Source organism: Rhizobium changzhiense (assembly GCF_013087625.1).
In the GTDB taxonomy this organism is placed as follows: domain Bacteria; phylum Pseudomonadota; class Alphaproteobacteria; order Rhizobiales; family Rhizobiaceae; genus Rhizobium; species Rhizobium sophorae.
Genome location: NZ_JABFCQ010000001.1, coordinates 1171011 through 1227739 on the forward strand (window position 1 = coordinate 1171011; position 56729 = coordinate 1227739).

The 56729-nt window shown below is 60.6% G+C and carries 55 protein-coding genes and 1 pseudogene (1 of these 56 only partly in view); 31 read left to right on the top strand and 25 right to left on the bottom strand.

The features are described 5' to 3' along the window. Nucleotides 1–57: 57 nt before the first annotated feature. Nucleotides 58–1479: an ArnT family glycosyltransferase gene (locus tag G9X68_RS05845; RefSeq protein WP_171601616.1), complete on the top strand. Its 1422-nt coding sequence runs from the start codon at nt 58–60 to the stop codon at nt 1477–1479. A 24-nt stretch (nt 1480–1503) separates the two neighbouring features. On the opposite strand, the gene G9X68_RS05850 is transcribed toward G9X68_RS05845, so the two are convergent. After that, a complete protein-coding gene (locus tag G9X68_RS05850; RefSeq protein WP_168314469.1) occupies nt 1504–1803 on the bottom strand; it encodes a helix-turn-helix transcriptional regulator in 300 nt (99 codons plus the stop codon). Between the two features lie 34 nt (nt 1804–1837). Here G9X68_RS05850 and ybaL point away from each other — a divergent pair, with 34 nt between their 5' ends. The 4 genes from ybaL (at nt 1838) to G9X68_RS05870 (ending at nt 7598) form a co-directional block, all read left to right on the top strand. Continuing rightward, nucleotides 1838–3658 (top strand): YbaL family putative K(+) efflux transporter, encoded by a 1821-nt coding sequence (ybaL, locus tag G9X68_RS05855; RefSeq protein WP_171601617.1) that lies wholly within the window; start codon nt 1838–1840, stop codon nt 3656–3658. A 54-nt stretch (nt 3659–3712) separates the two neighbouring features. Further along, nucleotides 3713–4090: a hypothetical protein gene (locus G9X68_RS05860; RefSeq protein WP_171601618.1), complete on the top strand. Its 378-nt coding sequence runs from the start codon at nt 3713–3715 to the stop codon at nt 4088–4090. Between the two features lie 83 nt (nt 4091–4173). After that, the gene (gene secD / locus G9X68_RS05865; protein WP_171601619.1) at nt 4174–6723 is read left to right on the top strand and encodes a protein translocase subunit SecD; all 2550 of its coding nucleotides are present in this window, start codon (nt 4174–4176) and stop codon (nt 6721–6723) included. Nucleotides 6724–6881: 158 nt separating this feature from the next. Beyond that, nucleotides 6882–7598: a sensor histidine kinase gene (locus G9X68_RS05870; protein WP_171601620.1), complete on the top strand. Its 717-nt coding sequence runs from the start codon at nt 6882–6884 to the stop codon at nt 7596–7598. Nucleotides 7599–7601: 3 nt separating this feature from the next. Here G9X68_RS05870 and G9X68_RS05875 read toward each other — a convergent pair whose 3' ends face one another. The 3 genes from G9X68_RS05875 to G9X68_RS05885 all read right to left on the bottom strand — a co-directional run bounded on the left by G9X68_RS05875 (nt 7602) and on the right by G9X68_RS05885 (nt 9636). Further along, nucleotides 7602–8039: a response regulator gene (locus G9X68_RS05875; protein ID WP_171601621.1), complete on the bottom strand. Its 438-nt coding sequence runs from the start codon at nt 8037–8039 to the stop codon at nt 7602–7604. Between the two features lie 30 nt (nt 8040–8069). Further along, a complete protein-coding gene (locus G9X68_RS05880) occupies nt 8070–8774 on the bottom strand; it encodes a helix-turn-helix transcriptional regulator (protein ID WP_171601622.1) in 705 nt (234 codons plus the stop codon). A gap of 484 nt (nt 8775–9258) precedes the next feature. Beyond that, nucleotides 9259–9636, bottom strand: a complete 378-nt coding sequence (locus G9X68_RS05885) for a response regulator (RefSeq protein WP_171601623.1) — start codon at nt 9634–9636, stop codon at nt 9259–9261. 192 nt (nt 9637–9828) lie between these two features. Between G9X68_RS05885 and G9X68_RS05890 the strand changes: the two genes are divergently transcribed. The 4 genes from G9X68_RS05890 to G9X68_RS05905 are packed head-to-tail and all read left to right on the top strand — an operon-like array spanning nt 9829 to nt 15686. Next, on the top strand, nt 9829–11970 hold the full coding sequence (locus tag G9X68_RS05890) for a PAS domain S-box protein (RefSeq protein WP_171602165.1): 2142 nt from the start codon (nt 9829–9831) through the stop codon (nt 11968–11970). Next, nucleotides 11957–12382 (top strand): response regulator, encoded by a 426-nt coding sequence (locus tag G9X68_RS05895; protein ID WP_003545468.1) that lies wholly within the window; start codon nt 11957–11959, stop codon nt 12380–12382. The genes G9X68_RS05890 and G9X68_RS05895 overlap by 14 nt, the downstream gene beginning before the upstream one ends. A gap of 4 nt (nt 12383–12386) precedes the next feature. Next, nucleotides 12387–13982: a response regulator gene (locus G9X68_RS05900; RefSeq protein WP_171601624.1), complete on the top strand. Its 1596-nt coding sequence runs from the start codon at nt 12387–12389 to the stop codon at nt 13980–13982. 21 nt (nt 13983–14003) lie between these two features. Further along, nucleotides 14004–15686, top strand: a complete 1683-nt coding sequence (locus tag G9X68_RS05905; protein ID WP_206679627.1) for a VOC family protein — start codon at nt 14004–14006, stop codon at nt 15684–15686. Here the strand turns inward: G9X68_RS05905 and G9X68_RS05910 are convergent. The 3 genes from G9X68_RS05910 to G9X68_RS05920 all read right to left on the bottom strand — a co-directional run bounded on the left by G9X68_RS05910 (nt 15652) and on the right by G9X68_RS05920 (nt 18614). Continuing rightward, nucleotides 15652–16557, bottom strand: a complete 906-nt coding sequence (locus tag G9X68_RS05910) for a DMT family transporter (RefSeq protein ID WP_171602167.1) — start codon at nt 16555–16557, stop codon at nt 15652–15654. The genes G9X68_RS05905 and G9X68_RS05910 overlap by 35 nt on opposite strands. An 89-nt stretch (nt 16558–16646) precedes the next feature. Continuing rightward, the gene (locus tag G9X68_RS05915) at nt 16647–18098 is read right to left on the bottom strand and encodes an FAD/NAD(P)-binding protein (RefSeq protein ID WP_171601625.1); all 1452 of its coding nucleotides are present in this window, start codon (nt 18096–18098) and stop codon (nt 16647–16649) included. An 87-nt stretch (nt 18099–18185) separates the two neighbouring features. Beyond that, complete coding sequence (locus tag G9X68_RS05920; RefSeq protein ID WP_171601626.1) at nt 18186–18614, bottom strand: OsmC family protein; 429 nt, start codon at nt 18612–18614, stop codon at nt 18186–18188. A 143-nt stretch (nt 18615–18757) separates the two neighbouring features. Between G9X68_RS05920 and G9X68_RS05925 the strand changes: the two genes are divergently transcribed. From G9X68_RS05925 to ku (G9X68_RS05935), 3 genes are read left to right on the top strand one after another with little or no spacing between them, the layout of a single operon-like run. Next, entirely contained in the window at nt 18758–19018 is a 261-nt protein-coding gene (locus G9X68_RS05925; RefSeq protein WP_171601627.1) for a hypothetical protein, read from the top strand. A gap of 46 nt (nt 19019–19064) precedes the next feature. Further along, a complete protein-coding gene (locus tag G9X68_RS05930) occupies nt 19065–19298 on the top strand; it encodes a DUF2188 domain-containing protein (protein WP_064647874.1) in 234 nt (77 codons plus the stop codon). An 18-nt stretch (nt 19299–19316) separates the two neighbouring features. Continuing rightward, complete coding sequence (gene ku / locus G9X68_RS05935) at nt 19317–20156, top strand: non-homologous end joining protein Ku (RefSeq protein ID WP_171601628.1); 840 nt, start codon at nt 19317–19319, stop codon at nt 20154–20156. A gap of 156 nt (nt 20157–20312) precedes the next feature. On the opposite strand, the gene ku (G9X68_RS05940) is transcribed toward ku (G9X68_RS05935), so the two are convergent. The 3 genes and pseudogenes from ku (G9X68_RS05940) to G9X68_RS05950 form a co-directional block, all read right to left on the bottom strand. Beyond that, nucleotides 20313–21116, bottom strand: coding sequence for a non-homologous end joining protein Ku (gene ku, locus G9X68_RS05940; protein ID WP_171601629.1), 804 nt, complete (start codon nt 21114–21116; stop codon nt 20313–20315). A gap of 95 nt (nt 21117–21211) precedes the next feature. Continuing rightward, nucleotides 21212–22357, bottom strand: coding sequence for a right-handed parallel beta-helix repeat-containing protein (locus tag G9X68_RS05945; protein ID WP_171601630.1), 1146 nt, complete (start codon nt 22355–22357; stop codon nt 21212–21214). Between the two features lie 74 nt (nt 22358–22431). Next, nucleotides 22432–23081: pseudogene (locus G9X68_RS05950) on the bottom strand (esterase/lipase family protein). A 713-nt stretch (nt 23082–23794) separates the two neighbouring features. On the opposite strand from G9X68_RS05950, the gene G9X68_RS05955 reads away from it, so the two are divergent. The 10 genes from G9X68_RS05955 (at nt 23795) to G9X68_RS06000 (ending at nt 32759) form a co-directional block, all read left to right on the top strand. Further along, on the top strand, nt 23795–24277 hold the full coding sequence (locus G9X68_RS05955) for an MSMEG_0572/Sll0783 family nitrogen starvation response protein (protein ID WP_003545449.1): 483 nt from the start codon (nt 23795–23797) through the stop codon (nt 24275–24277). Between the two features lie 74 nt (nt 24278–24351). Next, entirely contained in the window at nt 24352–25398 is a 1047-nt protein-coding gene (locus G9X68_RS05960) for a Nit6803 family nitrilase (protein WP_171601631.1), read from the top strand. Further along, a complete protein-coding gene (locus tag G9X68_RS05965) occupies nt 25325–26443 on the top strand; it encodes an MSMEG_0568 family radical SAM protein (RefSeq protein WP_171601632.1) in 1119 nt (372 codons plus the stop codon). Before G9X68_RS05960 ends, G9X68_RS05965 begins: the two co-directional genes overlap by 74 nt. Further along, nucleotides 26440–26982 (top strand): MSMEG_0567/Sll0786 family nitrogen starvation N-acetyltransferase, encoded by a 543-nt coding sequence (locus G9X68_RS05970; protein WP_168310544.1) that lies wholly within the window; start codon nt 26440–26442, stop codon nt 26980–26982. Before G9X68_RS05965 ends, G9X68_RS05970 begins: the two co-directional genes overlap by 4 nt. Nucleotides 26983–26984: 2 nt before the next feature. Continuing rightward, a complete protein-coding gene (locus tag G9X68_RS05975) occupies nt 26985–27959 on the top strand; it encodes a sll0787 family AIR synthase-like protein (RefSeq protein WP_168310545.1) in 975 nt (324 codons plus the stop codon). Beyond that, the gene (locus G9X68_RS05980) at nt 27956–29125 is read left to right on the top strand and encodes an MSMEG_0565 family glycosyltransferase (protein WP_168310546.1); all 1170 of its coding nucleotides are present in this window, start codon (nt 27956–27958) and stop codon (nt 29123–29125) included. Before G9X68_RS05975 ends, G9X68_RS05980 begins: the two co-directional genes overlap by 4 nt. Continuing rightward, entirely contained in the window at nt 29118–29405 is a 288-nt protein-coding gene (locus G9X68_RS05985) for an MSMEG_0570 family nitrogen starvation response protein (RefSeq protein ID WP_168314484.1), read from the top strand. Before G9X68_RS05980 ends, G9X68_RS05985 begins: the two co-directional genes overlap by 8 nt. Before the next feature lie 11 nt (nt 29406–29416). Beyond that, complete coding sequence (locus tag G9X68_RS05990; protein ID WP_171601633.1) at nt 29417–30691, top strand: MSMEG_0569 family flavin-dependent oxidoreductase; 1275 nt, start codon at nt 29417–29419, stop codon at nt 30689–30691. A gap of 2 nt (nt 30692–30693) precedes the next feature. Further along, nucleotides 30694–31554 carry a Pnap_2097 family protein gene (locus G9X68_RS05995; RefSeq protein ID WP_171602168.1) on the top strand — a complete coding sequence of 287 codons (861 nt, stop codon included), beginning with the start codon at nt 30694–30696 and terminating at the stop codon, nt 31552–31554. 185 nt (nt 31555–31739) lie between these two features. Beyond that, nucleotides 31740–32759 carry a substrate-binding domain-containing protein gene (locus tag G9X68_RS06000; RefSeq protein WP_171601634.1) on the top strand — a complete coding sequence of 340 codons (1020 nt, stop codon included), beginning with the start codon at nt 31740–31742 and terminating at the stop codon, nt 32757–32759. A 41-nt stretch (nt 32760–32800) separates the two neighbouring features. Here G9X68_RS06000 and G9X68_RS06005 read toward each other — a convergent pair whose 3' ends face one another. From G9X68_RS06005 to G9X68_RS06060, 12 genes are all read right to left on the bottom strand, one after another. Next, complete coding sequence (locus G9X68_RS06005) at nt 32801–33811, bottom strand: zinc-dependent alcohol dehydrogenase family protein (protein WP_171601635.1); 1011 nt, start codon at nt 33809–33811, stop codon at nt 32801–32803. 55 nt (nt 33812–33866) lie between these two features. Further along, nucleotides 33867–34655 carry an L-iditol 2-dehydrogenase gene (locus G9X68_RS06010; protein ID WP_171601636.1) on the bottom strand — a complete coding sequence of 263 codons (789 nt, stop codon included), beginning with the start codon at nt 34653–34655 and terminating at the stop codon, nt 33867–33869. A 108-nt stretch (nt 34656–34763) separates the two neighbouring features. Next, nucleotides 34764–35822, bottom strand: a complete 1059-nt coding sequence (locus G9X68_RS06015) for a carbohydrate kinase family protein (RefSeq protein WP_171601637.1) — start codon at nt 35820–35822, stop codon at nt 34764–34766. After that, nucleotides 35822–36493 (bottom strand): D-lyxose/D-mannose family sugar isomerase, encoded by a 672-nt coding sequence (locus G9X68_RS06020; RefSeq protein ID WP_171601638.1) that lies wholly within the window; start codon nt 36491–36493, stop codon nt 35822–35824. The genes G9X68_RS06015 and G9X68_RS06020 overlap by 1 nt, the downstream gene beginning before the upstream one ends. Further along, nucleotides 36493–37647: a Gfo/Idh/MocA family protein gene (locus tag G9X68_RS06025; protein WP_171601639.1), complete on the bottom strand. Its 1155-nt coding sequence runs from the start codon at nt 37645–37647 to the stop codon at nt 36493–36495. The genes G9X68_RS06020 and G9X68_RS06025 overlap by 1 nt, the downstream gene beginning before the upstream one ends. Before the next feature lie 22 nt (nt 37648–37669). Beyond that, entirely contained in the window at nt 37670–38494 is an 825-nt protein-coding gene (locus G9X68_RS06030) for a class I fructose-bisphosphate aldolase (protein ID WP_171601640.1), read from the bottom strand. 158 nt (nt 38495–38652) lie between these two features. Next, entirely contained in the window at nt 38653–39426 is a 774-nt protein-coding gene (locus G9X68_RS06035) for an SDR family NAD(P)-dependent oxidoreductase (protein ID WP_171601641.1), read from the bottom strand. Between the two features lie 11 nt (nt 39427–39437). After that, nucleotides 39438–40163, bottom strand: coding sequence for an SDR family oxidoreductase (locus G9X68_RS06040; RefSeq protein WP_171601642.1), 726 nt, complete (start codon nt 40161–40163; stop codon nt 39438–39440). A 29-nt stretch (nt 40164–40192) separates the two neighbouring features. Further along, nucleotides 40193–41470, bottom strand: a complete 1278-nt coding sequence (locus G9X68_RS06045; RefSeq protein ID WP_171602169.1) for a D-tagatose-bisphosphate aldolase, class II, non-catalytic subunit — start codon at nt 41468–41470, stop codon at nt 40193–40195. Then, nucleotides 41470–42447, bottom strand: coding sequence for a tagatose kinase (locus G9X68_RS06050; protein ID WP_171601643.1), 978 nt, complete (start codon nt 42445–42447; stop codon nt 41470–41472). The genes G9X68_RS06045 and G9X68_RS06050 overlap by 1 nt, the downstream gene beginning before the upstream one ends. Nucleotides 42448–42473: 26 nt before the next feature. Then, nucleotides 42474–43688: an ROK family transcriptional regulator gene (locus tag G9X68_RS06055; RefSeq protein ID WP_171601644.1), complete on the bottom strand. Its 1215-nt coding sequence runs from the start codon at nt 43686–43688 to the stop codon at nt 42474–42476. 62 nt (nt 43689–43750) lie between these two features. Next, a complete protein-coding gene (locus G9X68_RS06060; RefSeq protein WP_171601645.1) occupies nt 43751–44635 on the bottom strand; it encodes a sugar phosphate isomerase/epimerase family protein in 885 nt (294 codons plus the stop codon). Between the two features lie 297 nt (nt 44636–44932). On the opposite strand from G9X68_RS06060, the gene G9X68_RS06065 reads away from it, so the two are divergent. From G9X68_RS06065 to G9X68_RS06090, 6 genes are all read left to right on the top strand, one after another. Next, nucleotides 44933–46366: an extracellular solute-binding protein gene (locus tag G9X68_RS06065; RefSeq protein ID WP_171601646.1), complete on the top strand. Its 1434-nt coding sequence runs from the start codon at nt 44933–44935 to the stop codon at nt 46364–46366. A gap of 96 nt (nt 46367–46462) precedes the next feature. Further along, the gene (locus tag G9X68_RS06070) at nt 46463–47338 is read left to right on the top strand and encodes a carbohydrate ABC transporter permease (protein WP_003545408.1); all 876 of its coding nucleotides are present in this window, start codon (nt 46463–46465) and stop codon (nt 47336–47338) included. A gap of 4 nt (nt 47339–47342) precedes the next feature. Then, the gene (locus G9X68_RS06075; protein WP_168310563.1) at nt 47343–48179 is read left to right on the top strand and encodes a carbohydrate ABC transporter permease; all 837 of its coding nucleotides are present in this window, start codon (nt 47343–47345) and stop codon (nt 48177–48179) included. Between the two features lie 4 nt (nt 48180–48183). Then, nucleotides 48184–48390: a DUF2160 family membrane protein gene (locus G9X68_RS06080; RefSeq protein ID WP_171601647.1), complete on the top strand. Its 207-nt coding sequence runs from the start codon at nt 48184–48186 to the stop codon at nt 48388–48390. A gap of 61 nt (nt 48391–48451) precedes the next feature. Then, entirely contained in the window at nt 48452–49513 is a 1062-nt protein-coding gene (locus G9X68_RS06085; RefSeq protein ID WP_171601648.1) for an ABC transporter ATP-binding protein, read from the top strand. Nucleotides 49514–49524: 11 nt separating this feature from the next. Continuing rightward, on the top strand, nt 49525–50250 hold the full coding sequence (locus tag G9X68_RS06090) for an SDR family oxidoreductase (protein WP_171601649.1): 726 nt from the start codon (nt 49525–49527) through the stop codon (nt 50248–50250). 3 nt (nt 50251–50253) lie between these two features. On the opposite strand, the gene G9X68_RS06095 is transcribed toward G9X68_RS06090, so the two are convergent. The 3 genes from G9X68_RS06095 to G9X68_RS06105 form a co-directional block, all read right to left on the bottom strand. After that, nucleotides 50254–50511 carry a hypothetical protein gene (locus tag G9X68_RS06095; RefSeq protein WP_064647809.1) on the bottom strand — a complete coding sequence of 86 codons (258 nt, stop codon included), beginning with the start codon at nt 50509–50511 and terminating at the stop codon, nt 50254–50256. A gap of 116 nt (nt 50512–50627) precedes the next feature. Then, complete coding sequence (locus G9X68_RS06100) at nt 50628–51392, bottom strand: LuxR family transcriptional regulator (protein WP_171601650.1); 765 nt, start codon at nt 51390–51392, stop codon at nt 50628–50630. An 813-nt stretch (nt 51393–52205) separates the two neighbouring features. Beyond that, nucleotides 52206–53291, bottom strand: coding sequence for a hypothetical protein (locus G9X68_RS06105; protein WP_171601651.1), 1086 nt, complete (start codon nt 53289–53291; stop codon nt 52206–52208). A 746-nt stretch (nt 53292–54037) separates the two neighbouring features. Between G9X68_RS06105 and G9X68_RS06110 the strand changes: the two genes are divergently transcribed. The 3 genes from G9X68_RS06110 to G9X68_RS06120 form a co-directional block, all read left to right on the top strand. After that, nucleotides 54038–54613: a PE-PGRS family protein gene (locus G9X68_RS06110; RefSeq protein ID WP_138334522.1), complete on the top strand. Its 576-nt coding sequence runs from the start codon at nt 54038–54040 to the stop codon at nt 54611–54613. Between the two features lie 90 nt (nt 54614–54703). Further along, on the top strand, nt 54704–56419 hold the full coding sequence (locus G9X68_RS06115; protein WP_171601652.1) for a type I secretion system permease/ATPase: 1716 nt from the start codon (nt 54704–54706) through the stop codon (nt 56417–56419). 14 nt (nt 56420–56433) lie between these two features. Then, nucleotides 56434–56729, top strand: the beginning of a protein-coding gene (locus G9X68_RS06120) for an HlyD family type I secretion periplasmic adaptor subunit (RefSeq protein WP_171601653.1). It continues 1129 nt past the right edge of the window; the window shows 296 of its 1425 coding nt (coding positions 1–296); its start codon is at nt 56434–56436; its stop codon lies beyond the right edge, outside the window.

Here is a 56729-nt window from a genome sequence, read left to right on the forward strand (position 1 = left end):
TCCGGCACCTTTGGTGTATCGCACTCGCGCCTTTCATGTCAGCGGAACTATCGGTTCATGTCCCCCAGATCTGGTCTCCTCATCGTTCTTGGCTTCACGCTCTGGCGCGTCGTCATGCTCAATTTCGATGCGACGGACCTTTTCGTCGACGAGGCGCAGTACTGGTTCTGGTCGCAAAACCTCGACCTCGGCTATTATTCCAAGCCGCCGATGATTGCGTGGGTGATCCGGGCGATGACCGAGCTTTCCGGCTCCAACGCCATCTATTGGATCCGGCTGCTCGGACCGCTGATCCACATGGCGGCGGCACTGGTGCTGATGAAGACGGCAAAACGTTTCGTCGGGCCGGAGATCGAAGGCTGGACGGGCGCCACCTACATCACACTCCCCGGTGTGGCGCTTTCTTCGGTGTTCTTCTCGACCGATGTGATCCTGCTATTCTTCATCGCGATCGCGCTGCTTGCTTATGTCGGCCTGACGCAGCGGCGCTCGGTCGGGCTGGCGCTGGTTATGGGCCTTGGCGTCGGCCTCGCCTTCCTGACGAAATATGCCGTGCTGTTCGTCGTTCCGGGCGGCGCGATTGCCCTCCTCCTCATTCCGGCTGCGCGCATCGCCATTCGCGATTTCATCATCGCGGTCGCGGTCGCGGCGGTCGTCGCCCTGCCGAACCTCTGGTGGAACCTGCAGCACGACAACACGACGGTGCGGCATACCCAGGATATCGCCCATTGGAGCGAACTCGGCATCAATCTCCGTCGCGGGCTTGAATTCTTCGCCGCCCAGTTCGGCGTCGTCGGGCCGATCATCTTCTTTGCGATGCTCTGGGCGGTCTACCGCATGATCAGGGGCAGGAGCGACGATCGGGAAAAGATGCTGGTCTGGCTGTCGATGCCGGTCGTAGTGCTGATCACGCTGCAGGCAACGGTCGCCAAGGCCTATGCCAACTGGGCGGTGACTGCCTATGTCGCCGGCACCATCCTTGCCGTCTGGCTGCTCTACCGGATGTGGCCGAAGGGGCTCAGGCTGTCGCTAACCATCAACGGCATCGCCAGCCTGCTCTTTCCGCTGGCGACGATTTTTTCGCATCAGTTGCTGCTGCCGAACGGCGACGAGCTGATGAAGCGCTATCTCGGCCGCGCCGAGGTCAGCCGCCAAGCCGCAGAACTTGCCGGCCAGGCCGGCACCGACATCATCGTCTCCAATGATCGCGACATGGTCGCCGATCTTTTCTATACGCTGCGCGACACATCCTACAGGATCTATGCGCGCGCGCCGGCGGGCCTTCCCGAGAGCTATTACGAGCAGGAATTCGCCCTGCCGGCCGATATCACCGGCAAGGTGCTTTTCCTGACGGACGGTCCCTTCAGCTGCGCCACCGAGACGCCCGAGCTGCTGAAGAACTGGCAGCCGACGGAGGGCTATTACAAGGGCAAGACGCTGTCCATCTACAGGGTCTCTGCCGCCTGCCTGGCACCCTGAGCCAATCGATTCCGATTTAAGGAATTATGCAGAGGCCAGGCAGAGGCCGGTGCCCGCCCCTTCGATCTCGACGAATTTGACGCCGCCTTCCTCGAAGGCGAGGCGCAACTGCGCCTCCGTCGCGCGATGGATGTCGTGGTGCCGGCCCTCGTAGTCGCGGATGGTGCTGCGCGAGACGGCGGCCTTTTCGGCAAGGTCGGTCTGGGTCCAGTCCAGCAGGCCGCGCGCCGCGCGGCAGAGAGCGGGGGTGAGAATTGTTTCCCGTGCGCCTTGACCCATGATTTCAAGTTGCCCATATTGGTCGATATAGACCATATATGTCATATTACGAACGGGATTTCCAGATCGGGAGACAACGATGCCACACGATACGCCCTTGATTTCGACAATCGTCGGCGGCCTCGTGCTGGCTTTCATCTTCGGCGCCTTCGCCCATCGGCTGCGGATGCCGCCGCTCGTTGGTTATCTGATCGCCGGCGTGCTCGTGGGGCCGCATACGCCGGGTTATGTGGCAGATCAGAACCTTGCGCCGGAGCTCGCCGAAATCGGCGTCATCCTGCTGATGTTCGGCGTCGGGCTGCATTTCTCCCTGAAAGACCTGCTGTCGGTGCGCGGCATCGCCGTGCCCGGCGCCATCGTGCAGATCACCTTTGCGACATTGCTCGGCTGGGGGCTCGGCGCCTTCATGGGCTGGCCGACCGGCGGCAGCCTGGTCTTCGGCCTGGCGCTTTCGGTCGCCTCCACCGTGGTGCTCTTGAAAGCGCTGCAGGAGCGGCGCCTCGTCGAGACCGAGCGCGGCAGGATCGCCGTCGGCTGGCTGATCGTCGAGGATCTCGCCATGGTGCTGGCGCTGGTGCTGATCCCGGCCGCAGCCAGCATCGGCGGTGAGGGTCACGCTCCCGTCGAGCCGCTCTCGGCCGGGCTCAACCGCCTGTTCGGCCTCGATCTCGGCATCGGCGGCATGATCGCCATGACGCTGGTGAAGGTGGCGCTGTTCGTGGCGCTGATGCTGGTTTTCGGCCGTAAGCTCATTCCGTGGACGATGCACCGCATCGCCCATACCGGTTCGCGCGAGCTCTTCCGGCTCGGCGTGCTGGCGATCGCGCTCGGCGTTGCCTTCGGAGCGGCGAAGCTCTTCGGTGTGTCGCTGGCGCTCGGCGCCTTTTTTGCCGGCATGGTGCTGGCCGAAAGCGAACTCAGCCATCGCGCCGCGCAGGAAAGCCTGCCGCTACGCGACGCCTTCGCCGTGCTGTTCTTCGTCTCGGTCGGCATGCTGTTCGATCCGAACATCCTGATCGACAAGCCGCTGCCGATCCTCGCCACCATCTTCATCATCGTCATCGGCAAGTCCGTCGCCGCCTTCCTGATCGTGCTCGCCTTCAAGAAGCCGCTCGGCACGGCGCTGACGATTTCGGCAAGCCTCGGCCAGATCGGCGAATTCTCCTTCATCCTCGCCGCCCTCGGCGTCGAACTCGGGCTGCTGCCGGAGGAGGGCCGCGATCTGATCCTTGCCGGCGCCATCATCTCGATCATCCTCAATCCGCTGCTGTTCTTCCTTTGCGACCGCATGCGGCCGCTGCTGGATGGTGCAAAGCGGGAAGACGTCGTGGCAGACCCTGCTCCCGCTGCAGATGCGACAGCAGCGCAGGAGGAGATGCCGCCCGAAGACGACGAGGTGCACCCGACCCCTCTCAGCGGCCACGCCATTCTCGTCGGCTACGGGCGGGTTGGCAGCATCGTCGGACAGAACCTCAAGTCGTCAGCCACACCTTTTCTCGTCATCGAGGACTCCGACAAGCGCATCGGCGAGCTGAAGGCGCAGGGTATCGAAACTCTGTCGGGCAATGCGGTGATGCGGGAAACGCTCGACCTTGCCAATCTCTCTGGCGCCCGCAGCATTGCCATCGCCATCCCGAACGCCTTCGAGGCCTGCCGCATCGCCGAGCAGGCGCGCAGCGTCAATCCATCGATCCTCATCGTCGCCCGCGCCCATTCCGACGCCGAGGTCGATGAGCTGAAGCAATATGGCGCCGACACCGTCATCATGGGCGAGCGTGAAATCGCGCTGGGCATGGTTGACCGGCTCGCTCAAGTGCATCATGAGAGTGTGCCCTATGAAGACGGACATGGGCCTGATACAATTATGCCGACGGATGACCCTCCGCCGGAAAGAGAATGAGAGATTGGCGCGCTGTTGAGCCGATACGGGAGTGACATCGCCGGGACGGAGAAGATGGAGCTGGACCAGCGCCGTCTGACGAGCCGTATCGCCGCTTCCCTCCTCATCGCCGTCCTTGCTTATCTCGGCCTGCTTTTCGGCGGCAATCTGGTGATCTCGCCGGCCGCCGTCAATACGCTTTCCTCTTCCGATCGGGATTCGCAGCCAGCGCAGCTGACTGCGCGCGATGCCGTGCGCGGGTTGCTTGCCAGTGAACGCAAGCTTGCACCGAAGCAGACGGCGCATGACGCCGGACCGCTTACCCTTGCCGCCGCCCCGGCTGTCGATTTTTCCGGCTGGACTATGGCCGCGCCTTTTCCGGCATTTGAAGCTTCGCTTCATGCCGCAGTCTCCAGGACCCATCAACCGCGCGCACCGCCGGCTGCTGCCTGACGCTCGCGCCGATCGGCGCTTCCGACCATTGACGACATGCCGCCAGCGCCCGAGCGCCGGCCCTCGATATCAAGGAATACAACATGCGTACTTCACGATGGCTGGTGGTCACCTATACGGTGATCATCCTACTCGGCCTATTGATCGCCTTGCCGAACGTCCTGCCGCAATCCGTCCTCCAGCGCGTGCCGGCTTGGCTGCCGCATGAGCAGGTGTCGCTCGGCCTCGACCTTCGCGGCGGCTCGCACCTCGTTCTGGAAGTCGACGAAGCCGACCTGACCAAGGAGCGGCTGCAATCGCTGCTTCAGGACGCGCGCCGCGTGCTGCGCGAAAAGGGCATCCAGCCGAAAGCCGTGGTCCGCAGCCAGAACCAGATCGTCGTGACGCTCGCCGATGCGTCACAGAGCGATGCTGCCGTCACCGAACTCAAGACGCTTGCCAACCCGATCAGCACCGGCCTCAGCGCCGGCCAGGCGGATCTTGATGTCACGGCGAACGGCGCCACCATCACCGTCGGCTTCTCGCGGGCCGGCATCGCCGCCAATGTCGACAATGCCGTCCAGCAGAGCCTTGAAGTCATCCGCCAGCGCGTCGACCAGGTCGGCGTCTCCGAGCCGACCATCCAGCGCATCGGCGCCAACCGCGTGCTCGTCCAGCTTCCGGGCGCGCAGGATCCGTCGCGCCTGCGCGAACTTCTCGGCTCCACCGCCAAGATGTCGTTCCATATGCTGGCGCCGAACAACGCGCCCGGACCCGGCGTGACCATGCTGAAGGACGATGAAGGCAATTCCTATCCGGTCCTCGACCGCGTCGAGATCTCCGGCGACCGCCTTTCGGACGCCCGTGTCAGCTTCGATCCGAACACGCGTGAGCCGATCGTCAGCTTCCGCTTCGACAGCGCCGGCGCTACCCGCTTTGCCGAAATCACCCGCCAGAACGTCGGCAATCCCTTCGCCATCGTCCTCGACAACAAGGTGCTGAGCGCGCCGGTCATCCGTGAGCCGATCACCGGCGGCTCCGGCCAGATCTCCGGCAGCTTCTCAGCCGACAGCGCAACGACGCTTGCCGCCATGCTGCGCGCCGGCGCCCTGCCCGCCAAGCTGACGGTCATCGAGGAACGCACCGTCGGCGCCGACCTCGGCGCCGACGCCATCAAGATGGGTATTTATTCCGGCCTCGTCGGCTTTGCTCTCGTCGCACTCTTCATCTTCGTTCTCTATGGCACCTGGGGCATCCTGGCGAATGTGGCGCTGTTGATCCACACCATCCTGACCTTCTCGGCGCTAACGCTGGTCGGTGCGACGCTGACGCTACCGGGCATCGCCGGTGTCGTGCTCGGCATCGGCCTTGCGGTCGACGCCAACGTTCTCATCAACGAGCGTATTCGTGAAGAGACCCGCAAGGGTAAGGGCGCCTTTGCCGCCATCGATACGGGCTTCAATCGTGCCTATTCGACCATCATCGACGGCAATATGACGGCCCTGATCGCTGCGGCCATCCTGTTCTTTTTCGGTTCCGGGCCGGTGCGCGGCTTTGCCGTGACAATGGCGCTCGGCCTGATCATCTCGATGTTCACCTCGGTCGCCTTCGTGCGCGTCGCGATGATCGAGATCACCCGCCGCCGCAAGTTCAAGGTGCTGAACATTCGGCCATTGATCCCGTTCAGCCCCTATGACAAGCACATCGAGTTCATGAAGGCGCGCTTCTTCGGCGTCACCGTTTCGGCGCTGCTGTCGATTGCCTCCGTCGTGCTCTTCATCCATCCGGGCCTCAACTACGGCGTCGATTTCCGCGGCGGCATCCAGATGGCCGTCAAGACGCAAGGGGCTGCTGATCTTGCGAAGTTCCGCGAAGGTTTGGACAGCCTCGGCCTCGGCGAAATCACGCTGCAGTCCTTCGGCGACAAGAACAGCATCCTCGTTCGCGCGCAGCGGCAGGAGGGCGGCGAAGAGGCGCAGACGGCAGCGGTTACCAAGCTGAAGGCCGAAGTCGCCAAGATCGATCCGACCGCCACTGTCGAAGGCACCGACGTCATCGGTCCGAAGGTCAGCGGCGAGCTTGCCTGGGCCGGCATCCTGTCGGTGGTGATCGCAAGCTTTGCGATGCTCATCTATATCTGGGTCCGGTTCGAATGGCCGTTTGCCGTCGGCGCCATCGTCACGCTGGTGCTCGACGTCACCAAGGCGATCGGCTTCTTCGCGATCACCGGCCTCGACTTCAACCTGACGGCGATCGCCGCCATCCTGACGCTTGTCGGTTATTCGGTGAACGACAAGGTCGTCGTCTATGACCGCATGCGCGAAAACATGCGGCTCTACAAGTCGATGCCGCTGCGCGAGATCATCGACAAGTCGATCAACGAGACCTTGGCGCGAAGCCTTTACACCAATGCGACGGCCTTCCTCGCACTGGTGCCGATGGCGATCTGGGGCGGCAGCGCGGTCTCGAGCTTTGCGATCCCGATGGTCTTCGGCATTCTCGTCGCCGGCGCCTCGTCGATCTTCATCGCGGCACCCATCCTGCTCTTCCTCGGCGACTGGCGCCGCCGCCATGCCAAGGCGGCACCGGCAACCGATGAGGCCGTCGAGATCATTCCGCCGGAACAGGGTCGCCCGCGCAAGTCCGCGAGCTAAAATCCCGTTAACGCATCCTTGACGAGGGCGCCGGTTGCAGAGCCGGCGCCCTCTTTCTATTGTCGGCTACAGCATTATGTGCCAATTCAAGGTGTTGCAGCGTCCTTTGCGCGTCTGAAAAGACGCGTGGCGCCGTGAGAGATCGGGGAAACCGCCAGATGTCATCCGACCCAACGAGACCGCCAGAAACCACCATTGCCGGAGACGGCGAGGAGCGCATCAAACGTTTTCTCGCAACTGCCTCGCACGACCTGCAATCGCCGCTCCGCCATATCGCCATGTATGCCGAGTTGCTGCTCGACGATCTCGAGGCGACGCTCGACGGTGAACAGCTGCAGAGCCTCAGGATGATCATGGAAAAGGCGCAGACAGCGCAGCGCCTCACCAAGGCATTGATGAGCCTTGCCGGCGGCACACCGCAGGTGACGCCTGAAGAGGTCGATCTGCAGGCGCTCGCCGAAAATATCTGGGGCGAACTGACCGACGAGACGGCGGCCGGCGAGGCAACGCTCGAAAGCGACGGCCTGCCCTCCATCCGTACCGACCCTGCCCTCTTCGGTCTGGTGCTGCGGCACCTGCTGACCAACGCCCTCATTTATCGCGGGGAAGCGCCGCCGCATGTGGCCATCGCCGCGCAGCGCGAGGGGACGGACTGGTTCATCCGGATTTCCGACAACGGGACGGGCATCGATCCCGTTTATCGGGAGCGGATATTCGAGCCTTTCTGGAAATTGCCGAAGCCGGGAACGGTCCAGGGCGCCGGTCTTGGACTGACGACGGCGCGGGAGTTTCTGACGGCGCTTGGCGGCGATATCAGCCTCGAACATTCGGATGAAAGCGGCAGTCGATTCATCATCCGCCTTCCCATCGCTTGATGGTTAGATGCTGTAATCGTCCTTCCAGAAATCCGGGACGTCATAGGTCACATATTCGCGGATGATATGCTGCAGCGTCTGGGCATCGATTTCGTCCTTGCCGATGCGGAAATCGACGCCGTAATCCGGGAATTCCTGGAAATAGCCGCCCGATATATCGGTCGAGACGACGCCGATCGGACCGGTGTAACCGATGCCGCGCAGCTCCGGCACCGTGTCGCGGAAATCGGCATTGGGCAAAAGGCGATTGTCGAGCAGGATGAGATCGAAACGCTCCAGGCGGATCTTTTCCAGCGCGTCACCGATCGATTGCGAATATTCAACCTCGACGGCCGGCTCGGAGAGCTCGGCGATCTTCTTCTTGAGCGCACGGAATTCGATGAATTCGTCGTCGACAAAGAGAACCTTTACGGCGTTCCTTCGGCTCGTTTCGGTGATCATCGTCTCATTTCCCCAATCCCGAAACCAGCTTCACGAAACCAAACCATTCCTCAAGGCGATCGCCACCATATGAACGCGGTTCACTGCGTCAAGTTTGCGAGCGGCCGCGGTGATGTGCGAATTGACCGTATGTTCGGAAAGACCGAGAATGATGGCGATTTCCGCCGACGTCTTGCCTTCGCTTGTCCATTTGACGATTTCCGATTCGCGCTGGGTCAGCCGTCCGGACATTTCCGGCGTCAGGATTTCCTCGTAGAGCTTGTCGAAAATACGCATGGCGTCGAGGAGCATGTCGGCGATCTCACTCTGATCCGGCTCCTGGCGCTCGCCGCTGAGGACGAGGCAATATCGCCGCCCTTCCGGCGTGAACAGCGGGATGAAGAGAAAAACGCCGCTCAGGAACTCGTTGAAAACAAGATCGGACGGATAATCTTCCGGCTGTGCGCTCCTACCATGGACGGGCGTTGCCAGGAACTGGGCGGACTTTGCCCGGACGGTGCCCAGCGCTTCCTTCAATGTCGTGATGAAAAGGCCGACACGCCGCTCGGCAACATTGGTGATGACGATATCGCGTTCGCCGAAAGGGGCCGAAGCCTCGGATATGCGGGCAAGCGCAAAATTGTCGAAGTTGTAATGCTGCGCCGCCGACTTCAGCAGACGGAAAAAATCGGTGCGGTTGATCGCCCGGCTCAGTTCCGGTCCGGCGTGAAAAGGAATTGCCGGGGCATTGTTCATTCCCACTCTTCCTCTCTCCTCCCGCCGATGCTTCCGATCCCGAAATCTTGGGATATACGTCTTAGACGCGAAGAGCTACAAAAATTGCGAGACAAGTTGATGAGAGATATCGAAAACGGGGACTTTCGATATGTAAGGCGGAAATCATCAATTATCTCAATGACAGGTGATGCACGGGCAGATTTTACTGAGGGGCAGTAGTTCTTACCTGGGTATCGTAAATCTTCTCGTGTTCAACATCCATGAATGCGAGAAGGCAGTGCCAGACGTAAGCGCGAGAGAACCGATAGACCCATTCAGCTAAGGGGTTGGCTGATGTTCGTGGCGGCGAACGCGGGTTGATCGGTTCTCTCAGCGCTTATTTTGCGTTCCATTTCCTTCGCTTCGGTTGCATCTTGTGATGCGCTCCCGACCTTGTCAATTGCGGTTTGTCGCATGCTCCGGGCGAGCGGCAGAGAACAGGCGGCCGGGCTTACGTCGTTTCCTACACTTCCAGATTGAGAATGATTGCGGCAAGGTCAAGCGGTTTTTCGAGATAGAAATCGGCGCCGGCCTCGAGCGCACGCGCGCGATCCTCATCGGCATCCGATCCGCTGCAGATTGCAAGCCGCATCGCCTTGAACCGAACATCCCTGCGCAGGCTCATCACCAGGCCAGTGCCGCTGTCGAGCGGCATGTAGAGATCGGTGATCAGCAGATCGGGCACGGCCTTGCCCTCCGCCGCGCGCGCCTCCAACGCCTCCAGCGCCCTATCGGCGGTCGAAAAGCAGAATAGATCGACCTCGATCTGCTGCTTGCGGCTGATATAGTCGAGATAGAAGAGGTCATCCCTGCTGTCATCGACGTAAAATAGGGTCGGCATCCACCACCGTGATTGGATATTGTTCGAACGAACGTCGCTGTCCTTAGAAATCACGATACCGCGGTATCACGAAAATTCGATATACCTTACTGCAAGGCATTTCGCAAAAAGCACGGCATCACCTTCCCTTTGCCTATTGAGTATTCGTTGATTTCGGAAAAAATGACCGCGCAAACCAAGGAGAATACGCGGGTGCAGGATAGCAGCGACGTGGACCTGCAGGACCAGCGAAGGCGGCACTACCGTGCCTTTGCGATTGCCGTCGGCTGCCTGATGTTCCTTCTCGGCGTGACGGCGCTTGCCGGCTGGCTGCTGCAGGTCGAGATTGTCATTTCGCTGGTTCCCGGCTTTCCGTCGATGGCCTTCAATACCGCGCTCTGCTTCGTGCTTTCCGGCGTGGGGCTTGCCGCTTCGACACTCGCCGCCCGCCGTTTTCGAATAACGGCGACAATCACGGCGGGGCTTGCGGCGGCGATCGCCGCGGCTCGGCTCGTGGAAATCGTCATGATCGGGCGGACTTTTCACAATGTCGACTTGTTGATCTCGCGCTTCCTGGTTTCGCCGGATTTCATCGCTGAGATCGGCGGCGGCATGGGGCCGAACACGGCGCTGGTCTTCCTGATCGCCAATCTTTCGCTGCTGCTCTCGCTCCAGGTGGAGAAGTCGAGAAGCCAGGTGGTGCAGGAATTGACGAGCTATGTCGTCATCACCCTCGGCATGATCGCGCTGGCCAGCTATGTCACCGATGCCGAACAGGGCTACCGCTGGGGGCCATATGCGGCGATGGCGCTGCATACGGCGGTCGGCATGGTGATCTTCGGCTCGGGACTTCTCGCCCGCTCCTGGTGGATGCAGCCGGCAAACCGGGCGCAGATCCCGCTCTGGATCCCGGCCGCGGTCTGCTTCACCGGTCTTCTCGTCGATCTCTATACGCCGCTGGGTGTCGCCAACGGCATTCTCTACGTGCCGCTGGTGCTGACGGCGCTCTGGTTCGGCAACCGGAACGCGCCGCTTTTCTTCGCCTTTGCCTGCACCGTGCTCCTGATGCTCGGCTTCTTCGCCGTCAGGCACAACGAGGCGGCGTTCTGGCAGGAAATCGCCAACCGCACGATTACGGCTGCCACGCTTTGGCTGATCGCGATCCTCGTCTTCTATTTCATGCGCAACAACTATAATCTCGAAACCGAGCGCGTCCGCTTCGGCGCGCTGGTGCGCGGCACGCCTGATGCCGTCATCGTCATCGACGAGCGTGGAACGATCAGGAATTTCAATCCGGCGGCTGAAAGCATGTTCGGTTACTCCCCGCAGGAGACGATCGGCAAAAACATCAAGATGCTGATGCCCGAACCCTACCATTCCGAGCACGACGGCTATCTCGCCCATTACCGGCAGACCGGCGAGGAGCGCATCATCGGTACGACGCGCATGGTCTCCGGACGACGCAAGAACGGCATCGTCTTTCCGATCGATGTTTCCATCAGCGCCGTCGTCACCGGCCATACGAAGACCTTCGTCGGTATCGTGCGCGACATCAGCGAGCGCGTCCGGCAGGAAGAACGGATGAAAACGACGCTTTCCCAGCTCGAGGCCTATACGGCCGAGCTCGAGCGCAGCAACCACGACCTCGATGAATTCGCCTATATCGCCTCGCATGATCTCAAGGAACCGCTGCGCGGCCTGCACAACCACTCTCGCTTCCTGTTGGAGGATTATGAAGACAAGCTCGACGTGGACGGCGTGCGCCGGCTGAACCGGCTCGTGCGTCTCAGCCAGCGCATGGAGAAGCTCGTCAACGAGCTTCTCTATTTCTCCCGGCTCGGACGCCAGCAGCTGGCGGTCAAACGCACCGATATCGGCCTGATCGTCAAGGATGTCGTCGCGACGATGGAGTTGCTGCTCGAGGAACGGCACGCCAAGGTGATCATCGACGGCCGGCTGCCGGAGGTGGTCTGCGACGCGCCGCGGCTGACTGAAGTGTTCCGCAATCTCATTACCAATGCGATCAAATACAACGACAAGCCGGCTCCGCTCGTCTCGATCGGCTATCTTGACCGATTCGTCGGCAAGGACGGCACGGTTGCCCGCAACGTATTTTTCGTTAAGGATAACGGTAAGGGCATTCCGCAGGAATTCCACGAGGATATTTTCCGCATTTTCAAACGGCTGGAAAAGTCGCAGGATTCCGACGACGGGACCGGAGCAGGCCTCACCTTCGTTCGCAAGATCATCGCGCGGCACAATGGCGATATCTGGCTGGAATCCGAGGTCGGCACCGGCACGACATTCTACTTCACTCTGGGAAAAAAGCGCGAGGGGCAGAATGCAGCAGCGTGATACGCAACCGATCCTGATCGTCGAGGACAGCGAAGACGATTTCGAAGCGACGATGCGCGCCTTCAAACGCACCAACCTGCGCAATTCGATCCGCTGGGCGGCCTCCGGTCAGGAAGCGCTCGACATGCTCGCCGAGATGGTGCCGAAACCCGGGCTGATCCTGCTTGACCTCAACATGCCGGGCCTTGATGGTCGGAAGACGCTGGAGGCGATCAAGTCGAACGCCGGCTGGCGCAAGATCCCGGTGGTCATCCTCACCACCTCCGACGACGAACGCGATATCGAAGGCTGCTATGCGCTCGGCGCCAATACCTATGTGCAGAAGCCGGTGGATCTCGACGGGCTCTTCGCCGCGATCCAGCGGCTGAAGGAATACTGGTTCGAAATCGCCATCCTGCCGCTCGAGGACTGACAGATTGGCGGAACACTGCTCTATTCTCATCATCGACGACAACATCGACGATCTCGAGGTCTATCGGCGCATATTGAGCCGCGTTTCCAGCACTGCCTATACCGTCGTGGAGGCGGAGACCGGCGAAGAGGGTCGTGCGCTGAACAGCCGGAAACGGCCTGACTGCATCCTGCTCGACTACTCTCTGCCGGGGCGCGACGGGCTCGGCGTTCTTGCCGATATCCTGGAGGATGATCCCGCCGCCAACGTCATCATGCTGACCGGTCAGGGCAACGAAACCGTCGCCGTCGAGGTGATGAAGAGCGGGGCACGCGACTATCTGACAAAGGATTCGCTGTCGCCGGAAACACTGCATCGCTGCATTCAGAACGCCATCATGCACGGCATGCTGGAAGCAAAGCTGGAGCAGAAGCGGCAATCGCTTGAGATCTTTACCCGCGCTATGGCCCATGATTTGAAGGAGCCGCTCCGGACGATCAAATCCTTCAGCCGCATCCTGCACGGTTCTGCAGCGCTTCCGGCCGAAGACCGGGAATTGCTCGATTACGTGCTCAGCGCCGCCGACCATATGGAAGACCTGATCGTCAAGGTCTCGGGCTTCACTAAGCTCGAGGCCTCCGGCGGACTGGAGCTCAAGCCGGTCTCGCTCTCCGATGTGCTCGACCAGGTGGAGGACAATCTGCGCCAGCAGACCGAAAGCCGCGGAGCCGTCATCATCCGCGGGGCGCTGCCGGAGGTCATGGGCGACGCGACGCTGCTGACCCAACTCCTGCAGAACCTGGTGTCGAATGCCGTCCGCTATTGCGAGCAGAAGGTTCCGGAGATCAGCATCACAGGCGAGGCGCAGGGCGATACCTGCCGCCTCACGGTACGTGACAACGGGCCCGGCATCGACCCCGCGCACCGCGAGCTGATCTTCCAGCCGTTCAAGCGTCTCGTCGGCCGCGGCATCGAAGGCACCGGGCTCGGCCTTGCCATCTGCCGCCGCATCGCGCAGATGCATGGCGGCTCGATCTGGTGCGAGGCAGAAAATGGGCCGGGCGCCACCTTCATTCTCGAAGTGCCGCTCGCCGAGGCGAGGCCCACGCCATCAGCCGCATCGGCCGTCCCCCACAGCGCCAGGCCGGCGGAACAGCCAGGCGAAGGTTCGGGCAGGCTTGCCGAAGTGCTGCTCGTCGAAGACAGCCCGGCCGACATCCAGCTTCTGAAGATCAAGCTGATGCGGCGGGACAAGGTGAATTTCAACCTGCATGTCGCCACCAACGGACTCGAGGCGATGCGGCTGCTCGAAGAACGCGCCGGCATTGCCGATGTGCCGCAGATCGACCTGATGCTGCTCGACATCAACATGCCGATCATGGACGGCTTCGAGGTGCTGCATGCACTTTCAGCCGACATCCGCCTCAAGCAAATTCCCGTCTGCATTCTCAGCACGTCCAGCGACGAGAGCGACATGCGGCGGGCCAGAAATCTCGGCGCGCGAGCCTATATGGTCAAGCCGCCGACCCTGCAGCAACTGGAAGAGGCGCTTGAAGATGTCGAACATTTGGAGTTGTTGCAGCGCGGCGATTCGCTTGCGCTTTGTGCGGAACAAAATTAAGCGATCGTCATTGGCAACGGTATGACCTTCGCAGCTCTCATACTCGCGCTCCTGACGACACCGCTTCAATCAGGACTGCTCTCGATGGTATCAGGCATACATCACGTCACGGCCGTCACCCGCAAGGTGCAGGCGAATGTGGACTTCTACGCGGGATTTCTCGGCATGCGGCTCGTCAAGCAGACAGCCGGTTACGAGGACGCGACGCAGCTTCATCTACTCTATGGCGATGCGGCTGGGACGCCGGGTTCGCTGCTGACCTTCCTCGTCTGGGAAGATGGTGCGCCCGGCCGAGCCGGTTACGGCCAGATCAGCGAAATATCGCTTTCGATCAATCCCACCAGCATCGGCTACTGGCTGACGCGCGCCATGAGCTTCGGTCTGAGATCCGAGGGACCGGCCGACGAATTCGGCGAGCCCGTCCTGCGGCTGAAAGACCCTGACAACATCATCCTCAAGCTCGCAGGCGCAAAGAACCTGACATCGCCGTCCGCCTGGGACGGCGCTTCGATCCCGGCCGAGCACACGATCCAGCGCGTGCGCGGCGCGACCATGCTGACGGAAAAGCCCGCCGAAAGCCGCAGCTTCCTCGAGAGCCATTTCGGCTACCGCTTCCAGACCAACCGCGGCACGATCGACAGGCTGGTGTCGCAATCCGGCGACGTCATCGACGTGCGCGATGCGCGCGGCTTCTGGTCCGGCGCGCCGGGCACCGGCACGGTCGATCACGTCGCCTTCCGCGCCGCCGACGAGGAGACGCTGCTTTCGGTGCGCAAGGCACTGGAAGCGACGGATGGGTCGCCGACCAATATGCACGACCGCAAATATTTCCGCTCGCTTTATGCCCGCGAGCCCGGCGGCACGCTGGTGGAACTTGCCACCGACAAGCCCGGCATGACTGTTGACGAAGAGCATGCATCCCTCGGCACCAAGCTCTTCGCGCCGCCGGAAACGATCACCAATCTCGATGACCTGAAGGTGATTCTGCCCCAGTTTTCGATGCCCGGCCAGCCCCGCATCAACTACCGAGAACTGCCGTTCGTTCACCGCTTCTATACGCCGCCGAATCCCGACGGCAGTGTCTTCGTGCTCCTTCACGGCTCGGGCGGCAATGAGACGACGTTAATGCCGCTCCTGAACAAGGCGGCGCCTCGAGCAACCCTGATGGGCGTGCGAGGGCGCGCGACGGAAGAGGGTTTTCCGCGCTGGTACAAGCGCATTACACCCTTCTCCTTCGATCAGAACGACATCAAGACTGAGGCCGAAGCCTTTGCGGCCTTCATCGAAGGCGCCGTCAAGTCCTACGGCCTCGATCCCAAGAAGGTGGTCTATGTCGGCTATTCCAATGGCGCCAACCTCCTGAACTCGCTGCTCTACCTGCACCCGAACCTTGTCCACAAGGCGGTGCTGCTGCGCTCCATGCCGGTGCTCAGCGACTATCCGCACGCCGATCTCAAGGGCACCGACCTGCTCGTCATCAGCGGCAAGACGGATGCCTACGGCAAATATGCGAGCGACTTGGAAGAGAGGCTGAAAAGTTCGGGCGCCACCGTCGATTCCGACGTCATCCCCGGTGGTCATGACCTCGGCGATGCCGATGTACCGATCATCCAGAAGTGGCTGTTGCAGAGGATGGGTGATGATCCGCAGCCGCTGGAGCAGCAAGCGGTTAAGCCGGCGCGCGAGACGTCCGGGCAACCATGATGCCGGCGAGCACCACCGCGGCGCCGAGCGCCTGCATCATCCCAATCGCCTCATTGAGCAGCGCCCAGGCGAGGATAGCGGCGACGACCGGCTGAAGCAGCAGCGTCAGCGATGAAAAGGCCGGCGGCAGATAGGCGAGCGCATAGGTGATCGCCACCTGCCCGCCGGCATGGCTGACAAAGGCGAGGCCGAAGAGGATCGACCAGCCAAAGGCGGTTGCGGGCAGCATCTGGCCTTCGAAGAAGAAGGCTATCGGAAAGATGCAGACGGCTGCCGATGCCGTGCTCCACAGCATGATGCGGATCGTATCGAACCGGCTGCGCAACCTGCCGATCGCCAGGATATAGCAGGCATAGAAGAAGGCGGCGATCATCGCGGCGCCGTCGCCGCTCAAATCGCCGTTACCGAGCCCTGCCGGTCCGCCTTTCAGAATAACCACTCCGGCGAGTGCCAGCACCAGTCCCATTAGGAAGACGACACTGGTTCTCGCCCTGAAAAACAGGACGGCGATCAGCGTGACGAAAACAGGCGCGAGATTTGCAAGCAGCGTCGCATTGGCGACCGAGGTCATGGTGAGCGAAAGGTGCCAGGCGGCGAGATCGAGCGCCAACATGACGCCCGGGAGAACCAGCATGCCATAGTCGGAAAGGCTTTGCGGCTTTAGGCCCCTCTCCTTCTTCACGAGCGAGACGACGAGGATCGGGATCAGCGCCAGCGCCACACGCCAGAAGGCCGTCGCCATCGGTCCGACCTCGGACAGTCTGACGAAAATCGGCGAGCCGCCGATCGCCGCCCCGCCGAGAAGGAGGGCTGCAAGGGCAAAACGATTGGAAGGCGAGGCTTCGGAAAGGGTGGAGGCAGGCTGCGACATGATCTCGATATTCTTGGTCACCCGGATGCCGGGTGCGTATCAGAAGTCGACCACCAGCGACAGTCGAAGAGCGACATATTGATGGAAAATCAGGCAGGACGCCTATTCGTCGCGCTGGTCCGCAGCTTTTCAGCGATCTCACCGGCGATGAAGAAGGCATGCTCGGTCACCTGCGGCAGTCCCATCAGCTCGCCGAACGTGCCGCGCGCCAGCGGGCCGGAGATCAGCAGCGAAGGATCTGCCTTTCCTGACCGGCCGATCGCCTCCGAGCGCTCGGTGCAGGCAAGGCCGAGCCCGGTCGGATCGAGCGACAGGTGGCCGTCTGCCGCAAGTGCCGCAAGCCAGGGCTGGGTTTCGAGAATGCCGCCATGCGCCGGGCCGGTGGTGACGACGACGGCGTCATAACGTCTCTCCAGCGGCTGACGCTGATGACGTGGCTGCAGGGTGCAAAGGATCAGCTCGCCTTCGATGCGCGCATCGGCGACCGAGCCGGCCAGGATATCGAGGCGACCTGCGGCAACCGCCGCGTCGAGCACGGCCTCGACCTGCGGGGCGATCCGGAAACGGTGCACATCCCAATAGGGACGCAGATGGCGGACAAGACGGCGTCGCTCGGCAACCGGTAGCGCCTGCCAGAGATCGTATCCCTGCGCCCGCACCTGATCGATCACGCCATGCCAGCTTATGCCCTGCGTCTTCGCCGCACCTATGGCAGTGCGGATCTCTCTCAGCAGCGACACGGCGGAATGGGCCGCATCGGAGACGAAATCGCCGAAGAGCTCCTGCGGTACCGGCGCGTGCCCACGAGACCGCAGACCGCGGCGCGAGATCGCGGTCACCGGACCGTCATGTCCGCGCGCCGCAAGCGAGGCGATGACATCGGCGGCCGTCAGGCCGTTGCCGATGACCAGCACCCGGTCATGCGGGCGGATCACCTCGAGCGCGCCCGGCTTGGTGGTATCGGCGACGAAACGGGGATGGGCAGCAAGCCGGATCGCAAGCCGGCCGGGGGCTACCGGCGGCGGATGACTGGTGGCGATCGCGACGATATCGGCCTCCGTCACGCCGCCTCTGTCGTCGAGGATCGACCAACGACCGGCACGGGCTTCGACAGCCGTCACCGCAGCGCGGCGATGACGCACGCTACCGTCTTCCAGCAGCGGCTTCAGCAGCGAGGCGACATATTCGCCGAACAGCCGGCGCCGGGGGAAGAGCGAGCCATCGGGCTGCCTGGCCTCAGGGTCGCCGGCGACGGCGTCGCGGGCGTCGATCCAGGCCAGGAATTCGCCGAGGTCATCGGGCTGCAGGCTCATCTTGGCGGCTGGAACATTGATGCGGTGGGCCGGATCGGCCGTGTCATAGGCAAGGCCGCGGCCGAGTTCGGCGCGCGGCTCAAAGACCACGATGGCAGGGCGCTCGCCGCAGTCGGCTCTGGCGAGATGATAGGCGACACCGGCGCCGGAGACACCGCCGCCGATGATGGCGACGACCGGCTGTTCAGACGTCGGGAGAGGCTTGGGCTGCATGGTGGCCGGGATCATTGCTTTCGATGCCCGAGCATAGAATCGGGGCAGTGGTCACGCAATCCTCCTCCCCGGATTGTCTATAATTATTATGTAGATTTAGCCTTACGCCGATATTGTCGTCGAGAACTCGGGATTGCCGCGGATGGTGTTGCTCACCGTGCAGATCTCGTCTTCGGCGGCATGGGCGATTTTCTGTCGGGTTTCTTCGTCGATATCGCCCTTGATCGAAAAAGCGATGTTGAACTTGGCAACGCGCGAAAGGCCTTCCGTCGCCTTCTCGCCGGTGACCTCGGCGGTGATCTCGCTGATCTTGTCGAGAATACCCATCTGGCTGGCGACGATGCGGGCGCTCAGCACCAGGCAGGCCGAGAGCGAGGAATAGAGCAGATCGAGCGGATTGAAGCCCGGCTGCGACGGCGCGGTGACGATATCGATCTCGCCCTTGGTGGCGGAGGTGACATGCGGGAAACCGGTGCGGCCGACCACGGCGGTGGCGCCGGTCGGGCGGGGACGAACCTTGAGATCGGCCATATTGAAATCCTCTCGCGAATATCCTGCGGATAGTGATTCCGCCTGATGCGGCAATGGCAAAGCCCGCCCACCGGTTTCGGAACCTTTCCATCTCTCATCAGTTGAATACACCTGAACGAAATCAGTGACAAAGGTGGATTGCGATGGTGCATGTCCGCAGCATGGATAACCAAGGCCGGCGGATGGATGCGCGCGATCGGCTGATCGTCGCGCTCTATGCGCAGCTGAAGGCCGAGCGGGAGACGCGCGAAACGCTGGAATGGGCGATCCGCAACGGCGCCGTCTCCCAGGAGGTGCTGGAAGCCATCGCTGCCGATCCGGTTCCGGTCGTCACCAGCGAGGATATCGCATCGCTGGAGAAGATCATTGCGCTCGATGAACGGCGCAAACCAAATCGGAACTAGCCGACGACATCATGCACCCTATTTAGCTGAGAAGAGGAGATCCGAAATGGCCGATATCACCTATCAGGTCGTGCCGCATGACAATGGCTGGGCCTATAAGCTCGGCGACACACTTTCGGAAACCTATGCAACAGCGGATGAAGCGATTATCCATGCCAAGGACGCTGCATCGCGCCAGAAGATCGGCAATGGCGATGCGTTGCTCGCCTATCCCGCACCCGACGGTCGCGGCTGGGCATTTCAGGAACTCGAAACCGACAAGAGCGGCAGCCGGCTCTGATCTGCGACGGAGGATGGAATGGCCGCTCGGGCAAGCTGGAAGGGTCATTTGAAGGTGGGCGACCTTGCCTGCGCCGTCGGGCTCTACACTGCCGTTTCCTCCTCCGACCGTGTCTCCTTCAACATCATCAACCGCAGGACCGGCCACCGGGTGGAACGGGAATTCGTCGATAGCGGGACCGGCAAACCGGTCGAGCGGAGCGACCAGGTCAAGGGCTACCAGATGGAGAATGGCGACTACATCGTCATCGAGGGCGACGAGATCGCCGAAATCATGCCGGAAAGCGACAAGGTCCTCAATATCAAGGCTTTCATTGCCTACGACGATATCGACAAGCTTTATTTCGACCGCCCTTACTATCTCGCGCCCGTCGACGAACATGACGAGGAGGCGCTGTCGCTGATCGCCAGCGGCATGCGTGACGGCAAGGTCGCGGCTCTGGCCGAAGCCGTGCTTTTCCGGCGCAACCGGACGCTGCTGATCCGCCCACATGACAACTACATCGTCGCGACGATGCTGAATTTCGACTACGAGGTGCGCTCGGCCGATACGGTTTTCGAAGACATTCCCGACATCAAGTTCGACAAGGAAATGATCGAACTTGCGGGCCATATCATTGGCACCAAGCACGGCAGCTTCGAACCGAGCACATACGAAGATCGCTACGAGGCTGCCCTTGTCGAGCTGGTGAAGGCGAAGATCGAGGGCCGGGCGCCACCGAAGAAGAAACCGGCTCCGGAACGCAAGGTCGTCGACCTGATGGAAGCGCTGCGCCAGAGCGCCAAGATGAGCGGCAAGGCTCCCGCGAAAAAGAAGGCGCCGGCGCGTAGCGACAGCCGCAGCAAGAAGGCAAGCTGAGATGGCTCTCGAAACCTCTATCAGGCGAAACACGATTTCACGCCCGACGCGGCTCGATACCTTGCCGAGATATCCCTGGGACGGGTTTTTCGCCGCGGCGAAACCGCTGGAGAAGAAAAGGCATAGCGGATCAGCGATGCCTCTGCCGACCGTCGGCTAACGCGGCTTGCGCCCATCTTCCGCAGCCAAGCTCTTTTTCAGCGCATCCATGATATTGATGACGTTGCCGGTCGATTTCACCGGTGCAGGTTTTTGCGCGGGCGCCGCCTTCTTCAGGCTCTTCTGCTTGTTGCGGATCATCGACTTTAGACGTTTCTGGATCGGATCCTGCACCATGGCCGGGCTCCAATCCTTCGTCTCTTCCTTCACCAGTTGCTTCATCAGTGTCAGCAGCTTGGTGTCGATCTCGGTTTTGTCGTCGAGTTCGGCAACGGGATCACGCACCTCGTCGCCATAACGCAGAGTCCACAGAACGATGCCTTTGCCCAGCGTTTCCAGCAGCACCGCACGCTCGCGGCGATAAAGAACAAGGCGGGCAATGCCGACGACGTCATTGGCCTTCATCGCCTCGCGGATGACGCAAAAGGCTTCCACCCCGACCTTGTCCTCCGGCGCCAGAAAATGCGGTTTGTCGTACCAGATCCAATCGATCGAGCCGCGCGGCACGAATGTGTCGATCTCGATGGTGCGGGTGCTTTCGAGCCCGACTTCCTCGATCTCTTCGTCTTCGAGAAGAACATAGTCGTCCTCGCCACGCGGATAGCCCTTCACCTGGTCCCGCTCTGCCACCGGCTTATGGGTGACGCTGTCGACATAACGGCTTTCGACGCGGTTCTTCGTCTGGCGATTGAGGACGTGGAAACGGACCTTGTTGCTTTCGGTCGTCGCCGGCGTCAGCGAGACGGCGGCAGTGACGAGCGAGAGCTTGAGATAGCCTTTCCAGAATGTCTGACGTGCCATGTCTGTCCTGCCTCCCGGACACGGTTGGGCATGGCAATCAACGGCAAAACCGACCTTTGGTTCCGGTTCGGATATAACCGCCGGCGCCACGCCGCTTAAATCGAGAGATAGCGCTTCTGCCAAGGCAGCCTCTGCTCCTGCCATGCGCGCGGCGTGAAGTCGTCATAGGCTGTCTCAGCGATCGCCAGCATCCAATTCTGCTCCTTGCGGGCCAACAGGACGCATGATAATTCCATGCCAGGCTCGACCGCAATGGAGGGCCGATTGGCACCTGGGATATCGATCCCCTTGTTACGCCATTGGATGCGGATTTCGTCGGGCTCGGATGTCCATTCGCCGGAGGCGACGGAGGCGTTGCCATCGGGCTTGAAACGAAGCGGCGGCGGGGTGACATTCAGAAAGCTGCCATCGTTGCGATAGTTGCCATCGATATCACCCGCAGTCGCTTTGCCGTTTCCCTTGAGAACGATGTCCTGCTCGCACCGCAGAAATATGTTGCGCCGAAAGCTGCCGGACCACGGTCGATTGGCGAAAAATGCGATGTCACATTGGCTAATGACGTTATCGTGGATATCGATGTCTTTGCGAAACGCCAGTTCCTGATCCGAAAAGCCGCTCAGACTGACCCCACGATTAGTGTTCTCGATCCAGTTGTCATAAACATGATGCCCGGCATGGTCGGCTTTGTCGCCGACGCCGTAGCCGAAGGAATAATCATTCATCCTGCCGTCGCGCATGATGTTGCTGCGAACGACAGCATCATCGCCCATCGATGAAAAGGAGAAATTCTTGCCGCCGATGAAGTTGTATTCAACGAGGTATTTTCGAGTTTTGTCGCAGACCAGCGCACCCTTGTTCGATGCGCTCGCCGACGACTGAAGGAAAAGGTTGCCGCGGATCACAACATCGGAGCTGATATTGTCGTCGCTGTTTTGATAGGCGAATTGGCAACAATCCGCACCATGACCGGGTGCCGCGCCGATTCGGTTGTTCTCCAGCAATACGTGCGTCGTCTTCGTCAGATAGATGCCGTCGCCGTTCACATTCTCTGTTTCGCAGCGCCTGACGGTGAGGTTCTTGCCATTGTGAAATTTGAAGCCGCGAGGAGAATTCTTGACGATAACGTCTTCGACCACGGTATCGGAAAACACCTGATAGGCGACGCCGATATCGGGCGCACCATCGATGACCTGTCCGCGCGTAGACGCGCCGTGAATTTTCTTTCGCAGGATGGCGGTCATTGCATTTCCTTCGATACCGGTACAGCGGGGAATTAAGCAGAGGGCATGTGGCGGATGTTTGAATATTTGGAAATTCAGCTTGTAAACCGCCCATCTTTCAGAAACGACAATGTCTGGCTCCACATCGTCTTGTTGACCGGCAAGAAAGTGTGGTTTGCCGGAATGACGATATGCGCCGCCGCGCCGTCGAGGCGGGTGCTCTCCACCGACACCTTTCCATCATTCGGCACCCTGAGGCCGATGATAACGGAAGAGATCGGGTCAATGGTCCGGTTCCCGGCGATGATGCCAAGTCGTAATCGACCGCGCCGAACAGCTCGGCCATTGCGGTTTGATCGGTAATCAGCTGCTGTCCCGCCGGTCCATAGACCTTCCTGTATAGCGGCCAGCTCTTGAGGAAATCGGCAATCTGACTGCCGTTGTTCGGCGTCCCGACCATGACCACCCTTCCCAGGTTGGCTGGGCGATAACGCGTCAGAAAAGCACGGATGACCAACCCACCCATCGAATAACCGACGAAATGGACCCTGCCCTCGCCTGCCTCCTTCGCAGCGCCGTCGATCTCAGGTCGGACGATGTCGATGAGGTCGCTGATCGAAAACTTGGTGGAGGGGTAACCGACATTCACAACCCGATAACCGTGGCCGGACAGGAAGCCGGCGAGCTTCGCCATACTTTTTTTCGTTCGAGCAATGCCGTGAAACAGCAGGACAGTGTCGTTCATCATGTGTCCGCTCAACGGGCTGCTATCGATCAGGCCTTTCTGTAGCTCTCGCGGTGAAGCTTGTCGATCGGCGGAATGGCCAGACATCCGAAGCATGGCTTGCCGCCAAGGTCACGACTTTCAGAGCATTGTGTCGAGCCGAATAAGAGCGACGCGGCCGTAATCGGCGACAAGGGAATCCGAGCATCCTCTTTCGCCTCCTTTCTCCGCCGTCGACGGAATTGACGGCGTACTCCGTTGGCTGCCTTGCGAACGGTCCTACGTATACATCCAACTGCATAATTTGACTGCATTCAATATAGGTAGATCGATCTTTCCGATTGATGCGATACGTCAGCTTGCAGGAAAACCTTTGGATACAAGCCGCATCCATTGCCATTGCGGCCGACAGCAGAAAGCGCCGCGAGTCTAGGCAGCCCTCCCAAGCTCGGCGTAAAGCAGGTGATAGAGGCTCGTACCGCACAAGTATCATGGCTCCTCCCAATGATTGACGCCAATTGAATGCATCTGATTTGGGCTTTCGTGCATTCGATTTTTGCATTCTGTCGCGCAGAAAATAAGCTTTCAAACTTTTAACCCTCATAATTGATCGTATATTTGAATGCATTATTCGCATATTTGACTGCTATTTGTGCATAATCAATCTGGCATGATGCTTGCAATTGGATGGATGCTCCCCGGATGGGGATCGGATTTCAATCAAGGAGCCATCCATGCCCGCAGTGACCAAGCCAGCCAATCAAAAAGGCGACTTTCTTGTCGATTACGAGGACAAGGTTTTCGAGGACGTACAGGCCGGCGAAGGCGAAAAAGCCCTCGTCACCTTCCATACCGTGGCCTTCGAAGGATCGATCGGATTCGTCAACCTGCTGCAGGCGACACGCCTGAAGCGGAAAGGTTTCGAGACCTCGATCCTTCTCTATGGCCCGGGCGTGACGCTCGGCGTCCAGCGCGGTTTTCCGACGCTCGGTGCGGAGGCCTTTCCCGGCCATCTGAATTTCAACAACCAGATCGTCAAGTTCATGGAGGAAGGCGGCAAGGTCTATGCCTGCCGTTTTGCCCTTCAGGCGCTTTACGGCCATGGCGAAGGCGCGCTGATCCCCGGCATCACGCCGATCAGTCCGCTCGACGTTCTCGACCTGATCCTGATCCATCGTCGCGATGGCGCCTTCATCCTGGATACCTGGACGCTCTAAGCACCAGGCGCGCGCCGAAGAATAAGGGGCGGAGCCTGGCGCTCCGCCTCCCCACCGTCAATCGAGGATTCGTCATGGAGAAAAAACCGAGCGTCCGGGTTGCCGCCGCGCAGATCGCGCCGGATCTGACCTCGCGCGAGAAAACACTGGCCCGCGTGCTGGATGCAATTCGCGAAGCGTCCGCCAAAGGCGCCGAGCTGATCGTCTTTCCCGAAACCTTCGTCCCCTGGTACCCCTATTTTTCTTTCGTGCTGCCGCCCGTTCTCTCCGGCAAGGAGCACGTGCGACTTTACGAGGAGGCCGTTACGGTGCCGAGCGCTGCCACTGATGCCGTCTCGGCAGCCGCCCGCGAGCATGGCATCGTAGTGGCGCTTGGCGTCAACGAGCGTGACCACGGATCGCTCTATAATGCCCAGCTGCTGTTTGATGCCGATGGCACGCTGATCCTCAAGCGTCGCAAGATCACCCCGACCTTTCACGAGCGGATGATCTGGGGCCAGGGCGACGCCTCCGGCCTGAAGGTGGTCGATAGCGCTGTCGGACGCCTTGGGGCGCTAGCCTGCTGGGAGCATTACAATCCTCTGGCCCGCTACGCCCTGATGGCGCAGCACGAGGACATCCATATCGCCCAGTTTCCAGGCTCCATGGTCGGGCCGATTTTTGCCGACCAGATGGAAGTCACCATCCGCCACCATGCGCTGGAAAGCGGTTGCTTCGTGGTCAACGCCACAGGCTGGCTGACCGACGGGCAGATCGCCTCCATCACGTCCGACGCAGGCCTGCGGAAGGCCCTGCGCGGCGGCTGCATGACCGCGATCATCTCGCCCGAAGGCAAACACGTCGTGCCGCCACTGACAGAAGGCGAAGGCATCCTGATCGCCGATCTCGACATGAGCCTGATCGTCAAACGCAAGCGGATGATGGATTCGGTCGGCCATTATGCCCGACCTGAGCTGCTGCATCTTGTCATGGATGGCCGAGCCACTGCGCCGATGGTCACTACCAACCAGCCGTCCCTCCCCACAGCCGAAGCAAGGACCCCTTCCGATGGAGAATACGACACGTCTGCCGACCGAGGTTCTGATCAACGAATTGCAGTCCTACGGAGCCCGGCTCGTTGACCCCAAGGCCGGACATGAAAGCCGCCGAGGTGGTGCCGGACCTTCCGACCATAAGGCACTGACCATTGACGGCATGACGGTGATGGTGCCGGTTCACACCGCACCTGCATTCGAGAGCCCCTATCTGGTGGAAAAGCCGGATGATATGGGCCGCAGCCGTATCAGCCGGGATGGCACGGTGCTGGGCGAGGTCTCCTTTCCCCTGCGTCCACGCTTCTACGAGCGCTCGACCGCCGACGGCATTCCTTATTCGCAGATCGCCGTTCTGCACGGCAAGGACGTGCTTGCCACGACCGTGCTGCAGGCCTGCATCCGCTACCAGAGCCGCACCAAGACCTGTCAGTTCTGCGCCATCGGCCAATCGCTGGCCGCCGGCCGCACCATCGCCCACAAGACGCCAGAGCAGCTCGCGGAAGTCGCCAAGGCCGCCGTCGAACTGGACGGCGTCAAGCACATGGTGATGACCACCGGCACGCCGAAGGGCGACGACCGCGGTGCTGCGATCCTCGCCGACAGCGCCCGCGCCATCAAGGCGGCCGTCAACATTCCCATCCAGGCGCAATGCGAGCCGCCGGAAGACGATATATGGTTCACCCGCATGAAGGAGGCCGGCGTCGATGCTCTCGGCATGCATCTGGAAGCCGTGACGCCGGAGGTGCGTGCTCGCATCATGCCGGGCAAGGCGCAGGTCTCGATCGCCAAATACATGGGATCGTTCAAGGCCGCAGTGGAGGTCTTCGGGCGCGGCCAGGTCTCGACCTATATCCTGGCGGGGCTCGGCGACAGCCGTGAAGCCATTCTGGATATCTGCGAAAAGCTGGTTGCGCTCGGCGTCTATCCCTTCGTCGTGCCCTTCGTGCCGATCTCCGGCACGCCGCTCGAAAGCCACCCGGCGCCGAGGCCCGACTTCATGCACTCGATCCTCGGACCCTTGTCCAGGATGCTGGTCGCCAGCGGCTTGAAGGCCGTCGACATCAAGGCCGGCTGCGGCAAATGCGGCGCCTGCTCCGCCCTTTCCACCTATGAAAGGATGCTCACCAAATGATGCTCGAAGCCTTTGCTCCCTATCGATCGAGCGAGTTCCAGGTGAAGTTCGCGACCTCCGCCTGGGAGCGCAGCCAAGCGCATGCGCTGCGCCGTGCCGTCTTCTGCGAGGAACAGCAGATCTTCGAGGGCGACGACCGCGATGCGATCGATGATCACGCCATCCCGATCGTGGCTCTCTCCATGCTCGGTATTGCCGCCGACCAGCTGGTCGGAACGGTGCGCATCCATCAGGCGGAACCCGGTCTCTGGTGGGGCTCGCGACTGGCAGTCCATCCGGATTTTCGCAAGATCGGCGCCCTCGGGGCGACCCTGATCAAGCTCGCCGTGTCCTCCGCCAATGCGATCGGATGCCACACTTTCCTCGCCAATGTGCAGGTGCAGAACGGCCTGCTGTTCCGCAGGCTGCACTGGAATGTGATCGAGGAGTTCGAGGTCTATGGCAAGCCGCATCTCAGGATGAAGGCCGACCTTGCCTATTATCCGCCCTGCGCCACACCCGAAGCAGGCTTCACCGCCCTTTCCAGAAAGGTGGCGTGAGGATGGTCGCGATCGACATCAAGGCCCTGGCGGCAAAACTCTCGACAAGCAGCGGCATCGCCGCCAAGCAGGATATAGGCACGATCGCGGCAAGCCTCGGCCTGCAGGGGCAGCAGATTGCCGTCGGCGACGATTGCGCCGCGCTGCCCGATGGCGACGGCTATCTGCTTTTTGCCATTGAAGGCTTCATGAACGAGTTCGTCGCCGCCGACCCCTGGTTCGCCGGCTGGTGCGGCGTCATGGTCAATATCTCCGACGTCGTTGCCATGGGCGGCCGACCGATCGCCGTGGTTGATGCCGTCTGGGCCGATGGCGAGGCTGGCGCGACACCCGTTCTGGAGGGCATGCGGGCGGCATCCAGCGCCTTTGGCGTACCGATCGTCGGCGGCCATACCAATATCCGCACCGAACGCGGCCAATTGTCGGTCGCCATTCTCGGTCGCGCCAAGAAACTGCTGACGAGCTTCGACGCGAAGCCCGGCGATGTGCTGGTTGCAGCGATCGACCATCGCGGCCGCTACCGCGAACCTTTCAACAACTGGGAAGCCGCCACCAATGCGGCGCCGGCACGCCTGCGCAGCGACCTCGAATTGCTGCCCGAGATCGCCGAGGCCGGGCTGGCGCTGTCTGCGAAGGATATCAGCCAGGGCGGCATTGTCGGCACGGCCATCATGCTGGCCGAATGTTCGCATGTCGGCATCGACATCGACGTCACGGCCATTCCCCTGCCCGCCGGTGTCAGCCTCGATCGCTGGCTCGTCACCTTTCCGAGCTTCGGCTACCTGCTCTCGGTCGCCCCGGAACATGTGGCCGATGTCCTCACCCGCTTCACCGCGCGCGGCATCAGCGCTGCGGTCATCGGCGCGGTCGTGGCCGGCGCCGAAGTCGCGCTGGTCGATGGTGGGAGCCGTGCAGTGGTGCGCAATCATGCCGAAACACCGCTGCTGCAACTCGGCCGACAGGACGCCGCCGCATGAGCCTCCCGTCGCATCGAACCCTGCGCATTGCCATGCTGACCCATTCCACCAATCCGCGTGGCGGCGTGGTTCATGCCATGCAGCTTTCTGAAGCGCTGGCCTCGCTTGGTCATGAGGTGGTCCTGCACGCGCCTGATGCCAAGGGGACGGGCTTCTTTCGTCAACCCTCCTGCGGCACGGCTTGCATTGCCGTGCAGCCTGCACCCGCCGACATGACGCAAATGGTCGAGCAGCGGATTGCCGACTATGTCGGCTATTTCCGCAGAACCGGAACCAATGGCTTCGACCTGTTTCACGCCCATGACGGCATTTCCAGCAATGCGCTGGCGACCCTCAAGCTGGAGGGCCTGATCCCGAGTTTTGCCCGCACCGTCCACCACATCGACCAGTTCGCCGATCCGCGCCTGATGGCTCTGCAGGATCGTGCGATCGACGCCGCCGATATCTTCTTCGCCGTCAGCCGCCTCTGGCAGGACAGGCTGAGAGATGATCGCGGCATTGAGGCGACAGTGGTGGGCAATGGCGTCGACACCGACCGCTTCTCGCCTGCCTGGAGCGGCGAGCAGGTCGCTCTGCGCGACAGACTGCAGCTTGGAAGCGGACCGATCTTCCTCAGTGTCGGCGGCATCGAGGCGCGAAAGAACACCCTTGGTATTCTCGAAGCTTTTCGTCAGGTCCGCGCCATCCGGCCGGATGCCCAGCTTGTCATTGCCGGCGGCGCCTCCCTCCTGGACCATGGCGACTATCAGGAGGAGTTCCGTTCTTGCCTCGCCTGCCTCGGTCGGGACGCCGCAGCGGTGCATATCACCGGAGCGATCGCGGATGCCGACATGCCGAGCCTCTACCGATTGGCGGATGCGCTGGTGTTCCCTTCGCTCAAGGAAGGCTTCGGCCTCGTCGTTCTGGAAGCCATGGCCAGCGGCATTCCGGTCGTGACATCCTCGATTGCGCCCTTCACCGAATATTTGGGTCCCGGCGATGCGATCTGGTGCGATCCGCACCATCCGGTCTCCATTGCCGAGGGCATGGCGCTGGCGCTGGTCGCGCCGATCCGCGAGCAGATCATCCCCCGTGGTCTCGCGGTTGCAGCTCGCCATGGCTGGCAGCAAACCGCAACAGCCCATCTTGCCCGCTATCACACACTGTTGGAGGCCGACCATGCCTGAAATGCGGTTCGTCATAACCTGGCCGGATGGCCAGGAGGAGACCTGTTATTCCCCCTCCCTGATCATCCGTGAGTTTTTCACCGAGGGTGAAAGCTATTCGGTCGCCGATTTCATAGATCGCAGCCGCAGGGCGCTTACCATCGCCAGCGATCGCGTGGAGGCGAAGTTTGGTTTTGCGTGTTCATCCGCAAACGACCAACTCGCCCGAATTGAAAGCGTCGCTGTCGCCTTCCTGCATGACGCAGATGCCCGCGTCCACTGCAAAACCTTCATCTTTTGAAAGGACCCATCATGACCACACCATCCCTCAAGAACCACTACAGTGCGGTTGTCATCGGCGGTGGCCAGGCCGGGCTGTCGGCCTCTCACTATCTGAAGAGGCACGGCATTGATCACGTGGTTTTCGAGAAGAAGACCGTTACGCATAAGTGGAAGAACGAACGATGGGACGCCTTCTGCCTGGTGACGCCGAACTGGCAATGCCAGCTTCCCGACCATCCCTATGACGGCACGGATCCTCACGGTTTTATGGTCAAGGACGAGATCCTCGCCTATGTCGCTCGCTTTGTGAAAAGGGTCGAGGCGCCAGTCCTCGAGCAAACCAGCGTGACGTCGCTCGAAAAGCATGGCGGCCTCTTCCGGCTCGAGACCTCGGCTGGGGCGGTGACTGCCGATGCCGTGGTGATCGCCACCAGCCTCTATGCGGATCCGGCCATTCCGCGTGCGGCCGAGCGCCTGCCCGAGGACATCATGCAGATCCACACCGCCGCCTACCGCAATGCCGACCAACTGCCGGACGGCGGCGTCATCGTGGTCGGCTCCGGTCAGTCCGGCTGCCAGATTGCAGAGGATCTGCATCTTGCCGGCCGCAAGGTGCATCTCGTCACTGGCAATGCGCCACGTTGCGCCCGGTTCTATCGCGGTCGCGATGTGGTCGACTGGCTTTCCGATATCGGCCAATACGACATCACCGTCGAACATGATGGCATGACGAAGAAGAAGCACGACACCAACCATTACCTGACGGGACGCGAGGGCGGGCGTGATATCGATCTGCGCAAGTTCGCACTGGAGGGCATGGCGCTTTATGGCCGCATGTCCGGCGTCGCCGCCGGCCGGATGCTGTTCGAGCCGAACCTGAAGGCCAATCTCGACGGTGCAGACCGTGTCTATAACGGCATCAATGCCCTGATAGACCGGCATATCGCCGAAAAGGGCATCGATGCTCCGGCCGGTTCCCCCTATGTCCCTGTCTGGGAGCCTGAGGCGGAGATTGGCGACCTCGACCTCAAGGCGGAGGGGATCAGCTCGGTCATCTGGGCCACGGGATTCAGCCCGGATTGGTCCTTCATCGGCCTGCCGATCTTCGACGGCAACGCCTACCCCGTTCATCGCCGCGGCGTCACCGTCGTCGATGGCGTCTACGTGCTCGGACTTCCCTGGCTCTGGACCTGGGGCTCAGGCCGGTTCCTCAGCGTCGGCAAGGATGCCGAACATGTGGTCGGGCATCTCGCAGCTCGGCTTTCGGAACAGGCATCCTCTCTCAAGCAATCGGTCAGCGCCTGATGATTAGCGCAGCCCTTCTGGACTTTCCGCCCGCAGGACCTTCGGCACGCGACTTGATGGAACGTGCCCTTGATCCGCATATACTGCTGGGCATGCCCCATTTGAATGGAAACGGGCTGTCGGAGACATGGCTGATGAAGGAACTCGGCCATCGTCACTGGCTGATGCTTGCCTGTCATCTCGGGCTCGACAATGCGGACTTCAGAACGGCCGATGGAGAAGAGGCCTATGCCGCGATCTGTGCAACGTCCCTGACGGATGCACGTTTCGACGTCGTGCTGGCGAACGACATTTTGACCATCCACTCGAGACTGTCCGCAGTCTCGCGAACCCGGACGTCGACCCGGCACGAGTTGTCCATCCACGGACGAAGCGTCGGCGCGGTCGAACTCATCTCAACCTTCGTTCACAGAACGATCAAAGACAACAATCACTCGATCGCCCGTGTAACGTTGCCTGAGCCGCAGGGACAGCGGTTCCAGTCCAGCCTTCTCGCCCAGAATGCTGCAGACATCCGGAATGGGCGGTTGGGAACGCATTTCGGGTTTCCTGTCCTCGCTCACAGAGCGCTCAGAACCTTTCGGTTTGATCCTAGCGCCTCGCAGGAATTCAACGGCGCGGGACTGTTTTACTTTGCCGAGTATCAGGCACTCGCCGATCGCGCCTTGGAAAACTGGTTTCCCTGCAAGGGGCTGATCGTCCGTAAGGACGTTTTCTTCCTTGGAAATATCGACCAAAATGAAAGCGTTTTCTTCGACCTTATTGATTTTTCCGACGAGCAAAAAACTGTCCATGGGCAGCTACGACGCGAGAATGGGAAAGTGATTGCCAAAATATTCGGTATGTGGACGTGTCTTCGCTGAGGCATGGACGGGAGCCCGCACTTGCGGCGCGCGCTTGATGCGGCATCCCGCTAATGATCTAGTGGATGATGAAATGAAGGTGAACTTCAGCAGCCCGTCTCATGAATGTTCGACCGCTGCTGTGCTAGCGTCCCATGCGGGTCTGAAAAAGACGCGCGGCGCTGTAGAGAAAGAAATGCGAGCAGGTGACGACCAGCATCAGACATATCGCTAAACTTGCAGGAACATCGGTCTCTTCGGTCTCGCGCGTGCTCAACAACAGCGGTTACGCCTCGCCTGAGCTCAGGGATCGGGTCGAGGCTGCAATCCGAACGCTGAACTACACACCCAGCAAAGGCGCACGTATGTTGCGCGGTGCACCAAGCCGGATGATCGGATTGATGCTGCCGTCGATTGAAGTGCCCTTCTTCGGTATCCTCGCCCATGCAATCGAGCAGGAGCTGTTCCAGCACGGCTATCAGACGTTGATCTGCAGCACGGCGGAAAACATGGATCACGAGGTGCGTTATATCTCCATGCTGCTCGCTCAGCGCGTTGACGGCGTCATCGTGGCAAGCGCCTTCGGCAGCATCGAGCATTTCGGGGTGCTGCGGGACGCTGGCATTCCGATCATCGCCATTGACCGCGAGCTGAGCGGCATCGCCGACGACGCTGTCATGGCCGATCACGAGGAGGGCGGACGGCTGATGGCGCGCCATCTGATCGATCTCGGCCATCGGGCGATCGCCATCGTCGGTGCGCCGGCCCACAGCCAGCCGATCCAGCTTCGCCTGCAGGGCATCACGGCGGAAATGGCGAAACATGGCATCGCGCCTGCCATCGTGGCGATGGCCGAAGAGCACAGCTTTGCAGAAACCTACCGGCTGGCGCGGGAATTGCTGGCGTCTCGACCCGAGGTCACCGCGATCATCGGCACGACCGACGTTTCAGCGATTGCCGCCATCCATGCCATCCAGGATCGCGGATTTTCCGTTCCGAACGACTATTCGGTCGTCGGCTTCGACGATCTGCCGGAGGCCGCCTACGTCTTTCCGCGGCTGACAACGGTCGCACAGCCGATCCGCGATGTCGGGCGGCAGGCAGCACGGCTGCTGGAAGCGCTGATCGAGGAGCACCGAGCAGGGGACGAAACTGGACAGGGTGCGATCGTCAAAGTGCAGGTCACCCTGATCGAGCGCGATTCCACCGGTCCCGTCCGCAACTGAGCAGGTGGTGTGGCCTGACAGCCGGGCGGGGCGCGGCCAAGCTAGGGCCGGACGATGACCTTGATCTCGCCTGGCAGCGGCGCGTTGCCCACCACGTCGGCGACCTCCTCGAGACCTATGGTTTTGGTGACCAATGCGTCCAGTTTCAGTGCCCCGCTCGCGACCATTGCCGCGGCGCGCGAATGGGTGAAGGGGTTGAGGTAGGCCGGCCTGATATCGACTTCGTTCACCAGCAGATCGAAGGGCAGAACCGGCACCTCGACACCCGCCGGCGTCACCCCAAAAAGCACGAAGGTACCACCGCGCCGCGCCATTTTCAGACCGCTTTGAAGCGTGTCGCTGACGCCGGCACACTCGATGACCACGTCTGCGCCGCCTTTGGTGACCTCTCGAACAGAAACGATTGTGTCTGAAGCGGCCGGGTCGAAGGCGTGCGTGGCTCCCAGGCGCAAAGCGGTTTGGCGTCTCGATTGCTGGCGCGTGATCAAAATGATCTCGCCTGCCCCAGCCAGGCGGGCCAGCTGCACCATCAGCAGGCCGATCACGCCGCCGCCAAGGATGGCGACGCTGTCGCCCGGACGGATCTTTGCCTTGTCGATGGCGTGGATACAGCAGGCCAGCGGTTCACTGAAGGCGCCGTGAACGGGATCGAGGTCGGCCGGCAGCACGAAGGCCTGCGCGTGCGGCACCGCGACATATTCCGCAAAACCGCCATCTCGTGTCACGCCGATGGCGGTGAGGCGCTCACACAAGTTCGGCCGCGCCCGCGTGCAAGCCGGACAGGTGCCGCAGGCAATATTGGGGTCGACCGTCACCAGCTCGCCGCCGGCAAACCGTGTCACACCATCGCCGATCTCTTCGACGATGCCGCAGAATTCGTGGCCCAGCGTCACGGGGATCGCCGTCGGATACTCACCCTTGTACATGTGGCGATCGGAACCACAGATGCCGGCGGCTGCGACCCGGACAAGCAGCTCGCCCGGCCCGGCAACCGGTTTCTCAACGCTGCGCATGGTCAATGACCCGATCGACTCCAAGCGTACGGCCTTCATTCCACTCCTCCGGATCTCACGTTCGATTGCCTATTGCTGCTGATGAAGCGAAGCGTCAGCTCATGACATTGCCGCCATCGACATTGTAGCACTGCGCCACGATGTATGCTGCATCGGGGCCGGCCAGGAAGGCCGCCATGGCCGCTTGTTCTTGGGGCGCGCCAAATCGTCCGGCGGGGACGGCGGCGGCCACGCGGCGCTTGACGTCGCCGGGTTTCAAACCTTCGCGGCTGCCGAGTTTTGCATCGACGACGTCCCACATCGGCGTATCGACGACGCCGGGAGCGATGGCGTTGACGTTGATGCCGTAACGGATCAGCTCCAGAGCGCAGCTTTGCGTGATGCTGATGACGGCCGCCTTGGAAGCGCAGTAAGCCACTGCCGGTCCTTCGCCCCGACGCCCAGCCTGGGACGAGAAGTTGATGATGCGTCCGCCTTCCCCTCTCTCCACCATGTGCCGGGCAACGGCCTGCGTCATGAAGATCAGGCCTTCGATATTGACCTGAAATACTTTTGCGGTGCGCTCCCGGGATATCTCCAGGATGGACTCGACTTCGTAAATGCCGGCGGCGTTGACCAGGATGTCGATCTTGCCGGCGGTTGATATAGTGAAGCGCGCGGCTTCCTCGATGCTGTCCTGGCTGGTCACGTCAAGCGCCACACCCCAGGCATCAGGGCCGATCGCTTCCGCCACCCGTGCGCATCGTTCACCGTCGAGATCCGCCACGATGACCCTGGCGCCTTCGGCGGCGAAACGTTCGCAGACCGCCTTGCCGATGCCGCTCGCTCCTCCTGTGACCAATGCCACCTTGCCGAAGAGCCGCGCCGTTTCCGCATATGTCATCGTACTGCCTCCCCGGTCGCGGCCGCCGTAACGAATAGCTTCATGTTTGCTCCTCCCCTTTTGACTGAACGATAATCGGAGCCGCCCTCCTGAGGCGACGCCAATGGGCTAAGCGGATTGCGGGTTCGTCTCCTTCGCCTCGCGAAGAAGGACGGACATGTCGGGGATGCCATCTGTGGCTGTCGCCCCCTTGAGGCAACGCGCAGCGGCGGCATGGGCGACGGCGCAGATATGCTCGACCGGCCAGTTCTCATGCAGGCCGTAGAGCACGGCGGCGCAGAACGCGTCTCCTGCGCCGACGGTACTGACGATGTCATCGGGATTGACAGGTCGTGACCGCGTCATGACCGGGGAAGCGCCGGGCGCAAGCCAGAAGCAGGTTTCCGGCGCATGAATGATCGCGCCCTTGGCGACACCCGCCGCAAGCAGACGCTCGCCCGCTGTCAGAAGCCCCGCCTCGATCAAATCTCCCTGCGCATCGCGAACAACAATGCCGGTTGCCCGGCCGGCCTCCATCTCATTGATGATCAGGTAATCGCAGAAGGGTAAGGCAACACCGACCTTGGCCGCAAATTCCGGGTCTTCGCTCGATACGAAATCCACGCAGGTCGTCAGCCCGGCGCAGCGCGCCGCTTCCAGCAGGCGCGATGCTCCCGAACGGCCGTCGGGGCCGATGCGATCGAGACCCGGCAGCAGCATGAGATAACCGAGATAGAACAGCCGATAGCCGGCCTTGGCGAAGGCTGCTGGTGAGACTAGCTCATCCGTGACGGCATCGTTGGCGCCGCCATGATAGAAGAAAGTCCGATTCTGGCCGGGCACATTCATGACATGCGTATGCGCCGTCACCCGGTCGGCAAGCGCCGTCAGCCCCCCGACATCGACGCCGGCAACTGCTAGGCGGGCCTTGACAATCTCTCCATCCTGATCGGCGCCGATGCATCCCGCCGCCGCCAGCTTTCCGGGAAATCGGAGCGAGGCCAGATCGGTGACGACATTGGCTGCCCCGCCGCCCACGCCCAGATCCTGATGCAGGATATGCGCGAGATTGCCCTGTTCTGGCCAATAGGACAGGGTGTGGACGCGATCGACGATGAAGTTTCCCGCGCAAACGATGCCGCCCTGCTTCTGACTGTCGCGATCGTGAACCTCCCCCACGGTTCGCATCAGCTGGCTCCTTCGTTCCACAGGGGTCTGAGCGGCGGCTCGTCCTCCTCGATCGCGGCAAAGCGGCCGATCGGCTCCAAAAAGAAATTGTCGCTGTTGTCGTCGTTGACTTGGCTGACCTCGCCGACAAGGACAGGTCCGCCGCCTTTCCGGCCGTAGAAGCGGTGGTAAAGCCCGGTGCGGATCGTCACGCTCTGACCAGGCTTAAGAATCAGCGGCTCCCATGCGGAGAGGCGGTGCGGCAGCCCGTCGACCGGAACCGTCACATCCTCCTTCAGCACAGTGCCATCGGCATCGGTTGCGGCGAATTCGATGACGAGATCGCCGCCGGCGCGATTGATGATGTCTTCCATCTTCGCCGCATGACGGTGCGTCGGCGTGACCTGATCTTCTTCAACGAAGAGCAGCTTTTCGGCATAGGTCCGTTCACCCCCGACATCGACGATGCCATTGCGCAGGCAAAACAGCACGAGGCCGCATTCGGCAAACCGGTTCGAGCCGAAATCGGTGACATCCCAACCCAGCTGATGGGCGCGCAAATAGGCGAACGCCTGCGGATGAGCGGCGAAATCCGCCGCCGTCCAATAGCCCCATGCCGGCAGGGACCAGTGCCAGCGCGCGAGGGTTTGGGTTGCCCGCCGCAAGGCGGCGTTGATCTCGGAGCGCTGCATCAGACGGACGCCCCGTCATACGCGACCGGCACCACGACGTCCTCCCGGCCGGATTTGAGCGCAGCCGTCAGGACCGCATGATGCGCCTGCGCCTCGGCCGGGGTCGCGCAGCCGAAACCGTTGGCATTGCCGCCGGCAAGCTCATCGACGAAGGCCGCCCACATCTGCTGTATGGCGTCGGCAAAACCGAATTCGAAGATCTTGCCTGTGATGGCTGGAAACAGCGAGCCATATCCCAGATCCTCGGTGCTCCAAGCCTGCGCACCGCCATTATAGTCCATCCACTGCCACTGGCGCGGCGACTTCGTGCTGAAGAACGCGCTCTTCTTCATGCCGAGAACGCGGATGTACCAGGTGTTGGATTCGCCGGGCGCGATGCGCCAGGTTTTCAGCACCATCGGGAAATCCTGATCCCCGGTGCGTACGCGGCTGCTGATCGTGGCATTGTCCCAGGTGGTGCAGGGCAGCATGCCGCCCTTGCCGTCAGGACGTTCGGTGACCTTTTTGACCAGTTGCGCATGCAGGGTGGTCGGGCGCCAGCCGAGACGCAGCGGCACGTGCAGCACATGCATGCCGAGATCACCCATGCAGCCATAGTCGCCATTGATATCGGCCATGCGCTTCCAGTTGATCGGCTTCTGCCGGTCGATATCCGAAGAGTGCAGGAAACCCGCCTCGACTTCGAGGATTTCCCCCATCTCGCCGCTTTTTGCCAGCGCGATGACCTTTTGTGCGCCGGGGAAGAACGGCATTTCCGAGGAGCAGCGGACCAGAAGTTCGGGATGCTCGGCGAGAACCGCCATGATCTCCCGGTTCTGAGCGGCGTCGATGCCGAAGGGCTTTTCGCCGAGAAGATGTTTTCCGGCCTTCAGGATGTCGATGTAGAATTGCTGGTGCAGCACATGCGGGACGGCGCAATAGACCGCATCGACCTCGGGATTGGCCAGAAGCGCCTTATAGTCGGCGGTGAACTGGCGAACATTCGACACATGATCCCTGAACCAGTCGAGCAGCGTCGGGTTGGTATCGCAGACGGCGACGATTTCCGGTCGCGCCTTCACATCGGCCAGATGCAGCCAGCGCGCCGCGGCACTCGCGAATTCGCGCCCCATCAGACCGCAGCCGATGACGCCGAAACGGAATATTTTCGTCATGACATGTCCTCCCAGACGCGCGTCAGCCAATATGCAGCGAGGCTTGCTCGACGGAAGCCTTGTCATGGACAATCGCCATCAAGGCCCGCGTCATGCCGCCGGGATTGTTGTGTTGAATGACGTTGCGGCCATAAACGATGCCACGGGCGCCCTGCTCCATCAACTGCTTGGTACGGACCAGGATTTCCTGATCCGAAACCCGGCCGCCGCCGCGCACGAGCACCGGCAGGCCTTGGGCGATTTCGACCACGCGGTGATATTCCTCGACATTGTCGCAGGGGTCGGCCTTGATGATATCCGCACCGAGTTCGGCGGCCTGGCGCACAAGCGGCAGGATCTTGTCGATCGCGCCGTCGACCATGTAGGCGCCCTTGGAATTATCCTGCATGACAAGCGGCTCGACCATCAGCGGAATGCCGTAGATCTCGCATTCACGCTTCAGGCTGTTCACATTGCGCACGCAGGCGCGGTAGACTTCCGGCTGGTCCGGCAGCATCAAGAGATTGACGACGACACAGGCGGCATCCAATGCAACGCCCTGTTCCACCGCCCTGTCGATCATCTCGGAAAACAGCTGAGACGGCAGGGGATTGCCATAGATGTTGGCGATGTCGGTGCGCAGCACCAGTGCCGGACGCTGCTTGCCGGGAATAGCCTGCAGCATGGGTGCCGTCCCCGGCGGCAGCTGAATGGCATCAGGTGCGGCTTGCGCGATCACCTCGATCGCCGTCTTCATGTTCTCGATGCCGGCGAGGAAGGTTCGTTCATTGAACATGCCGTGATCGATAGCAACGTCAAAACAATTTCCAGACACGCCGAAAAGTCGGTTCAACCGCGCGGATTTCATGAAGCTCCTCCCAGATATGGCAACGTTTCCACATTCGAATAAACGGAGCAGAATTGCGAGTCAAGAAAATGTGGTAACGTTTCCACATTCGTTGATTTGTCCGCAGCCGGCCTTCCAATGTGGACGAGGCGCGGCTCGCTCCTCGTCCCACGCAAGCACTACCAGCAGGTGAAGCCTGCATCGACGTTGACGATTGCTCCGGTCATCAGGCTGGCGGCGCCCGACGCGAGAAAGAGGACGGCGCTTGCAACTTCCTCCGGCGTTCCCATTCTTCCCATCGGCGTGTCGGCGAGCCAGAGCGGAATACGCTCGCGATTGGCTTCGACGGCCACCACCATCGGTGTCTCGATATAGGTGGGCGCGACAGCATTTACCCTGATGCCGTGATGCGCCCACTCGGCAGCCAATGAGCGCGTGAGGTGATGGACTGCCGCCTTGGAGACGTTATAAGCCGTCTGAGGCTGAGGCCGGTTGCAGATGTGCCCAGACATCGAGCCGAGGTTCACGATGGCGCCCCGTTTCATCGAAATCATGGGACGACCGAAGGCGCGCGAGCACCAGAAGACGCCGTTGAGATTGACATCCATCATGCGCAGCCAATCCGCGTCGGTGAGATCCTGCGCCGGAATGCCGCTCTGGCCAATTCCGGCATTGTTGACGAGGATCGTCGCCGGCCGCCCGCCATCGGCAAGCTCGGATGCGATCGCGTCCATTCGGGCCGCGTCCGTGACGTCGCCGACCCGGACTTCGACGTCGTAGCCTCTGCCCCGCAAAGCAAGCGCTTGCTCAGCGTCGGCCTCGCTGCGTTCGATGACGACGACGGCAGCACCCGCCTCCGCCAGCGCCTCGGTGCAGCAGAGCCCGATCGCACGCCCTCCGCCTGTGACCACCGCACGTTCGCCGTCGAGGCGAAATTTCTCCTGGTAACTCATGTTCGGCTCCTTCAGATGTCGAATGCGCTTGGAAGCACGACGATATCGCGGATGGTGACGTTGCGCGGCCGGGTCAGCATGAAGATGATCGCGTCGGCGACTTCCTTGGGCTCGATCAAAGCCCCTGCCTCCTTCGCCTTGCGAAGGTTTTCCTCCGGCCAGTCCGCAAGCAGAGCGCTGATCACCGGCCCTGGAGAAACCGACCCCACGCGAATGCCGTTTTTCAGAAGCTGGCGTCGCATTGTCTGGACAAAGCACGTCATCGCCCACTTCGACGACGAATAGACCGGTTCCCACGGAATCGCCGAATGTCCGGCGACGGAGCTGGTGACGACAATGTCGCCAGTGCCACGTTCGATCATGTGCGGAATGACGTTTCGAACGTTCTTGATGACGACATTGACGTTGAGATTGAGCATCCGATCGACGGTATCGAGATCGGTTTCCATCAGGTCGCCACCGATATAGGTGCCTGCATTGGCATGCAGGATGTCGAGCTTGCCGGTCTTCGACAGGATGCTCTCGAGCAATCCCGCGCACTGGTGCGGATCCAGCAAGTTGAGCACCAGCGGAATAGCGCGCTCGCCAAGCCGGGCACAAACCGTCTCAAGGGCCTTCTCATCGCGGTCCACCAGCACGACCGTCGCGCCAGCGGCGAGCATTGCTTCCGTCGAAGCGAGCCCTATTCCGGACGCAGCACCCGTGACCGCCGCGATCTTCCCATTCAATTCCGTCATCGATTTTCCTCCTGTCTTGATGCTGATTGTTAATTCTTCCCGACGCCGCACGCGGCGTGATAGTCCGCGAGGCTCTTCGTCACTCTCCAGATCAAAACCTGTTCCGGATCGAGCGGCGCATCTGCGAAATCCTGAGCGGCCGGCATGTGCTGCCAAAGCAATGGCAGCGGTACGATTTGCCCTCGAAGGGCCTCGCAGAGGTGCCGGACGGCATCTTGTGCTTCAGCCGACGCCCAATAATAGCGGATGCGGTCGGAGAGCGAGTAATGCCGCAGCCAGCGCATCTCGGCGTTCGTGCCGTGGTAGTGGCGGCTCCAGTTGCCGGGCTGATCGAGCATCAGCGCTTCCATCGCCGCATAGAGCGGACGCTGGCCATAATCGGGCAAGAGGTCCGAAGCGATCGCATCCAGCGCGTAGAGCGCCTCGCGCAGGACGAAGGTCAACTCGGGACCGACTTTCAGAATGGGAAAGCCGTCCTCCACCAGCGCGGTCAAGGGCCGGGTCCCCTGATAGTCCGTCGAGTGAGCCTCAAAGACGAATTGCGGCTCGTCGGTGAGCACCGATTTCAGCGCGTCTATCTTGCTGCGATCATAAAGGATGACATTATGATTGCCGAACTCAACGCCAGGCTGAACGACCAGCCCGATGGCCCGTCCAAATGCCTGCCCGAGTCCTGCCTCGGCAAAGATCCGGCGGTGGACTTCGATCGTCTTCAATGCCGCCGCGGCCGCCGTTGGTTCGATGGTTGTCAGGGCGTGGTCGGCCCCGCCTGGCGGCGGCACTTCGGTGCCGATGACGTAAACCGGCATTGCACCGCCGGTCTTCTTCGCCGAGGCCTCGGCGACCGCCGCAAGCCGGGCGGCGCGATGGGCCGTGATTTCGTCGTCGAGCGCCACCGGTTCGCCCTTGCAGCCCATTGAGGCGTCGAGGTGAATCTTGCGGAATCCGGCGTCGACATAGGCGGCAACCATCTTCTCGGCCTCGGCCATGGCCTCTTCAGCCGGGCGGTCGCGCCAAGGATTGGGGCCGAGATGGTCACCGCCGAGAAGGATGAGCTTTTCGGGGCACCCCTCCTCTGCCGCGATCTTCATCACGAGCGACGCGAAGTCGCTTGGTGTCATTCCGGTGTAGCCGCCGAGGTGATTGACCTGGTTGCAGGTCGCTTCGATCAGGACGGTGCTCTCGTGTTGTCGACCGTGTCGGAGCGCTGCCCGAAGCACGATCGGATGGGCCGAGCAGACGGAGGTCACGCCTCTCGGCTGGCCTTCGATCCTCAGCCTGGCCAGTTCGTTGAGATGCACCTGCATCACGGGCGCCTTTCCGTTGAAGCGATAAACGCATCGAGTTCCTGCTGAGTGCCGGCGCCCTCCATCGGACCCAGGACCGTCACGTTGCGGGCGCCGGCGGCCGAACCATAGGTCAGAGCTTGCTGCGGAGACATTCCGAGCCGCCTGCAGGTGAGATAGGCACCGCCGAAGCAGTCGCCGGCGCCGGTGGGATCGACCTCTTGAACGACAAATGCCGGAGCGTCGATGCGGTCTCCTTGGCTGCCAAAATAGGTCGCGCCGTCGGCGCCGCGCTTCAGCACGATCTCCTTGACGCCCATCTCGAACAAGCGGCGGATCGCTTCTGTCTCGCCTTCGATACCTGCGGCACGCTCAAGCTCCTCTCCGGACGGCAGAAGCAGATCAGCGGCAGCGACAAGCTCGGAAAAGCGGCGCTCGGTATCCTCGTCCAGCTTCAATTCCTTGCGAATGTTCGGATCCACCGAGAGCGTTCCCCCGCGCGCCTTGACGATGTCGACCGCCTTGTCGATCACCGCGCGCGCACTGGGGACCGATAGGGCCGAACCCATCACGTGAAGATGCCCGCTCCGATTGATGAGATCGGCGACCGTTTGAGACCAGCCGAAGCGTGCGGCTGCGGACTTGGCGATGTTATAGACGAAATCGCGGGAGCCATCCTTGCGGTAGCGGACAAAGGCGCTTCCTGTGGGGTAATCCGGATCGATCGAGATCGTCGAAACATCGACGCCGTCGCGTTTGAGGCGATCAGTATTGACACGGCCGAAATCGTCATCGCCGACGGCGCCGACCATTGCGGCCTTGCCGCCGAGGCGCCCGCATTGCGAGATGAAGATCGCCGGCGCTCCGCTCGCGAACGGGCCGACAAGCGGCTGGGCTTTAAGAAACCCGTCTCCGACCGTCGTGGCGACGATCTCGACGAGGATCTCCCCTACGCAAACCGTGGGACCGAGCGGGTCCGGAGCCAGTACTGAAGTCATTTGCAATCCGCTTTCGATAGTTGTCATCAACTCGTCGCCGATTGGACCGGCGCACCGTCCTCGCCGCCGAACTCCTCGCTCTCCAATGACAGAAAGCGCTGGTGCAACATGCACGCCGCGCCGAAGGCGGAACCGAACTCCGCATCATCGTCCACGACGATCTCCGGCATGGGGAAAGGTATATTCTGGCCCTCCGACATGTGGACCGCCACGCGGGCGGCCACCATCGGGTAGAGAGATGCCACGGAACCACCCAGCACGATCCTGTCCGGGTCGAGCAGACGACAGGCCTGCAGCAATGCGTATGCGAGATGGCGCGACCAGGTTTCGGCAATATTGACCGCGGCCGGGACACGGTCATGAACGTCGCCAAGGAATTCCTGCAGATCAACGTGCTTACGTCCAATAGCCTCGCGATACTGCCTGATCAGCACTTCGCGACCGATCAGCTGTTCAAACTTCTGACCGCCGCTTCCCGGTACCAGGGTGTGGCCGATTTCTCCCGCCAGGCCGTGGCCGCCCCGGAATAGCTTGCCATCGATCATGATGCCACCGCCGACACCGGTTTCCATCAGCAGGAACAGGGTCACGCCTGAGACGCCGTGACGATAGCTGTCGCCGATCGCAAACGCGTTGGCGTCGTTTTCAACCGCGATCGGGACGGCGGCCGGGAAAGCAGACCGCCCAATCTCCTTCAACGACACCTCTCGCCAGCCGATGATGGGTGCGAGAGTGACAATTCCGTTCGGCCGGATGTGGGCCGGCGCCGATATGCCGAGACCCTTGCACCGTCCGATCATCCCCTTCGTCATCTCGCCGACAATGAGCTCGACGCCCTGCGCCACGGCCTCCTCCACCGTCGAAGACGGCGTGTCGAACGCGATTTTCCGGCATGCCCGGACTTCGGCGGAGAGATCGACAACTGCAGCCGATATATGTTCGACGCCAATCTCTATCCCGACGAAGAATGCGGCATCGGGGACCAGTTCGAGCATGATGCCGGGACGCCCGGCACGGGAATGTTCCAGGCGCTGCTTGCCGCTCTCGTCCGACTCCTGAACGAACCCACCTTCCGTCAGCTCGGCGACGATCTCTCCCGAGGATGAGCGATTCATGCCGAGCTTCCGGGCGAGATCCGCCCGGCTGAGGCTTCGGTGGGCATAGATCGTCTGCAAGGCGGCGACGATATTATTCTGTCGGATCCTGCGCGGCGAACTTCCGATGGAGACGGTGTCGTTCATATTTCAATTCCCTTCAGTCGGCCCAACCCTTACACGACTGGAACAGGCTGTCAGAAGGATAATCAGGGCCGCGCGTTTGTGGCGCGGCGGCGCTTGGCCTCGTCATATTTCAGCTCGATATAGCGCTTCGCGTGCGCCGCAAGCGGATCATTATCCTCCCAGGTGTCGCGCCAGATCGCGCAGGCGAGCGACAGGCCTTCGTCCACGACCGTCGTCGAGAAGCTTTCGAACACGATGTCGCGCTTATAGTCGATGTCGAGCAGAGCGTCGAAGATCAGATCGAAGTTGATGACGCCGTCGCCGAGGTAACCGCGGTTGCTCTCGCCGATGTGGAAGTAGCCGATCTTGTCGCCGGCCAGGCGGATCGCGGCGGCCGGATTGGCTTCCTCGATGTTCATATGGAATGTATCGAGGTGGAGACGGACATGCTCCGATCCGGTCTCGGCGATGAACTTCAGTCCCTGCGCCGCCGTATTCAGCAGGTTCGTCTCGAACCGGTTGACAATTTCAAGGACGAGGTCGACGTTCGCTTGTCTGGCGACTTCGGCAGTCGCGGCGATCGCGGCGACGCTGTTGTCCCAGCCCTTCTTCGTCGGCTGGCGATTGTACTTGGTGTGCGCGGAATAGAGAATCCCGCCGAGCTTGTTGCCGCCGATATCGCGGACCGCACGAACGGCGTCGGCCAGCGTCTGCTTGCCGGCGGACACCGCAGACATGTCCTCGCTCGATACGTCCCTCTCGAGCGGCAGACCCATCGTAACGCCAATCTCCACGTCAAGCGACTGCGCAAGCTTTGCCAGTCGATCGAGATTGAATTTCTCGGGGCGCAGATAGGCAAATTCGATGGTGCGATATCCGTGTTCGGCCGTCTTGTTGAGGGCCATCTCCAGCCCTTCCTGCGTTTGGCCGCCTGTCCATACAAATGAATGGATACCCAATCGACGCATAGCCTTTTCCTCCAAAAAATGCCTTTGGTTGCGGACATTGCTATGCCATTTAGTTTGGCAAGACAACAAATAATTTCGGCTGCATTTTTTTTGCTGCTGTGCAAAATTACTTTGCAATGCAATATATTACGCTTCTCGCCATTGCATCGCACCCTCCGTCGGAAATTAGTTTCTGCAAAAATCAATGGGATAGATCATCCATTTGCATGTTTAGACAACAAATGTTGCGCCGTCAGTTTTTTTGGCCTACACAAAGGACCGGCGAAATGATCTCGCTGCACTTTGGGAGGATTGAAAATGAATTATGCTTTGAAGGCTAGCGCGCTTGCGCTGACGCTCAGCCTCGCCACCACCGCTTCGCCGGCCTGGGCTGACTTCTGGTCCGATGCCGGCGCCAAATTCAAGGGCGTGACACTGCACGGCGTCACCGAAAGCACTCCGCCATCGAACTACATCAGGAACGTGCTCGCTCCGGAATTCGAAAAGAAGACCGGCATCAAGGTCGACATCGAGACGACGTCCTGGGATCAGATGTACGACAAGGCCATCAAGGACATGGAAGCCAAGACCGGCATCTATGACATGGTCTACATCGAGCAGGACATCATCTACTCCTATCTGGCCAGGAATTTCCTCGTCGACATCACGAAGACGCTGAAAGACCAGCCGGATCTGAAGGCGCCGACCTACGACGACGCCAACTTCACCAGCTTTGCCGACTACTTCAAGGACTCGAGCGGCGATCTCTTCGGCGTTCCGATGGAAGCCTTCCTGAAGGCGTATCTCTATCGCAAGGACCTCTTCGACGATCCGAAGATCAAGGAAGCCTTCAAGAAGGAAACCGGCAAGGACCTGAAGCCGGCGACCACACACGCGGAATATACGGAGATCGCCGAATTCTTCACGAAGTACGGCAAGGACAACGGCATGGAGCTCTGGGGCACGACCGCCCAGGCACATACAGGCCATCCGGCGTCCTGGTATGAGTTCTTCGAGTCCATCGCGCCGACCTTCGGCGTCTACAATTGGGGCATCGACGCCAAGAACAATTATGCGGCGACGGTCGAACATGGCGGTGCGATGAACGGCGACAAGGCGAAGGCCGCGTTGAAGTATTGGCTGCACCTGCGCGACATCGCTCCTCCGGAATCGACGCAGTCAACCTGGACGGAAACCGCAACGACGTTTGCCGCAGGCCGTGTCGCCCAGGGACTGATCTACGGTGAGAATGCCGCGTGGATCGCAAGCGATCCGGCGCAGTCGAAGGTGGTCGGCCAGGTCGGTTTCGCTCTGCCGCCGCTCGAGCCCGGCGTGCTGGACGACGCGAAAGCCGGAAAGGGCTATATCGGCTACTACGATGGCGGCGCCTTCGGCGTTCCGGTCACCTCCAAGAACAAGGAAGCGTCACTGCTGTTCCTCGAATTCATCGGCCAGAACGAAGTGCAGCCCGATTGGGCCATCGCCGCACCGCGCATCACCAATACGGCGACGTTCGACGACCCGAAGGTGAAGGAGATGGACGCCAAGCTCGGCGGCTTCTACACGATGCTGAAGGACGACGGCAAGCTCTTCGCCGGCGCTCCTCCCTATCCCTTCCATGCTCAGGTCCGTGAAGCGACCGCGCCTATCTTCTACGACATCCTGACCGGCAAGATCGGTCCCGATGAAGGCCTCGACCAGATGGCGGCCAAGGCCGAAGAGGAGCTCACCTCGCTCGGCTATCGCAAATAAAACATCCTCCCCAACTGACGGGTCGTTCCGACGACCCGTCATCTTTCGCTCCCTGATGGAGCGGACGTCCACATAGTGTTCAATGGGGGATAGGCGATGCATTCGCAAAAGCTCGGGTGGCTGTTGCTGTCACCGACCATAGTGATCCTCGGACTGTTCGGGATCTTTCCGTTCATCTACGTCCTCTGGGTCTCTTTCCATTCATGGAACCCGTTCGCGGCCAATCCGGGCATGATCTTCAACTGGGCTGAGAACTATCGGCGGCTCGTCTTCGACCCTCAGTTCCTGGCATCGCTCGGCATAACCCTGACATTCGTCTTCTTCGCGGTCGTGTCGGAGCTGGTCCTCGGCTACATCCTCGCCCAGGCGCTGCTCAAGGACTTTCCCGGAAAAGCGGTGTTTCGCACGATCCATACGCTGCCGCTGATCATGGCGCCGATCATCGTCGGCTCCGTCTGGAAGCTGATGACCACCCCGTCCATCGGCATCATTCCATACCTCCTGAGGAGCTGGTTCGGCTACGATCTGAATATCGGCCAGAGCGCCGTCGCGGCCTTCACCGTCACTGTCATCATGGACATCTGGCACTGGACGCCCCTCGTCACCCTCTCGCTGATCGCCGCACTCGTCTCGCTTCCGTCAGACCCCTTCGAGCAGGCGCAGATCGACGGCGCCGGCAAGAGCCAGATCTTCTGGCACATCACGCTCCCCCTGATCCGCCCGGCCCTGCTCGCCACGGTGTTCATCAGGCTGATGGACGCGCTGCGCACCGTCGACGAAGTCCTGATGCTGACCGGCGGCGGCCCGGGCTCTTCGACGCGCTACATCGGCGTCCATATCTTCAGGGAAGTCTTTCCCAAGACGAATTACGGCTACGGTTCGGCGATCTCCGTCATCGTCCTCTATCTCACCATCGTCGTCTGCTGGCTGCTCTATGTCGGCCTGATTGCACCCCGCGTGAAGAGAGGTTGAAGCGATGAAGACCAAAAGTCCCTGGCTTCCGGTCCTCCTGTGGACCCTGATAAGCTTCGTCACCCTTTTCCCGATCTACTGGCTCTTCGTCATATCGGTGAAACAGCCGTTCGACCTGTTTTCGACGCCCGATGTCATTCTCCGGAGCTTCTTCTGGAAGAATTACCAGGACGTGCTGACCAATCCGACCTTGCGCGGATACATGCTCAACTCGCTGATCATTTCGTCGGGCAACGCGCTGCTCGTCACCACGCTCGGCTTCCTTGCCTGCTATGCCCTGACGCGCTTCGACCTCGCCGGCAAGGAAAGCATCTTCTTCTGGACGATCACCAACCGCATGGCGCCGCCGGCGGTCTTCCTCCTCCCGCTTTTCCTGCTGCTGACGCAGGTCTACAGGATCGGCGACTTCTCGCTCGCCGATTCCAAGCTGGGCATGATCCTGGTCTATTGCTCCTTCAACCTTCCCTTCGCCATCTGGACGCTGCGCCCGACGGTGGAAGGCATTCCGAAGGAATTGGACGAGGCAGCCTATATGGACGGCGCGAGCCCATGGACCGTCCTCTATGATATCATCTTTCCTTTGGCACGGCCTGGACTTGCGGTGACGCTGATCCTGACCTGGGTGTTTGCGTGGAACGAATACCTGCTGGCGGCGACGCTCACCAACTTCCATGCGCGGACACTCACCACCGGCCTGTCGGAATATGTGACGACGACGGGGACGGCCTGGGGCATCATGGCCGCGATCTCCATGCTGACCTTGGTTCCGGCGCTCATTGTCTTTTCGGTGGTCCAGCGTCACATCGTCGCCGGCCTGACCTTCGGCGCCGTGAAAGGATGAAACGATGACGTCTCAATCAGGAAATAACGAACCCAAGCCAGGCTTCCTGCCGATCGAAACGAACTGGTTCGACCGGCTCTTCATCTCGGTCGTGATCTGGGTGGCGCTCTCGCTGTTCTGGATGCGGTTCATCGAACCCTTCGGGCTTTCGGTATGGTTCGCGGCGGCAATCTCGGCAGTCCTTGGCGCCTATATCGTCTGGAAGGGATGAGATGATGAATTCCGTCAACGACATCAAAACACAAGCTGCACTGCTTTAGGGGGGAACGACATTGGCAAACGTACAGGTTAGCGACGTCACCAAGAAATATGGCTCTCTTCAAGTCATGCACGGCGTCAGCGTCGACATCGAGGACGGCGAATTCGTCGTTCTGGTCGGTCCCTCCGGATGCGGCAAATCCACCCTGCTCCGGATGATCGCCGGGCTGGAGACGGTCAGCAGCGGAGATATCCGGATCGGCAGCCGTGTCGTCACCAATGCTCCCCCGAAGGAGCGTGACATCGCGATGGTCTTCCAGAGCTACGCGCTCTATCCCCACAAGACCGTCGCCGAGAATATGGGCTTTCCGCTGAAAATGGCCAAGCGTCCGAAGGCGGAGATCGACGAGAAGGTCGGCAGGGCAGCCGAGATCCTCGACCTGACGCGTTATCTCGACCGCTATCCGAAGCAACTGTCGGGCGGACAGCGTCAACGCGTGGCGATGGGCCGTGCCATCGTCCGCGATCCGCAGGTCTTCCTGTTCGACGAGCCATTGTCGAACCTCGACGCCAAACTCCGCGTCACCATGCGCGTCGAGATCAAGGAGCTTCACCAGCGGCTGAAGACCACCACCGTCTACGTCACGCACGATCAGATCGAGGCGATGACGATGGCCAACAAGATCGTGGTGATGCGCGACGGCAGGGTCGAGCAGATCGGCAAGCCTCTCGATCTCTACGACTTCCCCGTCAACCTCTTCGTCGCCGGCTTCATCGGCAGCCCATCGATGAACTTCCTTCAGGGCCGCATAGCCACCCGCGACGGCAGGAAGATCGTCGTCACCGACCAGGGCATCACCCTTCCGCTGGCGGACACAAATGCGGATGAAGGACGAGCCGTGACCTACGGCATCCGACCGGAGCACATCACGATCGGCGAAGAAGGTGTTCCGGTCGAAGTCTCGGTGTTCGAGCCGACGGGTTCGGAGACATTGATCTTCGGCCGCACGGGAGGCGTGCCGATCGACGCCCTGATCCGCGAGCGTATCGAGGTCGACCCCGGACGGACGATGTACTTCCACATCGATCCCCGGCGTGCACATATCTTCGATCGGGAAACAGGCCAGAGACTTTAGGAGAACGATCCATGGACTTCAGAGGAAAGACGGTGATCGTGACCGGCGCCGGAAAAGGCATCGGACGCGAAATTGTAAGGATGCTCTCCGAACGGGGTGCGCAGGTCGTCGCCCTGACCCGCAGTGCTGCCGACATCGAAGCGCTGCGAGGGGAATTCGGCTGCCGGGCAATCCAGGTCGATCTCGCAGACGCCGATGCGACCAGAGAGGCGGCGATCGCTGCCCTTCCCGCAGATTTCCTGATCAACTGCGCCGGCACGACCGAGCTTCAGCCGTTCCTGGAGACAACCGTCGAAGCATTCGACCGTCTTGTCGCGGTCAACACGCGTGCTCCGATGATCGTCGCCCAGGAATATGCCCGCTCGCTGATCAAGGAGGACCGCAAGGGCGCCATCGTCAATGTCTCGTCGGTCGCATCCTTCGTCGGCATCCCCGACCACGCTGCCTATTGTGCGTCGAAAGGTGGATTGGACGGCTTGACGCGGGTCATGGCAAAGGAGCTCGCGCCCCACGGGATACGCGCGAACGGCGTCCACCCAACGGTGACGTTGACGCCAATGGCGGTGAAGGCATGGAGCGACCCCGAGAAGGCCGCGGGGATGATGAAGCGAATTCCGGTCGGACGCTTCGCTGAGCCGGCAGACATTGCCCAGGTTGTTCTTTTCCTGCTCTCCGACCAGGCTGCCATGGTGAACGGCATATCGATGCCGGTGGACGGCGGCTACATGATTGCCTGAAGTTCAGGACGAACGTGTCGTACGAGCCTGCGATTGCAATAGGGGATGCGGCGACGTTGACCGCCGCACCAAACGGCGCAGCTCATCTTGATCAACAAAATGATCCGTCACGCCAGCCTCTTTATCCGGATGGCTGAAGACAAGACCGTCTGAATCCTCAAGCTTCAGAGCTTGCTCCGTATTCATGATCCCCAGTGCCTGGCGCTCGTACTCGGACTCAAGCGCCGCCTCGACGATGGCTTTTTTCTTGCGCATGTCCATTTCCTCCGTTGCTCAAATGGTAACGGACGGGCGGACTCGCGGTTCCCATCAGGGCATCACGATATGAAACCCGTTGAAACGCGCCCGCCGATACTCCCCCGTACCGGCGACGCCGCCTAACTCGGCGAGGCGTCAGGCCCACCGGCAGCTCTTTGAATTAAGCGGGCAACCACTTCAGTGCGGTTCTGCGCCTGCAACTTACGCATTATGTGTTGCAAATGCATCTTCACCGTATGTCCCGACAAATTGAGTTTTCCTGCAATTACTTTATTTGAACAGCCGCATTGCAGCTCTGCCAGGACATCCGCTTCCCGGGGAGTGAAATCAGCAATCGCCAAGTACTGCGTCCTATCATCCAAGCTCTTTTCGGCTTCATTTCTGGCCGGACTATGCTCGGTTGAGCCGTTTGTACCAGCTCCCAATAGCTGCGGGAAAAATGTTCCTCCTGCCAGAACGAGACGAAGACCGGCAAGAGCAATGTCAATGGGAAGTGAAGTCGAGAATAAGCCGCGGATGCCCATCTTGAGTGCCTGACGGGCTATGATGGCGTCATCCGTACCTGAGAGCAACGCGACAGGAGCTTCAGGAAAACGTGCAGCAATCGCCGCGAGATCATCACGCAGGCTGGTGCTCTCAACACTTCTGCCAGCCAGGCCCAATACAATCAAACGCACCTCAGCTCCAAGAGCACTCTCGAGACTCTCGGTCGAGATCAAATCTATAACGTTCCATCCGGCGAGTTCACGCTCAAGAAGCTTCACCACGGTGGTGCGCGCCAATGTAGAATGCTCGATGATGATCACAGTTGGTGCATTGCGCCCGATACGGCGCCTAGTTCCAGTAATGTCGGACACTTGCGTGCTCCCCACGAATATTTGCAACGCAACAGCTATTCATAATATTCCTGTTCTCACTACATGTCATGAGAAAATGTGAGTGTATTTCGGATATTAATAGTCTGAACTCTGATGATAATTCTTATAGTTTATAAGATATCAACGATAGATAACTGGGCTTGCAGAGCACATTGAAGAGATTTTTCATGAAGGCCTGCTGGTTCGACTTGCCGCTGCAGACTTTCCAGCCGTCGCCGAATTCACGTACGGCAAGCGCGTCAACAAAGCTTCCAAAGGCACTGAAAAGGCAACCAATCTGCGACAGACCCATTTAGGAAAGCGCCATTGGATATAACGAGCCGTCGACCGGCTCGGCTTTGTTTCCATATCTCAATTCAAAGCAGTCGCAGACCCGACAGCAAAACGACAAAGGCGAAAAGCAACAAAAGCCTGAGATCCCTGATTACCCGTTATGATTAGTGAAAACTGCGCTCTAATGACGCATCAATACCAGTTGGCATCGTTTTCACTCAGGCAGCGCCGCTCAGGCACTGACAAATACCGGCCAGAAGTCACGGCCTTTGACGGCCGAAATCGCCGACAATACGGATAAGGTCATGGGGAATGTTCGGTATCTCAGTGAGCCGACCGTTGCGTGCCATGTCGGCCCAAAAGACGAGAGCCCGGCGGGGGAAGCGTTTAACATATGGCCTGAAAATGGCACAAAGAACGGTTTCGTGCGGGGAGGCTATCCGCTAGAGCAATTCCAGCAAAAGTGCATTGCGGTTTTTGCGTCCGGAATTACGTGGAAACAAAGAGATAGAGCATTTCCGTGATTCGAAGAAAAAATGGAAAGGCCTAGCTATGCATGAAGCTCAGAATGTCGTCGACGAGAGCCGAATGGGCATCCGTGAGGTTACCGTCTCCGCCTTGGCCCGCGATGCCGGCCAACTGAAGCGCTTGCTGATCATAGAGAACATGATCGGTCTGTTGGGCATCCGCCGTCCCACCGGCGGGAACAGCAATGTTGATGGGATGGAAATAGCCGAAATTGACGTCTACCATGCTGCCGGTTGACGATCCGTCCCCACCGCCGCCACCTGCATGATTGCCGGTATAAATCGTATCTGAAGACAGGTTGAAGCCACCGCCATTGCCGCCGATGCCTGCAATCTGCACAGTGCCCTGATCGAAAATGACATTGTTTGTCTGATGAGCCTCTGCGGAGCCGCCTGCGGCGCCGATGGCGATGTTGATCGGTGAGAAGATGGCGATACTCACGTCGACCATGCTACCGACGAAATATCCATCGCCGCCATGGCCCGCATAAAAGTCGCCGGTCAATGTGAGCGCAGTTCCCGGGCTCATCGACGTGCCGTGGCTCGCGACGTTATGGTCTCCGCCCGAGCCGCCCATGCCGCCAATCTGGGTCGCGCCCTGCAGGAACAGTGCGTTGTTCGATTGCTCGGCGTGAGCCTCCGCGCCGGGGCCTGCAGCCACGGCAGTGTTCACGGGGGCAAACAGCGCGACTTCGGTGCTTACCAGCCCACCGTAGAAGAGGCCATTGCCCCCGGAGCCGGCATGATTGGCGCCATCGCCGCCGATGGCAATATTGCCGCTTCCACCATTCCCGCCTATCCCGGCCATTTCGGTGGGATGCTGATTGATGAGCGCGTCGTTGCCCTGGAAGGCGTCTGCACCCGAATGAGGTCCCGCAATAGCGGCATTGGACGGCGTGAAGACGGCCAGTGCGTTGCTGCTGATCACGCCTTCGCTGATCCCGTCACCACCGCTGCCGGCTGAATTATGGCTCTGACCGGAAGCGACATCCAATGGAAGCCAAGTCGGCACCAGCGCCAGATGCCCCGCGGCCACGTTGGAGGCGAGGTGTTGATCGCTGCCCGTCTTGGGCAGGTCTTCCAATGAGGGACGAGTTTCCGCCATTACCGTCTCCATTCGCCGGCGACTGCACGTCCACCGAGCATGCGGCGCTATGCAGCCTGAATTGTTCAGGCATTGTGCATCTGAACGTGGGAAAAGCAGAGCCTGCAATTCGTCTACATCCTGTCGGCTAGTGCTGTAGCCATTTGGCTGTCATGGCCGCAGCGCCCGTTGTGCGAGTTTGCGAGCATTAGAGCCTTTCCGGGTTAGATTGCAGCATTCTGTTGGCTCAAACGGAGTCGGATGGTCGACCGGCCGGCGCGCGTCGTAGCCCAGCTCTACGGCCAAGCCGGCCGGTCGATCAGCCGGCCCGTTTCAGCCAACCCGAAGGGCCGGGCATCTTTCCGCCAGGATCAAAGGCGATCGGCTCGGACGTACCAAGAGGTATGCCCGTCGCCAATCGCCTTAGCCCTGACGAAAACCTGCTCCGGCAGAATGCTGCAATCTAACCCGGAAAGGCTCTAAATCTGCCTATGGATCAGAGGTCCTGATGTCGCTTCGACGAGGTCGCAGACACGATCGACCATACCACCCTGCACCAAATCAATAAGTACCAATCCAAATAACGCTCCGCCACATCCAAGTATACGTCCGAATGAATGTCACCGAATATCTAGATAGGCCAGAGATTAAATCGCAGGCAATATTCGCCTGCGGTTGTATTGGCTGCGGCGACATGCTGGAAACGCACGCCGTAGGGGGACGCCGTAAAACGAACACAGATGAAACCAAGTAAAGGAGTGACATCAATGCCTATTCCACAAATATCCGACACGATACATCTCAACAACCCGGATGCGGGTGACGCGAATGCCGGCAACGGCGGTGATGGCCACAACGATGGGAACATCAACTACAACCCGGTTGCATATGTAAACCCCGTGCAAACGGTCTACGGGGCAACGACCGATCTGCACAATGGCGATCACGTTTGGCAGAAAGCAGGTTGGGACGCCGGCAGTGGCGGAGACGGTGGCTTTGCTCAGGCCAAGAACGGCTTCCTGGCGGCGGTCACGAACAGCGGCGACGGCGGCGCGGGGGGAGATTCAAACTCCAACGGCAGCCAAGGAAACTCGAGCGGCGGCGACACGGCTACGGTGAATGCGGCTACGACCGCGACACAATATACGCAGCTTGTGGCCGATCAGCATGCCACCATCCTCGCAGGTGTCGGCGGCAACGGCGGCAACGGGAACAACGCTCTGGGCGGCGATATCTCGTCAGCTCTGGTGCACACGGATCCCGAAACGACGACGGTGAACAATTCTCTTGATCACTTCATAAACGCCTTCGGCCATATCGACGTCGACCATCTCGGCTCCTGAACTCAGACCTCAAGGGCCGCTGGTTTCGGCCGGCGGCCCTCAAGGTAAGCAGTCTCTTCTTGTCAGTATCAAGTGCAGCGAGATCTGATAATGACAACGATTTCCATAAAGCCACCGCCCCCGCCGACACAGCTTGTTGTTGCGCTCAGGGCTTGTGCCGGGGCCTTCGGGTTGGTCTTCCTCTATAGCTGCGGCTACAATCTCTTTCTTCTCGCGCCTTCCATCTATCTCCTGCAGATCTATGACAGGGTCCTGTCGAGCCGAAGCGCTGACACGCTGCTGATGCTGACGATGATCATCGCCATCGCCGTGCTCGTCGGATCCACGCTGGATATCGTGCGCAGGGCAGCTCTTTCGCGCATCGGCAGTTGGCTGGACCACAGGCTACGGCCCATGGTGCTCACCTCATCATTCGAATATGCCGCTCGCACCGATACGGGAGCCGCCACGGAATGCTACAGGGACCTGGCTGCATTACGCCAGTTCCTCGATTCACCGGCCAGCTCGCTGTTTTTTGACGTTCCCTGGGCGCCGCTATTCCTGCTCCTGCTCTTTCTTGTTCATCCTTTGCTTGGGACCATCGGTCTTCTGAGCGCCGTTGCACTTCTGCTGTTTGCGTTCATGACGGAACTGGCGACGCGGGAGCCGCTTGCGCACGCCAATCTTGCCCTTTCGAGGAGCTATCTGCGATTTGCGACCGCCCTCAAAAACATCGAGGTCATCAGGGCAATGGGCATGCAGGATGGCGCAGCGCTGATCGTCTATCGCGATGCGGAAATGGCAAGAAGGGCGCAGGACATCGCGATGCATCGCACCGAGATCATTCTTGGTTTCTCCAAATCGATCCGCACACTGGCGCAGATCCTCATGATGGGATCCGCGACATGGCTCGTGCTCGTAAACAGCGGCAGTCCCGGGATCATCTTCGTTGCGAGCCTGCTGCTCGGCCGCGGGCTCGCACCAATCGAGGGCGCAATAGGGGCATGGCGCTCCTTTACGTTTGCGCGCAATGCCTTCAATCGCTTGAACAGAATGCTGATAACAGTTGCATCGGATTGCGATGCCCGAATGGTGCCGCTGCCGGAACCCAATGGCCTCGTTCTCGATAATGTCAGCTATTTCAAACCCTTCGCTGATCGGCCGATATTGACTGATATCACATTGCGCCTCGCGCCCGGCGATTGCATAGCGCTCATCGGTCCTTCGGGATCGGGAAAATCGACACTTGGTCGCGTCATGGCAGGCGTTGTGCCAGCAACAAGCGGATATGCTCTTCTCGGTGGGGTCGATATCTCGGCTCTGCGCCTTTGCGGGGGGACCTGCCACGTCGGATACCTGCCGCAGGACATCGAACTCTTCGGCGGAGCGATCAAGGATGTGATCGGCCGGCTGGACGGAGGAGATCCCGGCAAAGCGATCGACGCCGCGAAGCTGGTTGGGTTGCACGAAGCGATCATGCGGCTGCCGCAGGGCTACGAGACCGACATCGGTGAAGGTGGAAACCTGCTCCTTCGAGCTCAGCGCCAACAGCTGGGACTGGCACGGGCGGCCTATGGAAACCCGTCTCTGATCGTTCTCGACGATCCGAATTCGAGCCTGGATTATGACGGCGAACGCATGCTGTTTGCGGCAATCGAGCGCATGAAATCCAGGGGGATGACCGTCGTTATCATAACGCACCGGATGGGGATCCTGCCGGTCACCAACAAGATTGCCATCATGCGTAACGGAACGGTGGCTGCCTTCGGCGACAGCGAGCGGATTTATGAAACTTATCTTCAACCACCGTCTCGAACAGGAACATAGGGAGAAACGCCGCCATGGCCCTTGTTCAACTGGACGCAACGCCGGCGAAATTTTCAAATTCGCCAAGGACTGGTCGGCGGTTGGTCAAGCAACAGACGGCCTATTTGCCGGTGATCGAGTCGAAACAGCGCGGACCCGCGCCCCGCTCGCCGATGCCGGGGCTCAGAGGCGTTGTTTGGACGGGCAACCTGTTGATCCTGGTTTTCATAGTCGGATTGGGAATCTGGTCGGTCCTGGCGCCGCTGAAAAGCGCTGCAATTGCATCGGGCGTCATCGAACCGGAGTCCAGCCGCAAGACCATTCAGCATCT

Excerpts from the sequence above, each read along its gene's own strand:
- G9X68_RS05845 (WP_171601616.1), top strand. The coding sequence starts at position 58 with ATGTCCCCCAGATCTGGTCTCCTCATCGTTCTTGGCTTCACGCTCTGG.
- G9X68_RS05850 (WP_168314469.1), bottom strand. The coding sequence starts at position 1,803 with ATGACATATATGGTCTATATCGACCAATATGGGCAACTTGAAATCATG.
- ybaL (WP_171601617.1), top strand. The coding sequence starts at position 1,838 with ATGCCACACGATACGCCCTTGATTTCGACAATCGTCGGCGGCCTCGTG.
- G9X68_RS05860 (WP_171601618.1), top strand. The coding sequence starts at position 3,713 with ATGGAGCTGGACCAGCGCCGTCTGACGAGCCGTATCGCCGCTTCCCTC.
- secD (WP_171601619.1), top strand. The coding sequence starts at position 4,174 with ATGCGTACTTCACGATGGCTGGTGGTCACCTATACGGTGATCATCCTA.
- G9X68_RS05870 (WP_171601620.1), top strand. The coding sequence starts at position 6,882 with ATGTCATCCGACCCAACGAGACCGCCAGAAACCACCATTGCCGGAGAC.
- G9X68_RS05875 (WP_171601621.1), bottom strand. The coding sequence starts at position 8,039 with ATGATCACCGAAACGAGCCGAAGGAACGCCGTAAAGGTTCTCTTTGTC.
- G9X68_RS05880 (WP_171601622.1), bottom strand. The coding sequence starts at position 8,774 with ATGAACAATGCCCCGGCAATTCCTTTTCACGCCGGACCGGAACTGAGC.
- G9X68_RS05885 (WP_171601623.1), bottom strand. The coding sequence starts at position 9,636 with ATGCCGACCCTATTTTACGTCGATGACAGCAGGGATGACCTCTTCTAT.
- G9X68_RS05895 (WP_003545468.1), top strand. The coding sequence starts at position 11,957 with ATGCAGCAGCGTGATACGCAACCGATCCTGATCGTCGAGGACAGCGAA.
- G9X68_RS05905 (WP_206679627.1), top strand. The coding sequence starts at position 14,004 with ATGACCTTCGCAGCTCTCATACTCGCGCTCCTGACGACACCGCTTCAA.
- G9X68_RS05910 (WP_171602167.1), bottom strand. The coding sequence starts at position 16,557 with ATGTCGCAGCCTGCCTCCACCCTTTCCGAAGCCTCGCCTTCCAATCGT.
- G9X68_RS05915 (WP_171601625.1), bottom strand. The coding sequence starts at position 18,098 with ATGATCCCGGCCACCATGCAGCCCAAGCCTCTCCCGACGTCTGAACAG.
- G9X68_RS05920 (WP_171601626.1), bottom strand. The coding sequence starts at position 18,614 with ATGGCCGATCTCAAGGTTCGTCCCCGCCCGACCGGCGCCACCGCCGTG.
- G9X68_RS05925 (WP_171601627.1), top strand. The coding sequence starts at position 18,758 with ATGGTGCATGTCCGCAGCATGGATAACCAAGGCCGGCGGATGGATGCG.
- G9X68_RS05930 (WP_064647874.1), top strand. The coding sequence starts at position 19,065 with ATGGCCGATATCACCTATCAGGTCGTGCCGCATGACAATGGCTGGGCC.
- ku (WP_171601628.1), top strand. The coding sequence starts at position 19,317 with ATGGCCGCTCGGGCAAGCTGGAAGGGTCATTTGAAGGTGGGCGACCTT.
- ku (WP_171601629.1), bottom strand. The coding sequence starts at position 21,116 with ATGGCACGTCAGACATTCTGGAAAGGCTATCTCAAGCTCTCGCTCGTC.
- G9X68_RS05945 (WP_171601630.1), bottom strand. The coding sequence starts at position 22,357 with ATGACCGCCATCCTGCGAAAGAAAATTCACGGCGCGTCTACGCGCGGA.
- G9X68_RS05955 (WP_003545449.1), top strand. The coding sequence starts at position 23,795 with ATGCCCGCAGTGACCAAGCCAGCCAATCAAAAAGGCGACTTTCTTGTC.
- G9X68_RS05960 (WP_171601631.1), top strand. The coding sequence starts at position 24,352 with ATGGAGAAAAAACCGAGCGTCCGGGTTGCCGCCGCGCAGATCGCGCCG.
- G9X68_RS05965 (WP_171601632.1), top strand. The coding sequence starts at position 25,325 with ATGGAGAATACGACACGTCTGCCGACCGAGGTTCTGATCAACGAATTG.
- G9X68_RS05970 (WP_168310544.1), top strand. The coding sequence starts at position 26,440 with ATGATGCTCGAAGCCTTTGCTCCCTATCGATCGAGCGAGTTCCAGGTG.
- G9X68_RS05975 (WP_168310545.1), top strand. The coding sequence starts at position 26,985 with ATGGTCGCGATCGACATCAAGGCCCTGGCGGCAAAACTCTCGACAAGC.
- G9X68_RS05980 (WP_168310546.1), top strand. The coding sequence starts at position 27,956 with ATGAGCCTCCCGTCGCATCGAACCCTGCGCATTGCCATGCTGACCCAT.
- G9X68_RS05985 (WP_168314484.1), top strand. The coding sequence starts at position 29,118 with ATGCCTGAAATGCGGTTCGTCATAACCTGGCCGGATGGCCAGGAGGAG.
- G9X68_RS05990 (WP_171601633.1), top strand. The coding sequence starts at position 29,417 with ATGACCACACCATCCCTCAAGAACCACTACAGTGCGGTTGTCATCGGC.
- G9X68_RS06005 (WP_171601635.1), bottom strand. The coding sequence starts at position 33,811 with ATGAAGGCCGTACGCTTGGAGTCGATCGGGTCATTGACCATGCGCAGC.
- G9X68_RS06010 (WP_171601636.1), bottom strand. The coding sequence starts at position 34,655 with ATGACATATGCGGAAACGGCGCGGCTCTTCGGCAAGGTGGCATTGGTC.
- G9X68_RS06015 (WP_171601637.1), bottom strand. The coding sequence starts at position 35,822 with ATGCGAACCGTGGGGGAGGTTCACGATCGCGACAGTCAGAAGCAGGGC.
- G9X68_RS06020 (WP_171601638.1), bottom strand. The coding sequence starts at position 36,493 with ATGCAGCGCTCCGAGATCAACGCCGCCTTGCGGCGGGCAACCCAAACC.
- G9X68_RS06025 (WP_171601639.1), bottom strand. The coding sequence starts at position 37,647 with ATGACGAAAATATTCCGTTTCGGCGTCATCGGCTGCGGTCTGATGGGG.
- G9X68_RS06030 (WP_171601640.1), bottom strand. The coding sequence starts at position 38,494 with ATGAAATCCGCGCGGTTGAACCGACTTTTCGGCGTGTCTGGAAATTGT.
- G9X68_RS06035 (WP_171601641.1), bottom strand. The coding sequence starts at position 39,426 with ATGAGTTACCAGGAGAAATTTCGCCTCGACGGCGAACGTGCGGTGGTC.
- G9X68_RS06040 (WP_171601642.1), bottom strand. The coding sequence starts at position 40,163 with ATGACGGAATTGAATGGGAAGATCGCGGCGGTCACGGGTGCTGCGTCC.
- G9X68_RS06045 (WP_171602169.1), bottom strand. The coding sequence starts at position 41,470 with ATGCAGGTGCATCTCAACGAACTGGCCAGGCTGAGGATCGAAGGCCAG.
- G9X68_RS06050 (WP_171601643.1), bottom strand. The coding sequence starts at position 42,447 with ATGACTTCAGTACTGGCTCCGGACCCGCTCGGTCCCACGGTTTGCGTA.
- G9X68_RS06055 (WP_171601644.1), bottom strand. The coding sequence starts at position 43,688 with ATGAACGACACCGTCTCCATCGGAAGTTCGCCGCGCAGGATCCGACAG.
- G9X68_RS06060 (WP_171601645.1), bottom strand. The coding sequence starts at position 44,635 with ATGCGTCGATTGGGTATCCATTCATTTGTATGGACAGGCGGCCAAACG.
- G9X68_RS06065 (WP_171601646.1), top strand. The coding sequence starts at position 44,933 with ATGAATTATGCTTTGAAGGCTAGCGCGCTTGCGCTGACGCTCAGCCTC.
- G9X68_RS06070 (WP_003545408.1), top strand. The coding sequence starts at position 46,463 with ATGCATTCGCAAAAGCTCGGGTGGCTGTTGCTGTCACCGACCATAGTG.
- G9X68_RS06075 (WP_168310563.1), top strand. The coding sequence starts at position 47,343 with ATGAAGACCAAAAGTCCCTGGCTTCCGGTCCTCCTGTGGACCCTGATA.
- G9X68_RS06080 (WP_171601647.1), top strand. The coding sequence starts at position 48,184 with ATGACGTCTCAATCAGGAAATAACGAACCCAAGCCAGGCTTCCTGCCG.
- G9X68_RS06090 (WP_171601649.1), top strand. The coding sequence starts at position 49,525 with ATGGACTTCAGAGGAAAGACGGTGATCGTGACCGGCGCCGGAAAAGGC.
- G9X68_RS06095 (WP_064647809.1), bottom strand. The coding sequence starts at position 50,511 with ATGGACATGCGCAAGAAAAAAGCCATCGTCGAGGCGGCGCTTGAGTCC.
- G9X68_RS06105 (WP_171601651.1), bottom strand. The coding sequence starts at position 53,291 with ATGGCGGAAACTCGTCCCTCATTGGAAGACCTGCCCAAGACGGGCAGC.
- G9X68_RS06110 (WP_138334522.1), top strand. The coding sequence starts at position 54,038 with ATGCCTATTCCACAAATATCCGACACGATACATCTCAACAACCCGGAT.
- G9X68_RS06115 (WP_171601652.1), top strand. The coding sequence starts at position 54,704 with ATGACAACGATTTCCATAAAGCCACCGCCCCCGCCGACACAGCTTGTT.